Origin of the sequence: Marinomonas sp. PE14-40 (genome assembly GCF_051623805.1) — a bacterium.
Classification (GTDB): Bacteria; Pseudomonadota; Gammaproteobacteria; order Pseudomonadales; family Marinomonadaceae; genus Marinomonas.
In genome coordinates this window covers 5,156,787-5,214,457 of record NZ_CP130700.1, presented here as the reverse complement: position 1 = coordinate 5,214,457, position 57,671 = coordinate 5,156,787, and the positions used below count along the sequence as shown (strand labels likewise).

Below are 57,671 nucleotides of genomic sequence, written 5' to 3'. Positions count from 1 at the left end.
TGAACGCGCCATGGATAGTCCTAACCGTTGCCATTTTGCCACTACTCATGGTGTTTCCTGGCACCTTGTCTGGTAGCTATAGAGGCGCAATATGGACCTGCTTTGTCACGCTCATCTACTTTGTCGCTGGAGTTTTAAACTGGATCCAAACCCACGCTTGGGCTTATGGCATGAGTGAAACACTTTTATCAGTAATTTTATTTATCGTTGCACTTATGTATGCAAGATGGAAAGGACTGAGCGAACTCCCAATTAAGGATTAATCACTTTAATCAGATGCAAGCGAAGCTTGGTAGAACAAGTAGTCAACAAAGTAACTTAACGATTGATTAAATGACTGACTAGTCCAATAAAAAAGGGTGCAATTGCACCCTTTTTTATTGCTCAAACTTCATTCATTACAATCTAGGCAGTTCGATACCTTCGAAGATAGCATCAACCTCATGACGGCCTGACGCTTCCATTGCCGCCTCCACTCTATCTCGCGTTAGGTGAGGAGCAAAAGACTGAATAAACTCATACATGTATCCACGTATAAAGGCGTTAGAACGTATACCAATGCGGGTACAACTATCTTCAAATAAATGAGATGCATCCAGCGCTACAAGGTCTTCATCTAACTTTTGGTCGTAAGCCATGGTTGCGACAATACCCACACCCAAACCCAATCTAACATAGGTTTTAATGACATCTGAGTCAGCCGCCGTAAATACAACATTAGGCTCAAGTTCAGCCGCTTGGAAAGCTTGGTCTAATTGAGATCGGCCTGTAAAACCAAATACGTAAGTAACAATAGGATAGGCAGCCAAAGTTTCTAAGCTAAGCTTTTCTTCCTGAGCAAGTGGGTGATCTTTTGGCACCACTACGGAACGGTTCCAAGTATAGCAAGGCAGCATCACAAGATTACCAAACAGCTCTAGTGCTTCAGTGGCAATAGCAAAGTCTACAACACCATCATTGGCCATTTCAGCAATTTGCATCGGCGTGCCCTGATGCATATGCAAAGTAACATCTGGATAACCTTCCATAAATTGGTGGATGACACTCGGCAATGCATACCTTGCTTGCGTATGGGTCGTCGCGATATCTAACGCCCCTTTTCTATCATCACTAAATTCTTTTGCGACTTTTTTTATGTTTTTAGTTTGGTTAAGTATCTCACCTGCTATTTCAATTATCTTTTCACCAGCCGGTGTTACATGGGTCAAATGCTTACCACTTCTGGCAAACACTTCCACTCCCAGTTCGTCCTCGAGCAAACGAATTTGCTTACTCACACCAGGTTGAGAGGTATATAGACTCTGCGCGGTTGCTGAAACATTTAGGTCGTGACGGGCCACTTCCCAGATATATCTAAGTTGCTGTAGTTTCATGTAGGAGCCCTTATTCGAAAAAGGATTAAAAACATAAGAAAATATTACTTTATAGAATAGAGAAAAAGCTCTAACGTTGCCAGCTTAAACCACATATAGATGGAAAACGATGGATTTTATTTGGTACATATTAGCGGGAGTCGGTGTTGGCTTCGCCGTAGGCATGACAGGTGTTGGCGGTGGATCATTAATGACGCCTCTATTACTCATGTTTGGTTTTCCTGCCAATATCGCAATCGGAACCGACTTAATGTATGCGGGCATAGCCAAAAGTACAGGAGTAGTCATGCATGCAAAGCATGGGCATGTTAACTGGAAAATCATGGGCAGTATGGCCGCTGGTAGTATTCCTGCATCTTTATTAACTATCTGGGGGCTATCTCGATTTCACGCGCCTGAAAATTACCAAACCATTCTAACCAGCTCCCTTGGCGTCATGTTAGTGGCAACAGCATTTGTCATCATTTTCAAAAAGAAGTTGATTAATCCAAACAAGATAGATAGCGCCAATTCACAAAAAAGCCATACCTATATCTTTTTAAGTGGCATCATTCTAGGTTCACTAGTGACTTTAACATCAGTTGGTGCTGGCGCACTGGGCACTGCTTTGATGATGATTTTATTCCCTGCTATGTCTGCGCGAAATATCGTAGGCACAGATTTAGCCCACGCTGTCCCTCTGACATTAGTTGCAGGACTTGGCCATCTCGCTTTAGGCAATGTCGATTACTCATTACTTGTGGCACTTTTAATTGGTTCAATCCCTGCCATCTATGTTGGTACATTAGTCGCAACACGAGTGCCAAACAAGGTCTTACAACCTGTTCTTGCCAGTGCTTTAATGGGGTTTGGCATAAAATATTTGTTTTTCTGAATGCACAAAGATAAACAATATGTACAATACTAACCCCTTGGATAAAAATCCGAGAGAAACCATAATTAAAAAAGCATAACAAACTAGCAGAATAACGCAGGAAAAGATTAATGAGCGACGCCCGTCTCGAAGATTTAAACGTATCTTCTTTTAAGCCACTGGTTACCCCACAAGCCCTTAAAGAAGAGCTACCAGTGAGCGAAGCCATCCGTGCCACAGTAACTCAAGGCCGTGATGATATTAAAAATATTTTAGATGGCAAGGATCACCGTCTTGCTATCGTGATTGGACCTTGTTCAATCCATGATCCAGAAGCCGCTTTAGATTATGCAAAAAGACTAAAAGCGCTATCTGAAAAGGTCAGCGATACTCTGTATATCATCATGCGCGTCTATTTTGAAAAGCCACGCACGACTGTTGGCTGGAAAGGTCTTATTAACGATCCGCACCGCAACGATACTTTTGCGATCGAAGAAGGCATGCATATTGCCCGTAAACTGTTACTAGACCTTTCTGAACTTGGTCTACCACTAGCAACTGAAGCACTAGATCCTATTTCGCCTCAGTACTATCAAGACCTTATTAGCTGGTCTGCGATTGGAGCACGTACAACTGAGTCACAAACCCATAGAGAAATGGCAAGTGGCCTATCTGGCCCTATTGGCTTTAAGAACGGTACAGATGGCTCTATGACTGTTGCTGTCAATGCCATTCAGTCTACTGCTCATTCACACTCTTTCCTTGGTATAGACGAACAAGGTCAAGTCAGCGTTATTACCACTAAAGGTAATCGTTATGGCCACATGGTTCTTCGTGGTGGTAATGGCAAACCAAACTATGATTCAGTGAATGTTGCGTTAACTGAGCAAGCAATGGATAAAGCTAAAATTCCAGCAAACATCATGATTGACTGTTCACACGAAAACTCGAACAAGAAACCTGAAATCCAACCATTAGTCGCTAAAGATGCAACTAAACAAATTCTAGAGGGTAACAACTCTATTATGGGTCTAATGATTGAGAGTAACATTGGCTGGGGCAACCAAAAGATTAGTGAAAACCTTGCCGATCTTGAATACGGCGTATCTGTAACTGACGCGTGTATTGACTGGGAAACAACTGAGAAAAGCCTACTTGAAATGGCCGATCAGTTAAGAGATACGCTACCTAAGCGTCCTCGCGGTTAATTCGTTAGACATAAAAAAAGGAGGCATCAGCCTCCTTTTTTTATGCTTAGTCATTGGTTACATGAAAGCATTATCTGTCACAGTATGATCGGTCGAATCTTGCACGCCGTTCAATGCAGGCACTTTTTCAATCAGAGTTTTTTCAACACCTTCTTTCAGTGTTAAGTCAACTGCACTACAACCTTGGCAACCACCGCCAAATTTCAATATTGCAATATTACCTTCTTTGATTTCAACCAAACTCACTTCACCACCATGAGAGGCTAGGCCTGGGTTGATATCAGAATAAAGCACATAGTTAATTTGATCTTCTAATGGGCTATCCGCAGATACTTTAGGCATTTTTGCGTTTGGCGCCTTAATCGTAAGCTGACCGCCCATCTTCTCTTTTGCATAATCAACAAAAGCTTCATCTAAAAAGTTTACTGAATTCTTTTCAATCAATACTTTTAGCTTAGGAAGATTCAACACTTCATCTGTGTCGACCATCTCTTCTGGTCGGCAATAGGCAAGGCATGTTTCTGCGTAAGGCGTGCCTGGCTGCTGAATAAATATGCGAACAGCCATCCCTTCAACGTCTTGCTTCTCTAATAATGAACCCAAGTATTCTTGAGCACTGTCAGTAATCGTAATATTCATATATAACCTTCATAAAATCGGTAAGGCAAATCATAAGGCTATGGTAACTTAAATCACTAAGGCAACGAAAGACCAAGTAGATAACTAAGGTATTAATTCAATAAAAAAGTCGCATTTATTACACCTTATGCAAAATCCTAAAAGATAAAAATTTCGACTGATATGCCTTATCAGTAAAACCACTAACCATATGCATAAATATTCGTTTTTTGTATATAGTAATTTTGCTAAAGTAGCCGCAAATATTATTTGTCTACTTAGTGGTTGTTCCAAAATGTATCAATATGACGCAATAGATCAGCAAATTGTTGAAGAACGCGTGAATCAATTTCGCGATCAAACTCAACGCTTTCTTAATAACGAGCTTCCAGAGGCAGAATTTCTACCTCTTCGTTTACAAAATGGCCTTTACGTTCAACGTCACGCGCCTATGCTTCGAATCGCCATTCCTTATGGCATGCTTTCAAGTAAGCAAATTCGTAAACTTGCTGATATCAGTCGTCGCTACGACCGTGGTTACGGCCACTTTAGTACTCGCCAAAACCTACAATTAAACTGGCCAACACTTGAGTCTGTGCCAGATATTTTGGCAGAACTTGCTGAAGTTCAAATGCACGCAGTACAAACAAGTGGTAACTGTATTCGTAACACCACCACTGACCAGTATGCGGGTGTAATTGATGATGAGATCGTTGATCCTCGTCCTTACTGTGAAATGATTCGTCAGTGGTCTACTTTCCACCCTGAATTCGCTTTCCTACCTCGTAAATTCAAAATTGCGGTAAATGCAACTGAATCTGCAGATAGAGCGGCAACTCAAGTTCACGATATCGGCCTTCACATTAAGAAAAATGATGCTGGCGAAATCGGCTTTAAAGTTATTGTTGGTGGTGGTCTTGGTCGTACGCCAATGATAGGCACAACAATTTGTGAGTTTATGCCTCGTAAAGACATTTTGTCATACTTGGAAGCGATTCTTAGGGTGTATAACCAACAAGGTAACCGCTTAAATAAATACAAAGCTCGCATCAAGATTTTAACCAAAGCATTGGGTATCGATGAAATCCGTACTCGCGTTGAAGCTGAGTGGGAATACTTGAAAGGTCGTGAAAACACAGTACCTGAAGTTGAATTCGAACGTTTACAGAGCTTCTTTACAGAACCTGCATACAAAGCGTTAAGCAATAATCCAAGTACTCTCACTGAAAAGTTAAGCCAGAGCCCAGGTTTTGCTCGTTGGTATGAGCGTAACACTTTCTCTCACAAGAAAGACGGCTACCGTATTGTCACGCTAACCTTGAAGAAAACAGGCATTGCGCCAGGTGATGCGACATCAGAACAAATGGACCTTGCAGCTGATTTTGCTGATAAGTACAGCTTTGGTGAGTTAAGAGTAAGCCATGAGCAAAACCTAGTACTTGCTGATGTAGAACAAGAGCAATTAGTTGAGTTATGGGAAGCCGCGAAAGATGCTGGTTTCGCAACACCAACGCTAGGTTTATTGACTGATATGATTTGCTGCCCTGGTGGTGACTTCTGCGCCCTAGCCAACGCAAAATCTATCCCGATCGCTCAACAGATCCAAGAGCGCTTCTCTGACCTAGACTATCTATACGACATTGGCGACCTTGATTTGAACATCTCAGGCTGCATGAATGCTTGTGGACACCACCATGTTGGTAACCTAGGTATTTTAGGTGTTGATAAGAAAGGTGAAGAGTTCTACCAAGTTTCTATCGGTGGCGCTTCTGGTCACGATGCCAGTATAGGTAAGATTATTGGACCGTCATTCTCTGAAGAAGAGATTGGCAGCATCATAGAAAAAATTGTTAGCGTTTATATTGATAACAGAACTGAAGAAGAGAGATTCATCGACACCTACCGTCGTATTGGCATCGCTCCATACAAAGAGGCAGCTTATGCAAAAAATAATTAAAGACGGCGTAATCCAAGATTGCGATCTGAACTGGATCCAAGATCAAGAGCAAGCTGTTGAAGCATTAGCTGGTGATCAAAAAGCAAAAGCTATCATCCCACTAAACCTTTGGTTAGATGATGCTCATGATACATCTGGCGTTGCTGGTATCTGGATTGATAGTACAGAAAGTACTGAACCTCTAGTAGGCAAAGACCTTTCTGAGCTTGCTGTAATCGGCTTGAACTTCTTAGCTTTTGCTGATGGCCGTTGCTTTAGCTATGCACGTTTATTGCGTGAGCGTCTTAACTATCAAGGTGAAGTGCGCGCTTTAGGCAACTTTATCCCTGATCAGCAAGGCTATATGCTGCGTGTTGGCTTTAATGGCTTCCAGTTCAACGAATCAGTTGATATTGAAAAAGCGCTATTATTGCACAAGCCTTTTTCCGTTGCGTATCAAGGTGATGTAGCAGATCCAAGACCCGTTTTTGCTCGCCGCTAGACAAAATAGCAGTAAAATTAGCGAATCTTGTTAATTTGCTTAAAGAAAAGGCCCTTCATGGGCCTTTTTCTATTGCGTATTTTGTTCCCCATCATTAAGGTATAAAACACGCTAAAGTTGTTGATTGTTAAAGGGTCTTAACGTGTTTTATAAAAATATCATCACTGCACTATTGGCTATTTTCTTCGCCACATCAGTATATGCTGAAACAGCATATGTATCAGACATTCAATTTGTCTCAGTACGAGAAGGTCAAGACAATAGCACTCGTGCTGTTGAAAGAGGACTTCGTAGTGGTACATCTTTAGAGGTACTTGAACGAGCTAACGGCCATACAAGAGTACTTACTCCAAAAGGAAATGAAGGTTGGATTGCGGACTACTACCTCACAGGTAAAAAGGTAACGCGTGAGAAAGTCATCGAACAAGAAACCCAAATAACAGAACTCATCGAAAGTAAGCTAACCATTCAAAAGCAGCTTAACCAATCAAGTGCTCTCATTAATCAGCTGAAAAAAGATGTTGCTGGACTCTCTTCGGACAAAACATCTCTAGAGCAAAAGCTAGCTGACTTAAACGAGCTAACGCTTCAAGCACAAGAAATCGTGAAAGACAAAGAAGTAATGAGTTTTGAAGTTGACTCTATTATGCAACGCTTACAATTTGCAGAAGCTGAAACAATACGCTTAAAAGATGAGCGTCAGCTAAAATGGTTTATTATTGGAGCTGGCACATTAGTACTCGGAGTATTGTTTGGTGTTATTGCTCCTTCAATACGTCGTAAGAAAGCTAACAATGGAGCATGGTCGTAACTAGATGGAAGTTTCCATAGTCCACTCTTTTTTCCTTATCTTTGCCGGTGCAGCTGTTATTGCGACAGTTGCACTTTATACTAGACAACCTCTGATAATTGCTTACATCGCACTTGGTGCCCTTTTAGGCCCTTACGCACTTAGCCTTATCAATGAACCCAAACTCATGGATGAGATGTCTCACATAGGCATCATTTTCTTACTCTTCCTATTAGGTTTGGATATGCAGCCAAGCCACTTGCTCAATATGCTTAAAAAGGCCTCCTGGGTTGCCCTCTTGAGTTCGATTGCTTTTGCGGGTGTTGGTTATTCGATTGCCTTAGCATTTGGCTATAGCCAGATTGAATCTAGCATCATAGGCATCGCCATGATGTTCTCTAGTACCATTGTTTGTATCAAGTTATTACCCACCACAGTTTTACACCATAAGCACACAGGTGAGCTGGTTGTTGGCCTTCTATTGTTACAAGATATAATCGCTATTGCGGTTTTATTGGTGCTTTACAGCATCGCAGGTACACAAGAAAGTAGCGCTAGCCAAATCTTGATTCCTATCATAGGTCTGCCGAGCCTTATCGCTCTTGCCTTCTTATTTGTTAAATATGTACTGCTTAAATTAATTGCTAAATTCGACCGCTTTCATGAGTTCATCTTTTTAGTATCGATTGGCTGGTGTTTATCTATGGCCGTTGCGGCTGAATATCTCGGCCTTTCGGCTGAAATGGGGGCCTTTATTGGCGGAGTTGCTTTAGCAACTAGCCCGATCTCTCAATACATAGCAACGCATTTAAAGCCTTTAAGAGACTTTTTCCTAGTACTCTTCTTCTTCACAATCGGGGCAAGCTTTAATCTTGAGTTATTAGGCCTTGTGATAGTGCCTGCCATTATTTTGGCAGTTACTAGCATGCTATTAAAACCCGTCGTATTTAGATATTTATTAAAAGGTCTTAAAGAAGATGCCTCAACCTCTTGGGAAGTCGGCTTTAGACTAGGACAAGTGAGTGAGTTCTCTTTGTTAATTGCTTACTTATCAGCAAGTATTGGCCTTATTGGTATAGAGGCCTCTCATGTTATTCAAGCAACTGCCATTCTAAGCTTCGCGCTATCAACTTATGTGGTGATACTAAACTACCCTAACCCTATCGCCATATCAGATAAATTAAGGCGAGACTAAAGCGCAACAGATAGAAAAATGCCAACCTAGTGTTGGTATTTTTTTGTCTGTTTATCAAGCTACCTTCCATAGCTGTCCCTAAACAAATGTATCGACTTTGCTGAAAGTTACCGAGCTTGTATCAAACTCATAAGACTTTTTAAATTTGATACATCTTGCGACAATTTAGCTCTAGACTGACAAACTTTTGCGACATGCCAATGTTTTACTAAACACATCGAAAAACAACCGGTTTTTCATTTATTAAAATTCAGTAAAACAATGGAGCTAAACATGAAAAAGTATTTTAAAAAGACCTCTACTATTGCCCTAATTAGCCTTTGCGGTTTATCTCTAACAGGTCTTGCGACGGCTATGCCAAATGATGGCGATAGAATGATGAAGCATGGCAATATTCAGCTTGAGCGAGAATACAGCTTAACTGAAATCAATACCTTGGTTGAAGCAAAACTACTAAGAAGTCGTAATGCTGAGACAAGCCTAGAAAGTATTGAGAAAACCGCTCAAGGCACCTTTTTAGTTACCCTAAGTGGTACAGAAGAAGGAGAAAAGAGTTTTGAGTTGAATAAATATGGATTGCCGGTTGATGCACCATTCTTAGGCTTGTTTTCAAAACATGGCGGTAAAGGTGGCAAAAAAGGTAAAGGCCAATGTGACAAAGGCGAGCGTGGCTACAGCAAACACTTTGGCAAACAAGGTGACATGAGCCCAGAACATGAAGAAAGAATGGCAGAGAAAGCAGAAAGAAGACAAGAGAAGCGTGAAGCATATATTGAGAAACATGCCCTAACTCTTGAAGAAATGACCACGCTTGCTGAAGCTCGACTTATACGCCTAAATAACGAAAGCTTAAAATTAGGTGAAGTGACAAGCAATGATGAAGGTGGCTACACCGTGACTATTTTAAGCACTAATAATGACCTAGTTAGTCGCGTTAAATTAAATGAAGCAGGCTTCCCTGAGTTGAAAAAGAAACATCATTAAGGTTAATTCTTAAATCAAAAAAGCCCCTTTCGGGGCTTTTTTTGATTTTAATTTAACTGGGACTCATATCGAGCATCAGTTAACGTCTTAAGGAATGCCACTATGGCATCCACTCTTTTATCCGGTAATGCTGGGCCATCAGTTAATTCAGTCGCTAGGTTTATCCCAACTTCTGGCTGCCCCCATAATTCACCTGTTTCAGGGTTATTTTTGCGTGTAACATTGTTGTATTTATCATAAAACAAAACCACTGTTTTTAAGTCTTGAAAAACACCATTGTGCATATAAGGCCCAGTCACAGCGATATTACGCAAACTTGGTACCTTAAATTTTCCTTTCTCAGACTCAAAACTTGCTTCTGGATTATTAAACAAACCAAAATCAGTGGCTGTCACACCATTTACCGCTCTAAGGGCTTTATTCTCTGGCACACCTATATTGTGATAACTGAAATCGGTAAAACTTTCTGTTGCATAAAAAGGCGAAGAACTTAGCTGATGACACTGATTACAGTTAGTAAATTGTTCTGAGAAAAACAGGGTTCTACCCAGCTCTTCTTGATCCGTAAATGCCACTTCGCCACGTAAATATCTATCGTATTTAGAATCAAACGGCATAAACAGCTCAGTTTGCTCGAATGCCATAATGGCATCACTCATTCCTTTGTAAGCCCGTTTACTGTCCGTCAACACCTTATCCCCAAATAACTGCGTAAACAGTTTTTGATATGTGCTATTTTCATTAAGCCTTTCCAGCACTTGGTCCTCAGACAACATTGCCATTTCGCCTGGGTTTAAAGGCGGTCCAGCAGCTTGATCAGCCAGAGTTGAGGCTCTACCATCATGAAATTGGCCACCAATGTATTTACCTTCCTGATTTTTTGAAAACAAAGGGCTTAAAGCTGCATAAGCAGCAGTTGGCGCATTACGATCACCAATTGAAACATTATCTGAACCAAGAGAAGCCATTCCAGAGACACCACTATCTCTGTCATCAATAAAACCTTTTGCCGGGTTATGACAGGTGGCACATGACTGGTTACGGTTGAGAGACAAGTTAACATCAAAGTAGAGCTGCCCGCCTAATTTAGCCATAGGATCATCCATAGCAAGAGGTAAACTCGATTTCTTTTTTGTTACAAGCACACTAGTGGTTTCATCGACAGATTGACATGCTGTCAATGCAAAACCAGATAAACACAATAACCAAGTTAATTTGCGCACACTTCACCTTTTTCTAAACAATCTTAATTTGAACTTCTTACAAATAATAACACAAATAGTAAGCATTATCGTTTTGACAAAAGTCAAAAAAAAGCAGCATTTTCATGCTGCTTTTCGTAAAGCTCAAATAAGTATGATGTTAAGCTTGGTCTGGAAGGGTCACATTCAGCTCTAATACTGAACAATCCTCAATGTTTTCCAACTGTATTTGAACATCATCCGATCCAATATTGACGTATTTGCGGATCACCTCAATGATTTCTTTCTGCATCTGAGGTAAGTAATCTGGCTGCTGCCTTTTACCGCGCTCATGTGCCACTATAATTTGTAAACGCTCTTTCGCTACAGACGCTGATGTAGGCTCATTCTTACTTTTAAAATAATCAAAAATACCCACTCAACTAACCCCCAAGTAATCGTTTAAAAAAGCCTTTTTTAGGCACTTCCAAAAAGCGTAAAGGACGATCTTCGCCTAGTAATCTGTGTACTGCATCATCGTATGCTAAGCCTGCTTCTGACACAGTATCCAAAATAACAGGCGTACCTTGGTTAGACGCTTTTAACACAGCCTCAGATTCTGGGATTACACCGAGAAGAGGAATAGCCAGAATCTCTTCGACATCAGCCACACCCAACATCTCACCTTGTTCAACACGTTCAGGGTGATAGCGAGTTAGCAGTAAATGTTCTTCAATAGGGTCCATGCCTTGTTCTGCACGGCGAGACTTACTTTGCAAAATACCTAAAATACGATCTGAATCTCGTACGGAAGATACTTCTGGGTTAGTCACAACAATCGCAATGTCTGCGAAGTAAAGGGCCATTTGTGCCCCTCTTTCAATACCCGCAGGTGAGTCACAAACGATATAATCATAAGTCTTACCCAGTTCGTTTAAGACTTGCTGAACACCTTCTTGCGACAAGGCATCTTTATCACGTGTTTGCGACGCAGGTAATATAGATAAATTCTTTGTACGTTTATCTTTAATCAAAGCTTGAGTCAGTGTTGCTTCACCATTAATAACATTTACAAAATCATATACAACACGGCGTTCACAGCCCATGATTAAATCTAGGTTTCGTAAACCTACATCAAAATCAATAATGACAGTTTTATGGCCGTTTAGAGCCAAGCCAGTGCCAATAGCAGCACTTGACGTGGTCTTCCCTACCCCGCCTTTACCTGACGTTACCACAATAATTTTCGCCAATTTATTTCTCCCAAACGCATTTTTTATGCGTATTTATCATTTTTTATAATTTAGAAGGTCAAGCCATACATATTAATAGTCGCGGCATTAACTTAATTTGAGCAGACTAAAAAGCTACAACATCTAAATTTTCATCATTCAACAAAACTTGTGCAGATTCCTTCCACAAAATTTTCTGTAATGCATCACTCAGGATAAAATTACCCGCGATTGATACTAGCTCGGCTTCCATACTACGACAAAAGATGCGCGCATTACTATCGCCCTTAACACCAGCCAAAGCTCGGCCTCTTAAAGCACCATAAACATGGATGCTGCCATCGGCAAGTACTTCTGCACCTGCGCTGACAGAAGATAGTATAATTAAATCTCCTTCTGCGTATACCTGCTGCCCTGAGCGTATCGGTTTACTGATAATTTTTGAGCTTTGTGCAACTCTCTTCTCTTCAACGACAGTTTTAATCACAACATCAGGGTTAGCTTTATCTTGATTAACATTATTTTCTAATCTAGTTGCTCGTGTTTTTGATGCTGGCAACAAAGGTAAACTCGCCTCATCTTGCCAAGCAGGCTTATTCGTTTCATGTGAACGCCAGCCAATCGGGCTCAAGCCTAGATTTTTTAAATGTAGCAAAAGACGATTAAATTCGTCTAGATTAATCACTTGATCCAATTTTGACAGATCAATAATAACAGGGGCCATCTGAAAAAAGTTAGGCGCTTGCTCTACTTTGTTTTCAATTGCAGCAATCAGTGACATTTCATCAAAATGACTAATTTCTAACAAAATAGTGGTCACAACACTTCCTTTGAACTGGAAGTTTGACTCTGACATACATGTGTCCTTATAAATGGTGTTGAAGCGCTCTTTCGCCACACTTATTTTAACAAGCTCAAAATTTAAAGAAAGCCAGAAACAGGGATTCACCCTCAAGAAATACCTTTCTACAACAAAAGTTAATTCTTTTCCGCAAACTTGTAATTTTAACTGAAATGTTTTTTTCAAATATACACAAAACTTTGGCGCAGTGAGGTACTCACTAACCTGCTAAAAAGCATCTGATAACCATCTTTACACGTTAAAGCTTTTGAAACATAAAAAAAATAAAAAAGAAGCTAGACAAGGAGTTAAAGCACTGAAAAGTAAAATGAAATCACACTTATTCAGAGAGTTATTGTAGGGTTTCTGGGGACAACTTCTCTCTACAACTAGAGAGAAGTTCATACCTTCTAAACAGCGTAGGCCTTATCTAATTGGCTAACACCAAGTCCGGGCAATTTTGATAATTTAATTTGCACAGGAATTCGTTCTTTTAATGCTTCAACATGGCTAATTATGCCTATCATTTTACCCGCAGCATTAAGTAACTCTAAGGCATCCAGTGCAATATCCAGTGTTTCGCTATCCAAAGTACCAAAACCTTCATCTAAGAAGAGCGAATCAATACTGGTTTTATGGGAAACCAAATCAGATAACGCTAATGCGAGCGCTAAACTGACTAAAAATGATTCACCGCCAGATAAGGTGCGAGTGTCTCTTTCACTATCTGCTTGCCAAGTATCTAATACAATTAACTCTAACCTATCTCCCACTTTGCGTTTCAACTGGTACCTATCATGTAACAGGGTTAGTCTTTGATTCGCCAAGTACAAAAGGTTATCCAAAGTAAGACTTTGCGCAAATTTTCGAAACTTAGCGCCATCGGCCGCACCAATTAACTGTTGTAACTGAGTCATTAAAGCCATATCTTCACGCGCTTTATCTAACTTAATTAGATTCGATTGATATTTAACTTGTGCCTCATCATGCGCTTTAAGCTGCATTTGTACCTGTCCATAACTCTGATGTTCTTGGCTATGTTTCAAGGCTAATTCAGCAATCGTTTGTTGCAATGCATTTATCTGGTTATCTAACTCATCGCCTTTATAGCTGAGAGCTTTCTCCAGTGTGAATTCTGTGTTTCCTGACAAGGTACTTTGATGATTTTCAATATCACCTTTTACTTGTAATAACCTATCTTTGGCCTGAGCCCTTTCTTCTTCATGGCGCTTTTTCTGCTCTGATAAACGCGCCATGTCAGTTTCGGTCAAACGCTGTGCTTGCCAATTTTTTTCGTCTTCAAATCCTGAACTAGATAACTTTTCTAGCCAGATCTTTTCTGCATTTGCTTTGTCATCACGCAAGGTCGTAAGACTTTGAGTTTGAGCAGATAAGCTTCCTTCAAGAGATTGTACATCAGCATTATGCTCTAGCACTGCCTGCTGAGCACTTTTAAAGGTTTGTTCTGATAAAGTAAGCATCTGTTTTAATGAATCTTTTTTCTGCTCTAAGCTCTGCTCACCTAGATGAGAGAATAACTGCTGTTGAATCAAACTTAAGTCTTTTTGATAAGTATCTAGCACCAAACTTAGCTCATGACTTTTTTGTTTCAGTTGTCTCAATCCTTCTTCGTTAGCCTCTAGTTTTACTGCCTGATTCGCTTCTTGCTGTATTAAAATAGTTTGTCTGGCTTGCGCATCTTGCCAGACATTTAACCTATTTTTGAGCTGATCAAATGCTTGATTAAGTTGCTGAAAATCATAAGGCACATCAAGATGGGGTGTTATTTGATGTAAGAGCTTCGTTTGCTTATCGTTAAAAAGAGCAACCTCTGCTTCATTATCTTTAGCAATCGCCTCAAGACGGTCATTCAATGCTTGTAAGGATTGAATTTCGTATTCTTGTTGCTGTATGAGCTTATCAAGATTTTGTCTCGCCATTTGAGTTTGCTGACGCGTATTGTCTGCCTCTTGAATAAGTGGCGTGAGCTGAGTTCGTGTATTTTCATTTTGAGCTTTTACAGCTTGAGACTCTGAGTAAATACCTTGCCAAGCCATGAGGTCAGAAATCGCAGGCCACACCTTCTCATTAGGTAAACTTAAATCATTCGCACCTTGCTCAATTTGATCAACGACAGACTTTTGCTCTAACAGGTGCGCTTCTTGCTGACTAATTAAAACGTCTAATGTTTGTCGCTGAGATTTTAACTCACGACCCTCACTTTCAAGCTGATTTACCTTAGTTGACTGAGTATCATACTGAGCAAGTGTTTGTTGGTTAACGCTAGGCTGATGACCATGAGCATAAGGGTGATCTAAAGAGCCACATAAAACACAGGCATCATTGTCCGCTAACTCAGACCTTAAGGCCTCCAGCTGAACAATACGTTCTTCTTTCTTTGCTAGTAGTTCAAGAGTCGCGAGATGTGCTTTTGCCTCTTGAAAGGCTTGTCGTTTCGCTATTAACTGCTGATCTAAATGATCTTTTTGTGTCTGATTAACAATTTTCTGTTCTTCTAAACGCTGATATTGCCTTTTTGCTTGTTCATAGTTTTGAACAATTTGCCAAGCCTGCTGAATTAAGCTCGACTCCTGCAAAGCGTGTCTATCAGCTTCAATCCAAGTGCTCACCTGAACACCTAAAGTCAAATTAAGAATATCGTTTTCAGCTATGTTAAGATCATTATCTAGACTTGTTAACTTGCCTGTTTCAAGGGCTATATTTGCCTGATTATGTTGCTGACGACCCATTGACTCAGTTTTATCAAATAACAACTTATCTGTTACTTGCTGAGCCTGTTGCAAGGACGTTTGCTGCTCAAGCAGGTTTTGCCACTGCTGTTGCCAAGCCACCAACTCATTGTTAATTAATTCATTTTGTTGTGATTGATTTAATGTGACGTCAAGCTGCTGTTTCTCATGAGAAAATTTCGCGAGCTGCTGAATATCTAGTTTAATCTGATACTCTAATTTTTGACCTTGTTCAGAGACCTCTTTAAAGTCAGATTCTGCTTTAGATAATAAGGCACCTTGCTTATTTTTTTCACTTAAAAGCGGACTAATCACCTTACTTTCTAATTGACTAAAATTTTCAAAATCAGACGCATCTAATGCATATTTAGCTTTGGCACTTGCTTCCTTTTCGAGCAAGTGGCTTTTCGTTTCTTTCAAAGTAACTAGATCATATTGGGATAGCGTCAGTTTTTCAGTCGCCTCTCCTTCGACAAAGAGTGTCTTTTGTTTTTGCTCAAAGAATTGACCGATAAGCTCTGCTTTTGAAGCGGCCTCAAGGGCAGTTATGCTAGGCTTAAACGCTTCCCACGCTTTTTCACTTCCTTCAAAAACCTCATTTAAATCAACCTGCTTCCTACTGAGATTTTGCCAAGCGGTGAGCCAACTCAATTGCTTTTCATGACTCTCTTTTTGTATTTTTAATGTTTTTTCTCGTTCAGTAAACTCAGCTTCTTTTTGCCTTAGACTAGCTAAAGTGTCTTCGTCTAAACTTTCGTATTCGTCCAACTGTTGCTCTTGTAAAAGCAGCTCTTGGCGTTGTCGCTTATGCTCTTCAAACACATATTTAGAAATATCACCGTAAACTTCCGTTCCCGTTAACTCTTCTAATAGCTCAGCTCTAGCATTTGCTTCTGCATTTAAAAACGCAGAGAAGCCTCCTTGTGCTAACAACATGGACTTAGTAAACCGGGCAAAATCTAAGCCTGTAATTTGGGCCATTAACGTCAGCTTTTCATTTACTTTAGTTGTCAGTACTTCACCTGAGACTAAACAAAGCTCAACATTGACAGGTTGTAACTTACCATCACTTTTTTCACGTGCTCGTCGTTGGCTCCAAAATGCACGATAACGAACAGACTTAACCTCGAACTCAACTTCTGCTAAACATTCAGCCGTATGGCGTGTCATAACTTCGTTATGAGAAGGTGTTACTTTCAAACGAGGTGTTTCATGAAATAAAGCTAAACATATGGCATCTAATAGGCTGGTTTTGCCAGCACCAGTCGCACCGACTATGGCAAAAACTCCCGCATCACTAAAAGGTGATTGAGTAAAGTCTAGCTTCCACTCCCCCTTCAAAGAGTTAATGTTTTTTAATCTCAGGCTACAGATTTTCATCGTCTAACGCCTCTTGAGAAGCGAGCATGGCTTGATATTGCTGCTTAAATAAATGAGTTAGTTGGGCTTTATCTTCGTCTATTCCAGCACTGTCTACACAAAGTTCAAACACCTCAGTCACGGAAAGCTCTGCCAAAGTTTCTTTACTACTCTGTGGCATAGATTGCACCTGAGTTTTTAACTGTCGCTTAACTCTTAATAACTCGATGTCCAAACCTTCTAATGCCATTTGCAGTTGTCGATATAAGTCAGATACATATTCATCTGACACTAAAGTCACTTCCGCCCATAAAGTTGATGCTTGCGTAAGTGAGTTATCGAGACTGGCATGAACTTCAATTAGCTCTTTAACGACCTGATTGAGCTCACCTTTTGTGCTGAATAGCGTTTGAAAACATGGAATATCTAACGTTTGAATCACAGGCTCAGTATGACTGTTTGAATAATCCACCAGCACCATACTTTTATTACGTGCCACTTCATCAAAACTTAACGCGATAGGAGAACCGGAATAACGCACATGCTCAAGGCCAGATACTTTTTGAGATCTATGTATATGCCCTAGTGCTAGGTAGGAAAATGGCGGAAAATAATCAATGGGAAAAGACTCTAATGTCCCCACATAGATTTCACGTACGGATTCAGAAATGCTTGCACCTAGTGTGGTTAAATGGCCTGAGCCTAATATAGGTACACCACCAAATAATTGAGATTGAGTTTGTGCCGCTTGATACACATCTTGATAAAAGTCTTTAATCTGTTCTGCCAACAAGCCCTGCTTACTTCGCTCATCAAGACCTGCTTCACTTTGAAAAACATCACGAGGTCGAATATAAGGCACTGCACACAATAAAGCAGCCACATCTGAGCAGCCTTTTTTATACAGTTTGATAACGTGCTCATCTGGCTGTTGCGGGTCAGCAGCGGCAACAACATAAGTTGTTAGCTCTGCCAGTAAGGTTTTGGACTCGTTAAGCATACTCACCGAGTCATGATTACCAGCAACAATCACAAGCTGACACTCGCGTTTATGAAGGCCTAACACCAACTGGTTATATAGTTCACGGGCATAGCTTGGCGGCGATCCTGTATCAAAAATATCCCCCGCTATGATAACGACATCAACGGCTTGCTCTTCGACGCATTCGAATAACCAATTGATAAGCGCACCATGTTCACTTTTTCGACTTTTACCCATAAAGAACTGACCAAGATGCCAGTCAGATGTATGTAGAATTTTCATCAAGCTATCGCATGTTTATTGGAAGGTGCAGAGTAACGAATAGCAGAGTTTATTGCAGCATAAAATAAAAAAAGTGATGAAAACCAGTATGCTATCTCAGCAATTAAACCTCTTTAAGAAGCAAAGTTTAGATTTAGGAGAAAAGAGTGAAGATGAATGACTCATTTAAGAAAAGCAGTTATAGACGCGGCGAATATGCCTTTATGCCTCTGCGCGCGGATAAAATTCCATAAATATAAAGATTAATTCATAGCGGATGATTTAGGATCTCCAAAATCTGCCGCATTTACCACAGAGGAGCTCACCCGAACAACAAACAATCTTGATTGTTTATTTTCTAACTGTTGAATCGTTGCACTACAGCTTATTTTCATGCCGCGTCTATTTTGGCCTAAGGTTTTAATCGGTCGCTTAAGTAAATCAGGCCCATTAGCAGTAATTTCTGTGTTCCAACCTTTTTCATAGATATTGGTTAGCACATCAAGCAAAGGTAACTCGGCAGGGTTCTTATCCAAGGCGAAGCTCTTGTCATAACCAAATAAGCGCTCTGCTTCTGCATTAAATTCAATAATCTTCGCATCTTGATCAAGAATGATTAAAGGCGCATCTAGCCCACCTAATACAGCATTTAAAATACCTTCCGTTTCTTGTTCGTGATTCTTTTGCTGCTCAATGATTTTTTGATACTTTCTAAGCTCTGTATGTGATGCTTTATAGGCTGCAATCAAACTTTGCATATAAACAAATAAACTGGAGTTTGAATGACTAAGATTAGGCAGTACAGATCTTACTTTCTGTTCTATTTCTCTATCCTGCCAAAGCCTAGAAACGAACATAGCCAAAAGAATGACGAGGCTAGTCACCAAAACAAAAATAATAAAGGATAGGTTAGAAGCATATTCTGGCAGTAACCAGACCTCAACTAAATAAGCAATTATGCAACCAGCTATACCACCAAATAATAGGGGCTGGGCCGAACCTTGTAACATATTTTACCCCCTACCTAAAATGTATCAAATGGCTAACAGCAATTAATAATCTGAGCTTATTGCTCTTCTAAAATATCAACTTTAGCAGGCCAACTTTGGCTGTAATGTGTCGAATTGTTGTATTTATGCGAGGGAAATAGGTGTTTTGCAGTGAATTGTGTAAAAAATATAAATTTGATTAGCTATCTCATTGAGTTAGCTAAAAATTAAAAATGGAGAAAAAAAGGCCTAATACATTTGTTTAGGCCTTGAAGTTATCTAATTCAATTAAATAGCCGTTATTTATTAGGTACTTGTGCCAGAACACTGACTAATAAACGCCAAAAATCATTCACTGAGTCTATCTCAAGTCGTTCGTCAGGAGAGTGAGCGCCACGAATATTTGGGCCGAATGACACCATTTCCATGCCTTGATACTTTGCACCAATAATGCCGCACTCTAGTCCTGCATGAATCACTTTAACATTTGCCTCATAACCCATAATGTCCTTGTGGACTTGAAGGAAGTGAGCTAGCAACCCAGCGCTTGGATCAGGCCTCCAACCTGGATAGTCATTTTCTAAGTTTACCTTAGCACCTATCTGCTCAAATACTGCCTGTGCAACACGGGCAAGATCAAACACAGCTTCATCAATTAAAGAACGCACAAGTAAACAAGCGCTAAAAGCAAACGAACCTTGCTCTAGCTTAAGATCAATGACACCAAAATTGCAGGATGTTTCCGTTACGCCTTCAAGCTCAGTGCTCATTCTATTAACCCCATGCGGAGCACAAATAAGAGCATTGATAATGGCGTTTTGCTCATTTTCTTGCATCACGAATTCAGGTGTCTCAATCGCAACCAAGCTTAAGCTAAGTTTGGTTTCAATAGCCGCAAACTCAAGCTGCATTTGTTGCTCAACTTGCTTAACTAAGACTTTAACTTGCTCTACCTTATCAGGCGTAACACAAATACTCGCAACAGCTTCACGGGCAATCGCGTTACGCAGTGTACCGCCATTAAAAGCTGCTACCGAAATCAGATCAGCATCATTAAGTTTTACTAGAAGTTTGCTAAGTAATACATTCGCACTGGCTCTACCTTTATGGATATCCAGACCTGAGTGACCACCCTTAAGGCCTTTCACACTTAATTCAAATGCATAATCATCATAGTTAGTAGCTTGTGCACTAAAGGTTTTATCAATATTAATATCGACACCACCAGCACAACCTATATACACATCGCCTCGATCCTCTGAATCAAGATTCAACAAAAGACGGCCTTCTAAAACACCTTCCTCTAACTCTAACGCCCCTCTTAGACTCGTCTCTTCCTCTATGGTAAATAGTGCTTCGATTGGCCCATGCTGAATATCATCTGCTTCTAAAACAGCCAAAGCAGCGGCCACACCGATACCGTTATCGGCACCTAAAGTGGTGTTTTTCGCCGTTACCCAACCATCAACAATGTGAGTTGCTATTGGATCTTTAACAAAGTCATGCTCTATACCCGCATTTTTTTGCGCCACCATATCAAGATGGCCTTGCAGCACAACCGTCGCCTTAGCCTCCATGCCTGGACTCGCATTTTTGCGAATAATTAGGTTTCCACAAGGATCAACATAGGTTTCTAGCCCTCTTGCATGCGACCACTCTATTAGGTTGTTACGCAGCTGAGCTTCGTGAAATGAAGGCCTTGGTGTATCACATAATGTACGAAAGTGTTTCCAGACGATTTTTGGTTCTAGCGTTTCTAAATATTGATTCATTGTTTAATTCTTCTTATAAAGTAAATAAATTGGTCGATAACTTTTCAGGTCATTTGTATATAAACAAGCGTCTTTAATCAGCCAAATAACGAGAAATAAGGTGCTCCCTAAAGTATTCAGGATTTAGGCTTTCACCTGTTGCTCTTTTCACAAGCTCATCAGTGCTATAAAAACTTGCTTGAGACCAAATATTTTTCTCTAACCAATCTTGAATTGGGCTAATTTCACCCTTAGCAATCAAGGCATCAACATCCATTTCTTTACGAATACTGGCCATAAATTGTGCCGCGTACATAGCGCCTAAGGTATAACTTGGGAAATAACCAAATGAACCATCAGTCCAGTGGATATCTTGCATACAACCATTGGTTAGTTCGTCTTGAGTAGATACACCAAGATATTCCTGCATTTTCTGATTCCACAAAGCAGGAATGTCATCAACCTCAATCAGACCTTCTACTAGATCTCTCTCAATCTCATATCTTAAAATGACGTGGGCAGGGTATGTCACTTCATCGGCATCAACACGGATGTAATCTGCTTTTACCCAGTGATATAGGGTTTCTAAGTTCTCAAGATCCATTCCTTCACCAGTACCTAGGTGTGACTGAATCTTAGGATGAACATAACCTAAAAAAGCTTTACTTCTCGCCACCTGCATTTCCATAAAAAGAGACTGGCTTTCATGAATCCCCATAGAACGAGCCTCACCTACCGGTAAGTGAACCCAATCTCTTGGTAAACCTTGTTCGTATTTCGCATGGCCTGTCTCATGAATAATTCCCATCAAGGATTGGGTAAAGTCTTCTTCACTATAGCGAGTCGTAATACGCACATCCTCAGGTACACCGCCACAAAACGGGTGAGAGCTTACATCCAAACGACCACGAGTAAAGTCGAATTTTAATAAAGACATGATGTCTAGACCCAAAGCTTTTTGAGTGGCTTCGCTAAAAGGCCCAGCAGGAGTAACTAAGGTTTTAGCATTTTGCTTTTCGATGACTGCGCGGGTTAACTCAGGCAACCAAGATTTTACTTGATCAAAAATTTCGTCTAACTTCACCTTGCTCATACCAGGCTCATAAAGATCTAATAGAGCATCATATTTTGATAGGCCAGTGGCTTTAGACCTTAACGCTGCTTCTTCACGCGTTAGCGCTAGCACTGGTTTTAAGTTTTCTGCAAAACCTTCCCAGTCAGCGTCTTTTCTTTGTGTGCGCCAAGCATGCTCGCATTTAGCGCCAGCTAATGACTTTTGCTCTACAAGCTCTGCAGGTAGGCAATTTTCAGCTTGCCATGTGGCTTTCATTTCTCGTAATGATGCTTTTTGCTCAAACGTTAAACTTGATTCATCAACTTGATCAAACGCTTCTTTAAGAGCAGGGTTAACCAAAATATCATGAGTAAGAAGCGATAATTCAGCCATTGCATTTGCTCTAGCTTGATTACCATTTTCCGGCATCATCGCTGCCGCATCCCAGCCTGTGATAGAACTCAAATGATTGAAATGATGTAACCGAGTAAACTCTTTCACTAAAAACTGATAATGCTTCATGAGCCTTCCTATTATGATGAGGGAGTGGGTTGCTAAAAATCGACAAGCAAACTTGGATTGTGAATACTTGAGCCAAGATTAAAACAAAGCAAAGAAGTGGCGCAATCGAATTTCAGACTGGACTCATACGAAAAACGTATGCACTATAAAATTTCTTTATTAAAGCAAAAGAAGTACAAAGAAATCATTGATATAAAAATACTTTCTATTTTTTAATTAGGTATATTTGATTTCGTAAACTCCATACTCTCTATCGCTATTAACCGAGGTTGGCCTTGTCACTAACGACTCCTTACTTTGAATACCAGTACGATGATTTTAATGGTATTACCATTAACACTTTGGATGCAGTTACATCAACCGAGGACTTTAAACATGCACTCACTCACCTGATTAAGCAGGCAAAAAGCGACTCAAAGCAACTCATCTGGATTAGTATTCCGCACAATCATGCTGTGTATATTCCTATCGCTACAAAATTAGGTTTTGAGTTTCATAATTGTTTAAGCGATGAAATTACTTTAACCCTGTCCCTAAAAGAAAATGTGTATATTCCATTTATTCCCAGCTACACAATAGGCGCAGGGGCTATTGTCATTAATGACAAACAAGAAGTCTTAGTCATTAAAGAGCGCATTGAAAAACAGTCTGCCTACAAGCTCCCTGGTGGTCATGTAGAACTTACCGAGAAAATCTCTGAAGCCATTGTTAGAGAGGTATTCGAAGAAACAGGCGTGCGCGCAAAGTTCACCAGTATTTTGGGCTTAACCAGTAAACACCCTTATCGCTTTGGCAAGTCGAATATGTATTTCATTTGTAAGCTAGAGCCATTAACTGAAAAGATTGATATTCAAGATACTGATGAAATCGAAGACGCTAAATGGGTGTCAATTGATGAATATATTCAAGACGAGTCCCATCATGCTTTTAATCGAAATATGGTTAAACAATTAGCAAATAAAACCGGACTTGAATATCTAGATGTAAACAAAGAAGGTGACCGTCATCCTAAACTGGAAACCTTTTTTAGCTTGATATAACTGCTATCAATCTCTTTTTCTTTCAATCAATTTAGCGGAAAAACTCGTATCTTATACGCAGTTTCGCCGCTTTTGTTGAAACTATCCCTTTAATTCAGATTACCTAAAATTCTCTCTTCGCTGCTTTTTTACTGCACGAAATTTATATTTTTGAAATATTGGTTCAATTTTTACTCAATATCTGCGATAACTAATTTAGTTAAAAAGCAAATTATACCCAAGGAAGCGGTGAGTTAATTCAGGCTTCCTATTAATGAGTTAATCAGTTTTTAATGCAGGAGCACAGAATAGATGGAAAACGCACCAAGTTTTATTCCGACTTCTTTAGGTTTACCTATCGCTCAATCCCCCTTCCAGTTTAATGGCGCCAAGCTATCCATTTTCTTCTTAGAATGTGAAGATGAAGCTTTGCAAAACCAACTGGATACCAATATCAATCAGGTATCTAACGGCGAACATAACTATAAAACCTTATCCATTAACAATAAGAGTGTATTGTTGATGATAATGGCTGATATGAGCTTTGTTGCCAGTGACCAATCAGGCACCCCTTACGGCACTATTGCTTATCCAGAATGTTCATTTTGGATTCCAGCATTTGATACCAAGACATTAGAACCTGGGTTATTTTTACCCTTGTTGCTACTAGACAATGGAACAGCCATTGCTTCAGGTCGAGAAATGTACGGCTTTGAAAAACAACAGGCCCAGTTCCAATTTTTAAACGACACGGGCGAATTTGATGTAAAACAGCCAAGTTTTACTGCTTTACCTTATTCCTTCAAAACCCTATCGGCTCAAACAAAAGGACAATTTAACCCCTTATTTACTTTAAGTGGTTCACATCACAAGCATGATACAGAATCACTAATCGACCATAGTCTGTTTTCAAGCGAACTGGGTAAGCACCTCTTCGATCAACCTTTTAAAGTCTCTGATTCTCAGCACACAATATCCTTTGAAGACTTCTTAAAGGTCAATCTGCCTTGTGTCTTTTTAAAGCAATTTCCGTCAATTCAAGATGGTTCAATTGCCTGCTTTCAAAAGATAGCTCACGCTCCTTTCACCTTAGATTCAATAAACGGTGGCGGACTCTACTGGCAGTTACTTCCTCCTTCGATAACTAAATTTCAACTACAGATTTTTCCAGTTGAAAGTCACCCGATCGTTGAGCAATTTGGCCTGATGGCAACACAACAATCAGATGGCAGCTATTTAATGGATACAAAAGGTTTTTGGGTAGATATTGATTTCACTCTTCAGCTAGGAGCATAACAATGGGTAAGCAAAAGATTGCAGTGTTAGGTGGTGGCATAGGTTCTTTAACAACAGTATACGGCATTACCAGCAAACCAAATTGGCAAGATGATTATGACATTACGGTTTATCAAGAAGGTTGGCGTTTAGGCGGAAAATGCGCCAGTAGTCGCAACCCTGATGTTGCCAACCGTATAGAAGAACATGGATTACATATCTTCTTTGGTTTTTACGACAATGCCATAAAAATGATGCGCACAGCCTACGATGAACTAGAAAGACCAGCAACAGCACCTCTAGCTAGTTTTGATACTGCCTTTAAACCCCATAGCTTTATAGCAGTACAAGAATACATTGATGAAAAATGGGTTGATTGGCCTATCTTCTTCCCGACCAATGACCAAATACCAGGTGTTGATGCGAACTTTAAAGAAGACAGTGTCGATACACCTCTAGGCATGATTTCTTGGTTAATTAAGGAACTAATCTCTCAACTAAAAAGCAATGAAGAACTACAACAACCCCATGCCAAAACAGAAGAAAGTCCATTAGATTCAGTGAAGGATTTTATCAGTGATTTAAACCCTTTCCACCACGGTATTCTTGATGTTGTCAGTTCCCTAGAAAGTATTGATAAACATATTGAAGAAGCCTTAAAAGGCGATTTAGACAAAATTGAATCCATCACAGAAACGTTGGAAAGTATTTTGGCTGGCGGGATTGCCTTACTTGAACAACTGTTTGGCCCAACGTTCGGTACAGTCACCAGTATTAGGCAAACCTTGCTTGCCGTAGAATTTGGCCTTTACGTCATTAAAGGCATCATCACAAACCCTCTTTTACTGCTTAACTGGGATGCCATTGATCACCTTGATTTCAGAGAGTGGATGAGCAATAACGGCGCACCTGAAAGAGTGACTTGCTCAGCAATCACACGTTCTTTTTATGACCTTTACCTTGCCTACCCACAAGGTAATACGGAAAACTCCTTATGTGGCGGTAACGTTTCAGCAGGCACCTTGTTACATGCCTACTTTCTTGCATGTGGCCAATATAAAGGCGCTATTTTCTGGAAGATGCAGGCAGGTATGGGGGAAACCGTTATTGTTCCTTTATGTCAAGCACTACAAAAACGCGGCGTGAAATTTGAATTTTTTAGTCGTGTAACCAATTTAGGCTTATCTTCTGATAAAACACAAATCAACAATATTGATATTCAAGTTCAGGCCACGTTAAAAGACCCGGGCGCAGGCTACTACCCATTTATTACGGTGAAAGATCTCGACTGCTGGCCAGCTAATCCAAATTATGATCAATTAGTTCAAGGTGACCAACTTAAGGAAATGCACGTTAATTTGGAATCACCTTGGAGTACTTGGCAAGGCGTGGAAACGAAAACCCTCACATTAGGCCAAGATTTTGACAAAGTTGTTCTTGGTATCTCTGTAGGAGCCCTACCTTATATAACCCCAGAGCTTATGACGGCCAGTGACAAGTGGAATAAGATGGTTAGCACGGTTCAATCTTCTCAAACTCAAGCAATGCAACTTTGGCTGAAACCAAACCTAGAGCAAACGGGTTGGAAAATGGCCAGTGTTGTTATGGATGGCTATCAAGACCCTTTCAACACATGGGCAGATATGAGCCAAACCATAGATAAAGAAACTTGGCCGCAAAATCACCTCCCCTTCTCAATTGCCTATTTCTGTAATAACTTTATAGATGCGGACCCAATACCACCATTCTCAGACCATGGCTTCCCTGAAAGAGAGTCATTGAGAGTTAAGAATAATGCGATTAAATGGCTTAATGAAAACACAGGCTATATTTGGCCAAACATTTCAAATGGCGCAGGGTTAGATTGGGAACAACTGGTTGACCTTCACGATAGACAAGGAGAAGCACGTTTTGATGGTCAGTTTTGGCATGCGGCGATTAACCCAAGTGAGCGTTATGTGTTATCCGTTGCCGGCACGAATAAGAACAGAATCACGCCAGATGGCAGTGCTTTCAGTAACTTATATTTAACCGGTGATTGGGTTGATAATGGCTTCCTAAATATTGGCTGTGTTGAATCAACGGCGGTCGCAGGGCTAAAAGCATCACAGGCAATCAGCGGCTACCCTGAACGTATATTTTATGTAAAAGGTTAATAAACTCGGTAAGCGTCTCCTAATCAATATTAGAAGGCGCTTATTTTTCAGCTATAGTGAAATATGTTTAAGGTAAATACCTTAGAGAGAGAAGTTTAATTGGATAGAGGAAAAGGACTTGCTTGATTATATAATTCAATCGACCGTTGTTAATAAACAGTCAAAGGTATTTTCACTTGCCAAAGATAAGGACCAAGAACAAGTCTTAATCAAATATGCCAAGACAGATGCTGATGATGAATCTCATTCCGGTGAAATTGAATTCGAATATAATTTAAATACCAAGCTCAATTCAAGTTGGTTAATGCCATTAAAAAAACTGGTTTATGCTGAACCAGACCATAACCCTGTCATTTGTTATGGGGTTCGAAATGGCGACCTACTCTCCAACCTTATTAAACATTTCGAACTTGATCTAAGTGAAAAACTTCGTATTGCGGTAATGATGGCTCAGGCAGTACATGAACTGCACAAAAACCACATTTTAATTCGTAACCTCAGTCCTGAAAGCTTTTGGTTAAGCCAAGATAGAAACACTCTATACATTGCTGATTTATCCCTAGCAACGCCTTTAAAAAGTGGCGAAGTGATGGGGGCAAGTACACCTAAACTTGGCCATATTGCCTATGTTTCTCCTGAACAAACTGGTCGTTCAAACTTATCGATAGATAACCGAAGTGACCTTTACTCATTAGGCGCTAGCCTTTATGAACTTTTTAGTGGCAGACAGATATTTAATTGTGAAAAGTTAGATTTATTAGAGATTATCCACTGTCACCTCACCCAAAAGCCACAAGAGCTAGCAAGCCTAGTCTCCCCTATTCCAAGCATGTTGAACAAAATCATAAACTGCTTGTTAGAAAAGTCGCCCAAATTTCGCTATCAAAGTAGCTTTGGTTTAGTAAAAGATTTGCAACGCTGTTACCAGTCTTACAAAAACAATTTAGAGACAAAAGACTTTGCAATTTGTGAACAAGACACGCCAGAAAGACTGCATATCAGCCACAAACTTTATGGTCGTGACCATGAGATGAAACAGCTAATAAACCAGTTTGAAGCCGTGATACAGGGTACGAGTTCATTAACCTTGATTACTGGTTTTTCTGGAATTGGCAAATCATCACTGGTGAATGAATTACAGCAGCCAATCATCTCTCGAAAAGGCTTATATAGTAGTGGTAAATGCGATCAATTTAATCATAAAAAACCTTATACGGTTTTTGTTCAAGCCTTTCGTCGATTGGTCAGACAACTCACAGGACTAGACGCTAAAAGTAAAACCTTTTGGCAACAACACTTATCAAACGAGTTAGGTGATAATGCCGGCGTTATTTACGAGATCATCCCAGAACTCGCCATACTCTTTGAACATCCTATTGAAGCGGCAGCACCACTAGGCGTTAGCGAGTCAGAAATACGTTTCCAGATTACCTTTAACAAGTTTGTCCATGCCTTTTCTAATACCCAACATAGCCTGGTGATTTTTTTAGATGATCTTCAATGGGCGGACTTTTCATCTTTGAGATTAATTGAAGAGCTACTAAAGCAACAAGGCTCTTTAATGATCATTGGTGCCTATCGCGATAATGAAGTAGACGAATCTCACGCACTGCACAGTACTCAAAGACGCATCGAAAATAATGGTAATAAAATATGTCGATTAGAGCTTAAGCCTTTAACCGCAAGCAATGTTCAGGCACTTATCGCTGACACTCTTTGGTTAAAACCAGAGGAAGTCGAAAGTCTAACCCAGTTATGTATCGACACTACTCAGGGAAATCCATTCTTTGTTAACCAGTTCCTGCTAGAGCTTTACGAGCAATATCATATTTATTATGACTTTGATTTAGGCCATTGGCAGTGGAATATTAAAAACATCAAAAACCTGAAAGTTAACAATAACATTGTTGATTTAATGGTGAATAAACTCAATCAATTTAGCCGTGAATCACTCTATACTATTCAACATGCCGCCAATTTAGGTAATCAGTTTTCCTTAAAAGATCTGCATATGGTGTCTGGGCAGAGCGTTATTCAAGCCTATGAAAACCTATGGCCTATGATAGAAAATGGCCTTATTCTTCCTCTTAATGAAAGTTATCGCTTTGGTACAGATGAGCGACTTTTAATTAAAGCCGAATTTTGTTTTTTACACGACAGAGTACAGCAAGCGGCTTATCAATTTATTGACGAAGAATCTATTCCTCTATTCAAGCTAGATGTCGGCCTTAAGTTGTATCAATCTTCCTCAGATACTCAACTTGAGCAAAAACTTTTTGATATTGTTGAGCAATTGAATGCAGGGATAGAGTTTGCATTAGAATCAGATAAGCGTCTTATTTTACAACTCAATTACCAAGCAGCAGAAAAGGCAAAACGTTCGTCTGCCTACACTTTAGCTCAATCTCTTTTAAAAGAAGCGCTTACACTTGCCCATTTAGCCAATGACCAACAGCATTTAAACTTATTACTTTCCCTTGCAGAAGTGAGTTACATGGTGGGTGACTTTGAGCCCGCCGAAGCCTTATATGCAAAAGCGTTAACACTTGCTAGTACACCACTAGAGAAGATCCGTGTCTTCACAGTACAAATGGCGCAATACCAAGTACAGGGGCGTTTTCATGAAGCGATAGAATTGCAAAAGCAAGGCCTGTCCTTACTGGGAGTTAACATTCCTGATAATGATGAACTCATTGCAGCTGAGTTTATGGATGGATTTGAGCGTATCAAAGCCCTTACTGAAGGTAAAGATATTGCAAGCTTGATTAATCAGTCAGAAATTACAGATGTTGAACAAGAAGCCATTCTGCAATTATTGTGGGGCATGTGGTACGCAAGTTATCTAGCGGGGGCGATTCCCCTTAATGTGCTTAGCTCTATCATAATGACAGAGATTTCTTTAACAAAAGGCCATACGGATATTTCAGCCTTTGCTTATGTTAACTATGCGCTTGCCATCACAGCCGTCCATGGGCGTTATGATATAGGTAATGAGTTTGGCCAGCTGGCAATTGCTTTGTCAGATAAACGACCGAACAAATTAATGCGTGCTAGTGTTTATTTCCTCTATGCAACATTTACCCAACATTGGAATAAAAACTTACATCATTCCGTTAACTATTTTGATAATAGCTTTGACTGGGCTTTGCAATATGGGGATTTAGCCACTGTAGGCTATATCTGTGCGGTGCGAGGAAGTGACACCCTAGCTCGTGGGGATGATCTCTCTCAAACCCACGCCTCTCTAGTTCAAGACATTGCACTTCTTAAAAAGCACAAACAAACGGATATGATAGATTGCGTTACGGTTGGCGCCTTGCAATCAGTTAAAGGTTTACTCGGCCTGACTCATAAAGCCGTTAATTTTAATGATGAAAGCTTTAATGAATCTAATTTCTTAAAAGACTACCAAGAGGCACCTCTTCACTTAGCGTATTTTTATAATGCCAAAATTCGTCATAGCTACCTGATGCAAGATACCGAGGAGAATCAGTTACATAATGCCGCTCAGTTAGAAACCGTCGTAACCTATGTGTCAGGACAGAATAAGATAGCTGAAGCAAGTTTTTATACTGCGCTTATCTTAATCAAATTTGCGGATAAATCTAACCTAGAACATTGTGGAAACTTAGCGAAAGCAAGAACAATCTTAGACAGCTACTCACTTTGGGCAGACAATTGCGCCATTAACTTCAATCATAAAAAGCGTCTTTTAGACGCAGAAATCGCCCGTATTTCAGGTGATGATGCCACAGCTCAAGAAGCCTATGCGGATGCAATTGAAGAAGCTAACCAACATGGTTTTATTCATATGTGCGCCCTAACCAACGAATGCTTTGCCCTTTATTGGAAAGACAAAGGTAAACAGCAAGTTGCCAAGAGCCTTATTCAAACGGCTCATAAGGCCTATTTAAAATGGGGCGCAATTGCAAAGGCAAAATTGATAAGAAGTACATGGCCAAATATTAAGTTTGATATTCCAAATGAATCAGGCCACATCAGCCTAATGGACCATGTGGACCTTCAGAGTTTACTCAAAGTTAATCAGATTATTTCAAGTGAAATTCAACTCACAAGTCTATTAGAAAACTTGATGCGTATCCTGTTACAAAATGCCGGAGCAGATAACGGTTGTTTTATCCGAGTTGAGGAGAAAGAGCTATGGTTAGAAGCCAGAGGTACGGTTAACAACATTGAAGTTATGTCAGATCAACTCCTGACTAATTATTCTAATCATACCGATATCCCTCTAAGCATTATCAAACAAGTTGAGAACTCACTTGAAATTGTTTTAGTCAATCAGGCCGCAAAGGATGACGAGTACGGCAATGATACCTACTTTGCTAGTCACAACCCGAGTTCCAGTTTATGTATCCCAATTACTAACCAAGCAAAACTTGTGGCAATTGTTTATTTGGAAAATAAGAATATTGAACATGCTTTTAGTGATAAACAAATCACCCTATTAAAAGCGATTGCAGCTCAAGCTGCGGTATCTCTTTCCAACGCTTATTTATACAGCACCTTGGAAAATAGAATTAACGAGAGGACCAAAGAACTAAACGAAGCTCGTTTAAGCGCGGTTAAAGCTAATCAGTCTAAGTCTAACTTCTTGGCTAATATGAGCCATGAAATAAGAACCCCTATGAATGGGGTTATAGGTTTAAGTCAGTTATTACTCAAAACAAAACTGGATGGCAAACAAAAAAATTATGCTAAGAAAACCTTAGAGTCTGCGAACTCACTACTCACCATTATTAATGACATCCTCGACTTTTCTAAAATTGAAGTGGGGAAAATGACACTAGAAGCAGAACCATTTAATCTAGAACAAGTCATTAGAAGAGTGACCACAATATGCGAGTTAAAAGCGCATAATAAAGACCTAGAGCTCATCGTAGACATTGACTCTGAAGTACCTTATCACCTAATTGGTGACGCTCTTAGGTTAGAGCAAGTTCTGCTCAACCTTACCAGCAATGCGGTGAAATTCACTAAATCCGGTCATGTCATTACCCGTGTCAAATTGACCAATGAGACCCTCGACTCTAAGCTAGCTCACTTACGAATTGATGTAGAAGATACAGGTATCGGCATCAGTGATCAGCAAGCTAACCTCTTATTTGAGTCTTTCACTCAAGCTAATGACTCCATTACAAGAGAGTTTGGCGGTACTGGCTTAGGGTTAGCTATTTCCAAACAATTAGTCGAACTGATGCAAGGAAGTATTTCTGTTACTAGCCAACCCAATATCGGATCTACGTTTTCATTAACCTTAATTTTAGAATGCACAGATAAAGTCGTTAAACCACAAAATAAAAATATCTATCATGATTTAAATATTTTGGTTGTAGACGACAATCCTATTTCACAGCAAGTTATTTCAAGAATGTTAGATCATTTAAACATCAGCTGCATTTTAGCGGATGATGGTTATGAAGCCGTTAAACGAGTTCAAGAATCTGCAGAAACTGAAGAACCTTTTGACATGGTGATCATGGATTGGAAAATGCCTAATATGGATGGTATTGAAGCCTCTAGAATTATAAAACAGGAGCTTAAGCTCAATAGTCCTCCTCAGATTTTGATGCTTTCCGCTTATGATAAAGATGAGGTTAAAAAATTAAGTTCGCCAATTACCGTTGATCACTTTTTAGAGAAGCCGGTTAGCCAATCCACTTTGATGGAAACGATCAGTGAAGTATTAGGTATGTGTGCTCAAGCCCACTTACCTCATGAGTTAAGTGTTAGCCCCGAGCACAAACAATATAACTTCAGTCACTGCCAGATTTTATTAGTCGAAGATAACGAAATTAACCGACATGTTGCCTTAGAAGTATTAGCTGAAACCGGTATTGCAGTCGATGTTGCATTAAATGGACAAGAAGCCATTAACTTGGTTTCAGTCAATGATTACCAGCTTATTCTAATGGACGTACAAATGCCCATTATGGACGGTTTAAGTGCTACCAAAAAAATCAGACAATTCAAAACACAAAACCAGCTCCCTATTATAGCAATGACAGCACATGCCATGCCTTCTGAAAAAGAAAAGAGTTTGGCAGCAGGCATGAATGACCATCTTACCAAGCCAATAAACCCTCACACATTATTTGAAACACTCAATGCCATATTGCCTAAAGCAGGTGAACTAAATTCAACGCCGACACAAGCAACCACCCCTATCGCGGGTGTTGAGGCGGGCATGGACACCATCACATCATTGCGAAAAATAAAAGATCTGGATGTGGAAAGAGCCCTAGAAAGCCTACAAGGTAAAGAAAGCCTGTATCTCGATATTACCCGCAATTTTCATAACCAATACCAGAGTTTTAAGACAAGTATCGAAACTTTGAAGCAAGAAAACAATACAGATGGCTTTTATCGATATATACACTCACTTAAATCTAACTCAGCTTACATAGGCGCATTTGATTTATCTGAATTGGCTAAAAATATGGAAAATGCTATTTCTGAAGGACGCTTCATAGATACCACCTTAAGCCCTTTAATGAAGAGCTTAAAGCATATATTTGAACAATTGGATCAAATATTACAAATGCCTGAAATCTCTAGCCAAGTAAGTAATTCAAGCTTTGATAAACAAGAAGTAATCAGCAAAATAAACGAACTTATCCCGTTAATCGCTGATGCTGACGCGAGTTCAGAAGATGTCTGCCATAGTCTAACGGAGCTTTGTTTTGGTACAAAATACTACGATTCATGTAAAGCAATCGCAGCCCTACTTGATAACATAGAATACGGAACCGCATTAGAGTTGATTAAAAGTTTAAATATAGACTTAACAGATGATCAAAACGAAAAGGAAGGTGTTTATGATACTTAAACCTTAAAACGTTAATATTAAATTAAGCAACTTATAGTTAAAAATAGATAAATTAAAGGTGCAAAGTTACCCTAATCCTATTAGGTTAACAGATAAAAAAAGACACTAAGGAAGATGTCTATGTCAATTGAAAAGCAAACAGTGCTAATTGTAGATGACGATGTGAATAGCCGTAAGATGTTGCGTGAACAACTTAAATCTATGGCAAAAATTATTCTAGCGAAGAATGGAATTCAAGCGATAGAACTTGCTAAACAGCACCTGCCAACCTTAATTCTGCTCGATGTAATGATGCCCATTATGAATGGGTTTTCAGTACTCGAACAATTAAAGCAATCAGAAGAAACCCAGCATATTAATGTTATTTTTATAACGGCCCTCGATTCCCACGTTGATGAAGCTTACGGTCTTAAATTAGGGGCATGTGACTATATTCATAAGCCTTATCATTATGAGATCGTTAATGCCAGAGTCAGCACTCACCTTGAGTTAGCAAAACAGCGCAAACTACTCGAAGATTTAGCTCACTATGACAGCCTGACCATGATACCAAACCGTCGCTTTATGGAAGAGCATCTCACAGTAGAAAGAGCAAAGGCAGTGTTATCAAAGCAACCTATTTGTATTGCTTTGGTAGATGTAGACTTCTTTAAAAGCTACAACGATAACTATGGCCACAGAGCAGGTGATATCGTTTTGAAAAAGGTGGCAAGGCACATAAAGCACACACTAAACAGAGAGTCTGATTTTGTGTGCCGTTATGGTGGTGAAGAGTTTTGTATTATTCTTCCCAATACAGAAATATCCATTGCAAAAGATATTTTAGAGACCTGTCGTTTAGAAGTACAAAATCTCGCGATTGAGCATAATTTTAGCGAGATTTTCCCTGTCATAACCGTGAGCATAGGTGCTTGTGTTATTACACCTAAAGACGAAGACAGCTTAGAAAGTATTTTCGTTAAAGCAGATGATTGCCTCTATCAATCGAAAAAGTCGGGCCGTAACCAAGTGACTATGCAATCTTTTGACACCCATGAAGAAATAAACGCCTGCCAGGCTTTACCTGAATTATGAAAAGCTCTTTAAGGGAATAAGGTTAGTCTCCTTATTCCCTTTCACTTTCACTTTCACTTTGGGTGATTAAACTTTCAAACAGTCTATTTTGCTTTTGCCTGTTTAAACAATTGTGTTTTTTCATGCCCAGTTATCGCAGGCCCTGAAATAGCACTTAGGCTTAGCTTACCCAGCATTATTAGCAAAGCAGCAGCAAGAGAATCTAAGAAAACACCAAGAAAAGCACCGATTGCACCAAACTCATCAGGCATATTATGCATAGCAGCAAGTGTATAAGTGCCCGTTAAATAATGCAGGGCTAAAGCAACCCAAAAACCAAAACAATAAGGGCAACGCCATGCCTGATATAAATAAGCTAGCGGTGCCGGTAGCCTTTCAACTAAATAGTTAAACCAAGTCCCCCAGTCAGGCAACTTTTCCCAAATCAAGATGTAGAGACTCAACCCTACCAATACAATACTAAAGTCCATCACCATTCCTCTTAAATATCGGCTTTATGTCTTAAGATTTAAATTATCTCATTGAAATTTGGCCAATATAATTGACAAAACTGTGGGATAATCGGCTTATTCTCCGATAAAAGAAAAACAGCATGCACTCAGATCAAGCTTTTCAAGTGAAGCATCATAAAATCAAGTCCCTTTCTCATGAGGAGCACAGCTCTCAAACTGATCATATTTTGATGCTAATAAATGAAGGTACTCTGAGTATGAAGTATCAAAATCAAGTTGAGCTGAGTAAAAATATGCTTACCCTCATTCCACCAGGTGTCGCTCACACTCTAGTAGGAGGGGAAGATTTAGATATATGGTGGATGGGGTTCTGCCCAAGTTGCTTAACACTGGATTTTGAGCCAAGTTTGTTACAAACATTTCGTCAGATACGTCTTGGCGCGTTACCTGTGTTTCAAGTTAGCCAAGATAGAACTGGCTTTATTAACCGCATGTTTGAAGAGTTAGTCAGTCTTCAAAATAGTAGTGAAGCTAATATAGAAATCATTCAAAAAAGTTTAATCACCTTGATTCTGCATGAGGTAAACAAAGCCAGTAAACCCTTTGAAACAAAAGCTAAACTCACAGATATAAAAGTAAGTAACGCATTAGATTTTATACAACAGCATTATCTCACCCCAATTTCCTTAAAGGATGTGGCTAACGCAATACATTGCAGCCCTTCCCATCTAGCTTATTTAGTTAAACTAAATACAGGCTTTACCGTGGGGCAATGGATACTCAATAGTCGTTTAACTCAAGCCTGCACTCGTTTAATTCACTCAGATCAAGATATAAACCATCTTGTTGATGAATTAGGCTGGCATGATGTTACCCACTTTATTAGGCAGTTTAAAAAGGCCTATGGCATTACCCCATCTGCTTGGCGTAAGCAGCAGAAAAATCATTTTAAGCAGGCTGATTTAGCGCTTCAAAATAAAGATTGAGCTTATTATCTAATTGGCCAACTAGATCAGATGATATTAAGTCTGCAGTAGAGCGAATCTGACTACCTAATAAGGGTAAAGTTAAACTCGCTTCTTGAATCACACGTCCTGACATAGTGGTAACAATTTCTGTTAAAGCATCTTGAGCATGATGTGCCCTTGTAGAAGTGTTAATGAGCATTAAAGGCATATCGACAAAGGATTCACCACTTACCAGCCAGTCCAATGTATTTTTTATCAACCCAGTGACGCCATGGGCATACTCTGGACTAGCAATAATAAGTCCATCAGTTTGCGCCATGGCATGCATTAAATGGCTCAATGCCGCTAAGCTTTTTTCATCAGTTTGCAACGAACTAAGATCCCCGCTCTCAAGAGCAAGTTCCAAATCAGGGTTAAAAAAAGGTAAATCACCAAGCTCATCAAAGATATGAATCTCAAGCTCATTTTGAAATAGGCTTTGAGTTCTAAATTGAAGCGCTTCCAGCACCATTCTATTAAAAGATTGTTTACGTAAACTGCCACAAAATGCGAGTAAGCGAATAGGTGAACTTAACTGATCCATCAACTAACGTCCTTTATAGTATTTTAACAAGGGAACCTACAAATAAGTTATCCGCCTCAGCGGGTGGAATTAATCGCAGGTTCCCAAGGCTTTGGCTGGCCTAATATAATGGCGATAATACCCAATCAGGTTGCTTGAAATAAACAAAAGTTCCATAACAACGGCTGCTGGCGAACCAACCATATAATTATGAACTAACCAAAAGCTGGTACCCACTATCATCAACTGTCGTAAAACCTTATCTGATTCACAAAAGCTTGCGCGAGTTTGAAACAAAGTACCGATACAGCTAATCACACTAATCAGCCCCGCAAACGTGAAGGCGGTTGCTGTGACAGAACAGGCAGAAAAAAACCACATCATTTTTTTAGAGGTAGTCACAATACTTGAGAGATAACGCAAGGTAGCGATACTCATCAAAATAGAGGCCGTCCATTGCTCTAACAAAATAAAATGCGTTGTAATAAGTAAGCCTGCGACAAATAAACAAGCAACAATTTTATGTCTTTCTTTAAACTGAAAAGAGCAAAAATCAAAAATGATAGCGATTCCAATCAAGCACTGAGATAAAAAGAAAGGGTCCAAAAGGTTGATATCTGAAACGCTATTTAATAAATTTTCCATTTATATTCCATATAAAGGATTAATGACTAAGCCTAGTGAAATATCACCACTAAAAATATATAAGCGACCTCTAAACAAAGAGTAGCTAAGCTTATACAGCCTTCAGGCGTTACCCTTAAAAGCGTAAATTTGTATGTAAAATATCATTTGAATTTTAACGATTAAATATAGATTTTCACACTAATGAATTGAATATTATAAACAAAATAAAGCACTTAGGATCTTGCTATAAAAACCTAAATCGAACATTCTGTAGTCAGTTTATTCCAAATTCAGATTTCATAATGTAAAAGGTTTAGCATGCTAACAGAAGACGTATTAACCTCCATTGAAGAAAGTGTTCTTTGTTGGCTTGCCACCGTTGATGTTCATGGCACCCCTAATGTGTCACCCAAAGAGATGTTTGTTGCGTACGGGAAAGGCAATCAAAAAACACACATATTAATTGCCAATATCGCGTCACCTAACAGTGTTGCCAACATTCGGGCTAACCCAGCCGTCTGCTTAAGCTTTGTCCACGTATTCAAACAAAAGGGATATAAGCTTCAAGGTAATGCTCGCATTCTTAATAAAGATGATGAAAGCTTCACTGAAAAACACCAGAGTCTCTACGCGCTTACAGGTGATGACTTTCCTTTTCAGCGCATTATTGAAATAGAAGTACTGAAAGTGAATCCTATTTTAGCACCTAGATACAAGCTCTTCCCTGATACCACTGAAGCAGATCAAGTCGCGTCAGCATTAGATACGTATGGTGTTAGGCACAAATAACATTAAACTCGTTAAGGAGAATAAAATGAGCACGACTCAATACCCAGTTTCAGGTAGTTGCCAGTGTGGACAGGTCACTTTTTCCTTATTAGCCGCTCCAAATATGGTGATAGCCTGTCACTGTAAAGCATGCCAAAAATTAGCAACCAGCGCCTTTAGTATTACCGCTGTCATGGACAAGGATAATATTGATATTCAAGGAGAGCTTGCTGACTGGGGGAGAATGGCTGATAGTGGTAATGAAAATAACGCAAAATTTTGCCCTTCTTGTGGTAATCGGATTTATCATTTCGACCCTAAAATGCCTAATATCATCAAATTTAAAGGGGCCTCAAGTTTAGATGACACCAGCATGTTAAACCCTAACGTGCATGTTTGGGTGAGTGAAAAACAAGCTTGGTTTGATATTCCTGAAGGGGCTAAAACCTATGACAAACAGCCATGATTAAAGGGGCTAAAGAAATACTTTTATATTAAAAGCATTTTTTTGAACGAATAATTAAACTTTTATATAAAGCAATTGTCATATCTTTGTCAGTTTTTTAAATAAAAATGACACTTTAAATAATTGCACAAATCACAGTAACCACTAAGCTAAAGCCTAATAAAGGCAAATTGATTAAACAGGAAATCAACCTATGTTGAAGCAATACATTACGTCGAAAAACCTTTTTTCATTGTTCATTATGTTCGTATTTATTCAATCGTTGTTTTTTAAATTTAGTGGATCTTATGAAACCCAATATATTTTTGGTGCATTAGGTGATTGGTCTGGGCTTGCTTGGTTTGGCACTTATGGTGGCTATATTATTGGCACGGCAGAACTTATCGCCTCTATTTTATTAGTAACACGCTTACATGCAATTGGCGCCTTAATGGCCGTTGGTATCATGACAGGTGCAATCTTCTTCCATTTAGCAACACCGTTAGGTGTGGTTCAACCAGCATTTGATGCTGCAGGTGAAGTCATCGGAAGTGATTCAGGTACGCTGTTTATTATGGCTTGTCTAGTTTGGGTGAGCGGTGTAATGCTTGTACTAAAAGATTTAAAAGATCCTTCTAGCCTATTAGCCGACTTGATGGCTAAGCTTGGTATTTTAAAAAAGGCTGATTAATAAAATAATCATTATTTAAGAAGAATAAGGAAGCCCAATTCATTTCCCCGTGATTGGGCTTTTTTATTGCCTAGAAATCTTACTTGCGATTATGAGAGAGTCCCTTCACTTTCACATTATTATTTCTATCACGGCTTTTAAGAATCAGCTCATCACCTGCATCGGCTTTATTCGATTTAGCCAGCCTATCGTATAGAAGAACATTTACACTGGCAGCAAGATTCATACAACCCACTGTCGGCACGAATACAACATGATCCGCTTTATCTATAACTTCTTGGCTAATGGTGTTGTCTTCTGGACCAAAAATATAAATGGCTTTTTCAGGGTGTACAAAAGCAGGTAAGGGAGTCGCCCCTTTTACTAGATCAACACAGACAATTTTAGTGTCATCATCAACACTTTTGGTTAAACAGTCATGCCCTAGACTATCAACATTTTGAAGCGGGATATCAATACGTACTTTTTTAGTATCTGTGGTTAGCTTTGCAGCCCTATCATAGCGGCGTCCTGTATAAAGAACTTGGTCAACTTCATAACAGCCCGCAGCCCGCATGACAGAGCCCACATTAGACGTACTTTTAGGATTAGTTAGACCAATACAGACAAATTCGGTTTTCATTAATAGCTAAAACTCAAGAGAAAGGAATTAAAAACGAGCTAATCATATAGAAAACCCAACCAAAAAACAGCCTAACAAACGAATGTTAGGCTTCATGTATTCATTTGGTAATGGTATTTAACCCTGATTAAAATTTTCAATAAAGGTTCTTACACGTTCTGCGTTGGCCCCTCTATCATCAAGGCCTACTCTTGAGTGAGAACGGATATCCAATAAACTACCTGCTTCATTGGATTGAATTCGAATAACAACATCATCTTTAAAAGCAAAAAAGAAACTGGTTGCTACGGCTTCTATTTTACCTAATGCTTTGTCTTCCAAAACGACTTCCCAACCCGCTTGATTAACTAGCTTGAGCGCTTTATCAAAAGCCGTTTGATGAGAGAGCTCAGAGTCAATAGTTCGTATATCTGGATAATGTTCAGCTTGTATTTTTGCAAACGTATCTGGGAATACTAAACTGTTACTGCTTTCTGGCCTGATACTAATAATCGCATCAAATAAAGGTGGGTTTTGTGTATCGGTAGTCACATCATTTAACGCTGGAATCGGCATACCTGATTCACTCATTATTGACTCTGGCATTTTATTAAACCAAATACCGAGTATTGGCATTAGAAGAAGGATAACTGCCAAGCCTGATCTTAAACGTGTTTCAGCCTCACCCACAAAAATAATCACCGCCACAACTAATACCGCGACCGCAGATTGAAATGTGCTTTCTAGCATGTCACTGGCAACGCGGAAATTAAAAGCGCCGAACCTGACACCAAATATCGCCAACAAGGCACAAAAGATACAAATAACACTGGCAATTAAAACTAGCTTTGACCAAACCTTTGAACCTTCTGGAAACGGCATACTCTCCCCTAAATTAACAACTGACTGTCGAGTTTTTTTTACTTGTTGGCAGCAGAATATATAGCATACAGCAATAAAATCATATGATATTCAATTGCCTAGTAAAGATAAGAATAGGTGTTCCAGTTTTCCTAAATGGAATAGTATTAGATATTTCATTCTATTTTGTCATAGCAGGCTAATTATGGATATGTCGCAATTATCACGGGTGAACATCAATTTATTAGTTACCCTACAAACATTGCTGAAAGAAAGAAGCGCCTCAGCGGCTGCCAATAGCATGAACCTAAGCCAGTCTTCAGTGAGTAAGAATCTCGCTCAGTTAAGGCATCTTTTTAATGATCCTCTCTTTCACCGCGGCCCTCATGGCTTAATTCCAACTCAGTTCACTTTAGAGATTGAGCCTAAGCTAACCCAAGCTTTATTTGCTTTAGATAAGCTTTTTGCACCAGATGAGTTTAGTCTTGAGCAACATAGGGGCAAACTTAATATGTCTATGCCTGAGAGTGCATTTGAGTTTTTACTCTCTCCTATTATTACAGAGTTAACCAATGAAGCGCCGCATATCCAATTAGATACCTGGTTTAAAGACACACTTAGCTTAGAGCACCTTAATCAAGGTCTAGTCGACTTCGTTATTTTGCCTCAAGACCTAGGACAAGCCGCTAAAATAGGCAATCAACTCATTACCCATGAACTGTATCGTGATGAATTAGTTTGCTTACTACGCAGCAATCATCCGCTACTACAAACCACGAACCTAAATTGGGACCAAGATACTTATTTAGCCTGTCGTCATATTCATGTAAGAGATAATGAGCTAGGTGCACCCATTTTTGATCAAACGTTGGCAGAAAGAGGACTACACAGAAATATTGCGGTACAAGTACCTGACTTTCACAGTGCAAGTGCACTTTGTTCTAATTCGGATTTGGTTTTTACGACATCAACAAACTGGGCAGACTATATCTGCAACAAGCTTGAGCTCACCTGCTTGCCTATGCCATGTGCAACCCTACCCGTTGTTTATTCATTAATATGGCACCAAAGAAGTGAGTCAGACCCCGCTCATTTATGGTTTAAAGATAAACTCATTAAGGCAGGTGAAGCACGTCAATAGAAGACACAAAAAAGGCCGCTCATTTTGTGAGCAGCCTTTGATTATTCTTACTCGCCTTCTAGTTCAGTAAGTAAGCAAAAAAGAGTAGCCGTATTAGTTAGAAAAACCTTTTAATGGTAAGTCTTTCGCATGAAGCCAGTTTTCATTGGCATATTCTGTCGTGCCATCAGTGACATGCAAGGTATAAGCTTGACGCGATTTATTAGAACGGTTTGGCGCGCTATAGTGAGGTAACTTTCCTTGGAAAACCACAAGACTCCCCGCTTTTACTTCAACAGGAATTCCTGTATCAATTGGCCAAGGCGTATCATCTAAAGGCAGCATATTAGTATTGCTTCCTTCTCGGTTAAAACGCTCTCTCAATGGCCCTTTATGACCTTTAGGCTCAACCCAAAGACATCCATTCTCTAGAGTTGCATCTTCCATTGCAAACCAATAGGTCACAACACTTTGGGGTGTTGTAAAGAAAAAGGTCGCGTCTTGGTGCCAATTTACTTCACCACCAATTTTAGGTTGCTTATAAATATACATAGATTGGCGAATTTGTGGTGACGACAAGCCAATATCCTTAGCAATATCACCCAGCACTTTTTGATGGCTAAAGCGATTAAAAACTGGATCAAGTTCATGTAATGCATGGCCAATTTTATTGATACACAGAGATCTATCTTGAACAAACTCCCCTCTCTCATCAAAGGCCTCTTCTTCGAAAAAGCAGCTCATTGTTTCAGCAGAGTCTAAGAAAAAATCATTTCCGCTTCTATCATTATCCTTAGTGCTGAAAGTGTGCGATCTATCGTCATCATGCCAGTCATTCACAATTTTAGCGGCTTGTGTTTTAACTTCATCTAGTTCTTCAAGCCCGAACACCTGATCAAGTACAAGGAAACCTTGATCATGAAATTGATTAACCTGCTCATCATTCAACATAACTTAACCCTTATAGCCTTTCTAAAGATCACAATAATTTATGCTATAACTTTACGAGTAAAAGCCATGTTCTAATAGAGAAAATACTGAATAAACTATTTTCCATTTTGGAATATCACTAAACACGTAAGGAGCCTGCAATTCAGTCATCCATAAAAAAAGAGCGCCTAGGCGCTCTTTTCTACTAAATACCAAAAACGGATGTTTTTAGAATTTATCCAGCTTGTTTTTCAAGGTACTCATCATAAGTACCGTGGAAGTCAACAATGCCATTTGGTGTTATTTCAATGATACGTGTTGCCAAAGAAGAAACGAACTCACGGTCATGAGAGACAAACAACAAGGTGCCTGCATAGTTGTCTAGCGCCAAGTTTAACGACTCGATAGATTCCATATCTAAGTGGTTAGTAGGCTCATCCATTAATAGAATGTTTGGACGTTGTAGCATGATCTTACCGAACAACATACGGCCCTGCTCACCACCAGAGATAACCTTAACGGATTTTTCAATCTCTTTTTGTGAGAACAATAAGCGACCTAAGGTGCCACGCATAACTTGCTCATCATCACCTTCTTGACCCCATTGCCACATCCAATCAATCAGTGTTTTATCTTCTTCGAAGTCAGATGCATGGTCCTGAGCGTAATAACCAATCTGTGAGTTTTCAGACCACTTAACGGTACCTGCATTAAGATCAGTATCACCAACTAAACATTTTAGTAGTGTTGATTTACCAATACCGTTTGGTCCGATGATAGCAATACGTTCACCCACCTCAACCATAAGGTCTAGATTTTTAAAGATCTCTTCCTCATAGGTTTTACCTAAGCCTTCAACCATCAAGGCATTACGGTGAAGTTTTTTCTCTTGTTCAAAGCGAATAAATGGATTCTGACGAGAAGAAGGTTTAACTTCATCAAGCTGAATTTTATCGATTTGCTTCGCACGAGAAGTCGCTTGCTTAGATTTAGATGCGTTAGCAGAGAAGCGGCTAACGAAAGCTTTAAGTTCGTTAATTTGCGCTTTCTTCTTAGCGTTATCAGACAATAGACGTTCACGAGATTGAGTCGCAGCAGTCATGTATTCATCATAGTTACCTGGGAAAAGGCGTAATTCACCATAATCCAAGTCTGCCATGTGTGTACAAACACTGTTAAGGAAGTGACGGTCGTGGGAAATAATAATCATGGTGCAGTTACGTTCGTTAAGCACACCGCCTAGCCATTCGATAGTATGAATGTCCAAGTTGTTGGTAGGCTCATCAAGTAACAAAATTTCTGGTTCAGAGAATAATGCTTGCGCTAGCAATACACGTAGCTTCCAACCCGGTGCAACTTCGGTCATAGAACCATAATGTTGCTCAACAGGAATACCAACACCAATCAAAAGCTCACCAGCACGTGCTTCTGCAGAATAACCATCCATTTCCATGAATTCAGCTTCAAGATCACCCGCACGAAGGCCATCAGCCTCTGTCATATCTGGGTTAGCATAGATAGCGTCTTTCTCAGATTTAACGGCCCAAAGCTCTTCATGTCCCATGATCACTGTGTCAATAACACTGTATTCTTCATAGGCAAATTGGTCCTGTTTCAATTTACCAAGACGCTCATTTGGGTCTTTAGAAACATTACCTGATGTTGGCTCTAAATCGCCCCCAAGAATTTTCATTAGGGTGGATTTACCACAACCGTTAGCACCAATTAAACCATAGCGATTGCCTTCGCCAAATTTAACAGATACATTTTCAAAAAGTGGTTTAGCACCAAACTGAATAGTTAGATTTGCAGTAGTTAGCAAGGTCGTCTTCCGATTAAATTATCAATTAAAGTGTTGATCGATACTGTCATTGAGCAACTGTTCATTTTTTAAAAGCAACACTGACCAGTATCAAATAAAATTTGGCGGCATTATCGCACAAATGAATCCAGACATCAGCATTCGCTTAAGAATTAGTCATAGCTTCTTGATGTTTTTAGTCTCTCTTACCTGTTATTCACTCAAGCTATCGCTTAATTATGTTCTCGCTGTTGGTTAAACAAGGCGACTAACAGTCATTATTTTTAATACTTAGGGTTTAAAAGAGTCCAGAACAAAGGTTAGCAATTCCCATAACTTAGTTTAGTTTTCTCTAATTTGAGGCTAAATTGTCAGCAGCAAATAAAATTCGTCACACCTGCTGTAAAGAAAGGTTAAAAAAGAAAACAATCTAGTCTAGTATCTAATGCTAAAACTTAATCAAACCAAATGAGGGATTATTGGTGGAACTCAGTTTAGCCATTTATTATTAAAATAAATTGACTAACTGATAGCCTGTTAGAGCTTATATAAACCATGAATAATACCTTTGATTCCAACAAGCAGTTTGACCAAGCTGCCAGTGATATCTTAAGTGAAATAATCCAGCATAGACGTGATGTACGAGGGAACCGCTTTCTTAAAGACACGATCAAAGAAGGTGACCTAAAACAGATTTTAGATGCCGCATTACACGCACCTTCTGTTGGCTTTTCCCAACCTTGGGAGTTTGTCTTAATTCATGATGACGAAATCAAGCATAAAATTAGCCAAAGCTTTCATCGCGAAAATGAAAAAGCGAAAGAAACCCTTTCCAATAGTCTTGATGATGAAAAGCAAGCGCTCTACCAGTCATTAAAATTAGAGGGCATACAAGAATCCCCTCTTAATCTTGCCGTTTTCTACAAACCTAATAATGCACCGGTTCTTGGCCAAACAAGTATGCCGGATATGGGCCGCTTTAGCGTGGTTTGTGCGATTCAAAATATGTGGTTAATGGCAAGGTCACTTAACATTGGTATGGGCTGGGTAAGTATACTTAACCCTGACGATGTGAAGTTTATTTTAAATGCCCCAAAAGACAGAGAATTAATCGCCTATCTATGCTTAGGTTATGTCGATAAATTTTACGATAAACCTGAACTAGAAATCCGCAAATGGGAAGCCCGTAAAAAGGCCGAACAAGTCGTTATTAACGAGCAGTATGCTGATGTATGAGCCTTTAAACTAAGTAAAAAGTGATAATACATTCATCTGACTAATAAGAGATTATTATGATAATAGGTTTTTATCTTTGTTTGTTTAGCCTCTTGATTTTGGCCTTATCTTTTAATGTGGTGAAACAAAGACGCATTTACCGTGTTCCTTTTGGGGATGGAGGCTTTAAACCTCTGATATGGGCAAGATCTGGTCACATTAATGCCTTAGAAAATATCCCCATAGCGCTCTTACTACTGGCTAATCTTGAAATAAACAACACACCAAATTGGTTTATTCACACCTTAGCAATCAGTCTACTTATTGCCCGCATCATGCATGCAAAAAGCACGTTAAAGGGACGTTGTCGCGGTCGAGCTCTTGGAATGCAAATCACATATGCCATTGTTTTTATTTTAGTTATTGCGAACCTTATTATTCTGCCTTATCACAAAATATTTTCTTTTTAAGATCCGATTCTAAGTCGTTTTTTAAACACAGCTTTTTAAGCCCTTCTTTTAACATAAATTAGTGCGCCTTTTCTGTTTCACCAAGTGGAAAACCCTAGGTGAAACAGGTATGATGCGCTCGCAAAATCTGGTGTATTACCAGCAACCTCATCTCCTTTACATATGCAAGAGCCCCATGACTGATCAAGCTAAACCTCAATCTGCAAAACTACTTAAAACAGCCCATACACATATGCCTATGGGCGTTGCCGATAGCTACCGCTATTGGGGCGAAGATAAAACTGTTTTCGTAAAAAGTACTAAAGGCGCGACCATCACAGATTGTGATGATCAAGAGTTTATCGACTTTCGTCTTGCTTATGGCCCTATTATTCTAGGTTACCGTGATTCACGTGTTGATGAGGAAGTGATTAAAGCGATCACTCAAGTGGGCACTATTTCTGGTTTTTCTACCGAACTAGATTCTGAAGTTGCGACCTTAATCAAAGATCTTTGCCCTCAAATTGAAAAGCTTCGTTTTGCTAACTCAGGCACAGAAGCGGTATTAGGTGCAGTACGAACAGCGCGTGGTTTTACAGGTCGCAATAAAATTGTGGTTGTCGAAGGTGGTTTCCACGGTTTATACGATGAAATGATGTGGAAATCAGATGTTGATAATTGGGATGCGAACACTCAAGCAGCACCTGAAGTGGCCGCTTTTGGTATTGGTATTCCAGAAAGCAGCAAAGAACATCTTGAAACCGTTCCTTTAAATGATCTAGAGGCATTAAACGAAGTTTTTGAGCGAGTTGGTCATGACATCGCTGCGATTGTTATCGAGCCTATTATGGGTAACTGCGGTAGTATCGCAGCAACTCAAGATTATATTCAGGCTTTGCGTGATATTTCTGACAAGAATGAATCATTGCTTATCATGGATGAAGTTAAGACAGGTTTCCGCGTTGCTAAAGGCGGTGTTCAAGAACTCTATGGTATTTATGCTGATTTAACGACCTATGCAAAGGCCATGGGTAATGGTTACCCTGTTGCCGCTTTTGGTGGTAAAAAAGACATCATGGATAAGATTAACTTTGGTAAGAACGGCGTGACTCACGGTGGTACTTATACTGCTAACATGATCGCTTTAAGTGCTGCCAAAGCAACGTTAACACTATTGCGTGATACCGATGCGCTTGCCACAGTCGATGCAAACGGTCGCGCAATCCAAGAACGTCTAGGTAAAGTATTTAGCCACTTTGGTATAGAGCACAGATTTGCTGGCCCTGACGCTATGTTTGGTATTCACTTTGGTAGCTTTGTCCCTCAAAACTACCGTGATTGGAAACAAACAGACTCAGAGCTTTACACTGAGTTTGCTTTTAATCTAATTAATAAAGGCATCATGCTAGAGCCAGATTCACGTGAGCCTTGGTTTATCTGTGAAGCCCATCAGAATATTGATCTTGATTGGTTGGAAGCAACCGCTATGTCTGCGATGCAAGACGCTATCGAGACACATAAAGCTAAATAGTTTTATCTTAAAGCAGCAGGCATTTTGTCTGCTGCTTATTCGATTTGAGCGAACTTATCTTGTACTATTTTCTAGCGCTCACCTTCATTTTAATTTGGGCATTAAAGACTTCGACTCCCTGTGTATCTAATACACTCACAGGCAAAATATGATCCCCTTCTTGCAAGTTTTTATAGTCAGCTATTTCACAAATGGCTCTTAAATTAGTTTTCGCCATCTTCTGATATTTCACTTCCATTCCCACAGGAATCCAACGATACCGAGCATCCAAAGAGACATCTAAACAAGTGCCGGCCGCAAGTTCAGCAGCATTACACATAGCAATCGCATGAACCGTATTAATATGATTTGTCACGCTACGACGTTTCTTAACATGCACTTCCACGCGGCCAGGCTCTAACCCATGAAAGTAAGGGTGTATTGATGCAAAGTAAGGGGCCTTAAAGCATACAGCCTTAGAAAATAAAGTGCGCCCCAAACGATTTCGCCCCAGTTTCCCCCATAAGTTTAGCGCCATGCTCCTTGATGCTTGGTAACTCATATGATCACTCCAATCCAATTGAAATATCACAATAACCAATCATTTTTTAATTCAATAGGTTAAAAAACAGCAAAATAGCTAACAATAAACGCCAGCTTGTCTGGATTTAAGCGCAATTCACTTGCACCTTAACCAAATACATTAGAGACTTAAACTTCTACTTAAACGTCTAAATTGTATCTTAAACAAGGATTAACACATGAGAAGCACAGTCCCTCAGGTCACGTTCAAGACTCGCGTAAGAAATGAAGCATTAGGTGGTCCTAACCCGTTTGAATGGAAGGATCTAACCAGTGATGATGTTTTTAAAGGTAAGAATGTCGTTGTATTCTCTCTACCTGGCGCTTTCACACCGACATGCTCTACCTCTCACCTTCCTCGTTTTGAAGAGTTGTACGATGAATTTACAGCACAAGGTGTAGACGCTGTTGTTTGTCTTTCCGTTAACGATGCTTTCGTCATGTTCCAATGGGGCAAAAGCCAAAATGCTCAAAATGTTTTCCTATTACCTGACGGTAATGGCGACTTCACAAGACAAATGGGTATGCTAGTTAAAAAGGATAACCTTGGCTTTGGTATGCGTAGCTGGCGTTATGCTATGTATGTTGAAGATGGCTCAATCACCAAAATGTTTTCGGAAGAAGGTTTCCAGGATGATGCACCAGCAGATCCATTTGAAGTCTCTGATGCCGATACAATGTTAGCTTACCTGAAGCAAAGATAAGCGAATCAAACCATAGCTTAATAGGCATATTGTTAGGCTATGGTGCTCTTTATAGCGTTTTAAAACGCCATTTTATGAATTCATTGACTCTCACACCGCTTTTACCCTTCCTTTTAAATTTCATATTGCAAAATATTTTAGAGATGTTAACGGCAATAAGTTTTATTAAATGAGCCTTTAATAAAAAATATTTGAGCCCACAGATATTCCTATTGGTAATTTTGATATTTTATTGATATAAAAATTTGTAATATTTCTGTTTAATTTTTGATCATATGTATCAAGTTTTTCAGACATAGAGGTTTTACACTTTTTATGGAGTTAACGAATGAATCAAACAATAAAAAAATTCGGCTTATTACCTTTTCTACTTTTGCCTTTCTATGGTGCGACAGCGAATGCGGCTGCAGACCTATCAAGCAAACAAATAGCTAACCTTCAGTCGGATGAAACTAAGACCTATGTTAGGTGTTGGTATCGCCCTTCAGGAAATCATAATGATGCAAGTACCAGTTGGGAGTGGGCATTAAAAGATGATGGTAGTTACTACTCGATAAAAGGTTACTGGTATTCAAGTACCTCTTGGAAAAACATGTTTTATACGGATGTTGAAAATGCCACTATTCGTGAGCGTTGTGAAGCCACTCTTAATGCCGATTACGATGGTGCAGATATCACTTTTTACGCTGCAGATACACGTTTATCCTATAACCACACTATCTGGACAAATGATGTTTCCAGTAATGATGACAACGTAAGTAAAATCAATAAAGTGGTGACATTTGGCGACAGTATCTCAGATGCTGGCAACATCTATAACGCTTCCCAATGGATATTCCCAAATGATAAAACTTGGTTCCTAGGCCACTTCTCAAATGGCTTGGTTTGGAATGAGTATTTATCGTTAGCAAAAGGTTTGCCTAACTATAACTGGGCAGTTGGCGGTGCAGCGGGCTCCGATCAATACGTGGTGCTATCGGGTTTAACTAGCCAAGTAGAGTCCTATGTTGAATACATGCAGTTAGCGAAAAATTACGACACTAAAGACACACTTGTGACTTTAGAGATAGGCTTAAACGATTTCGTAAACTATGACAGAAGCGTTGCAGAAGTCAGTGCCGACTTCACTGAAGCGGTTGATAACCTTGTCGCTAACGGCATTGAAAACATGCTGGTATTGGCACTTGTTGATGCATCCATTGCACCTCAATTCAAATATTCTGATCCAAGTAAAGCGGCTGAAGTAAATGCTAAAATTGTGGAATACAACGCTTTTGTAGAAGGTAAAGTAGCTGAGTATCAAGCCCAAGGCCTTAACTTTGTGCTTTATGATACCTTTAGCCTATTCGAAGACATTGTCGCTTCACCAGGTGACTATGGTCTTCGTAACACCAGTGATTCTTGCCTAGATATCAATCAAAGCTCGTCTTCAGATTATTTGAAATCTCATGACCTTCGCTCAGATTGTGAAGCCTATGGTTCAGACACTTACCTTTTCTGGGGCGTAACACACCCAACGACACAAACACACAAAATCATTTCTGATGCTGTAGTTGAAAGTGCGCTACCAAACTTTAATTTCTAACCTTAACGTCTGAAATTAGCATTGAACATAAGCAGGCTTCTCATTAGAGGCCTGCTTTTTCATTTAAAGAATGTATTTATCTCAGTCGCAATTAAATGAGGTTGCTCTAGCGTCAGCATATGGCTTTTGCCCGCGACAGAAATTTGCGTCACATTTGGCCTAGCTTGTTCTTTAAGCTTTTGCATCCAAGCTTGGTTGATCAAGGCATCGCCTTGGCTATAGATAAAATGCACATCGCAATTTAGTGTCAATAGAGGCTTCATAAGGTCATTACGAGAAGAGGTATAATCAAGCTGACTAAGCAAAGTATCAACGCCGAGAGCTTTATCCATATCTAAGATGAGATCAGTATGCAAAGGAGATCTTTCTGCCAATAAAGCTTCTGCTTTCACCCTTGGCATGCCTTTATAGCCAAAACGCCTCAGTATCGATAAAGTCTGCTGTCGAAGACTAATTTCTTCTGAATTTAAAGCACAGGGACTATTTGCTAACACCATTAGTTTATTGAGCCTATCTGGAAAGCGACAGGCTAATAAACTGGCAATATAGCCACCTAAGGAAAAGCCTAAAAGGTTAACCCTATCCTCTTCAAACTGAGCAACAAGATGATCTGAAATGTCATCTAAGCTCATCTTGTTGGGTATTGTGAGATAACAAAGTTCAAACTCATCAGATAATGAAGGAAATAAAAATTGCCATAATTGTTGCGTACACATGGTGCCAGGAATAAGGTATAGCTTGGTTTTCATCTCTCTCACTATTTTTGTTTCATAAACGCTATGGCTAAACCTGAGCTAATAAAGGTCAAGCCAGCGCTGATATTCATACCAGAAACCAGTCTTGGTCTCGACGCTAAAAAGCTAGAAAGTTTAGAGGCAAAAATCCCCATTAGCGCAAAACCAACGGCAGTTAACAAAGCAAACCAAACGCCATATACCAACATTTGTTGACTCACTGAGCCAAGTTTAGGATCCACAAATTGAGGAATAAAGGCGAGGACAAACATACCCGGTTTTGGGTTAAGCGCAGCGGACAAAAAACCTGTCGAAAAGATATTAGTTAATGACTGCTTTTTAACCGGCTCTAAGCTAAAGAGATTTCGGGATCTCAGCACCTTGATGCCTAAGAATATTAAGTAAGCCGCACCAATGATTTTAACGGCATAAAAAGCCACCTCAGAGGTTTGTATCAATAGGGTTAAACCAAAGGTGGCCGCTAAAACATGGAATAAAATGCCTGTACCAGAAGAAAAACCAGATAGCGCAGCTGCCACTTTACCTTGGCTTAAACCACGTCCAATGGCTAATAAATTATCTGGCCCTGGGGTGATGACCAACAATAAACAGGCTAGTGTAAAACTCATCCAAACAGCAATGGGGAACATAATAAACTCCTTTTAGTTAATAAAAAGACTCTATCCCACTCAAGTAGCATTAGCCAAGTTATTTAAGGTCGAATTTGCAGACTGCTCATTACTTTTCGATTCTTCTCAAAACAAAACCACTATGGCAATGACAATACTCTCTATCTCTCCTGCCCTTTTAAACGAGACAGGCATTTTAAAAGAGGTGGTCCGGTTGACATGATTGTTATACGATTTAATTAACATTGTAATCTATCTTCGATTAGCTCTATTGTTTCTTTGAAGGCTTTAACTTTATTAGTACATTTTAAGTTGTCTATAGTCGCTTTAGCTTGGTCATTTTTTCCGAGGTAACTATAGATAATAGCTAATACAATTTTAGAGTCATAATAAGTATAAGCTGGTTTTGCGCTGCTGCTTACCAAGGTAATTATTTTGTCGATATCTGAATTTTCCTCTAAAAATGGCAACCCTTGATTTGCTAATAAATTACTTACTTCTTCTGCAATAACGGCTAAGTCAGCTTCTAAAGAAATGTTCCACCAATGCTCACCACCTAACCTTGTGGAAATAATTGCTGCCGCCGTTGATGGGTTATTAGGGGTGGGTGTATTTGTCCACTTCTCGTGAAAGTATGGTAGTACTATATTTAAGTTAACTGAGAATTTGGCGTCTTCTGGGTTGTTATATTGTGATGCCTGAAACGCTACACTTTGTATAAAGTTCCCATCTTCTTTATAAAAGCTACGACCGCTCTTCTTAAAACCCCTTTCCTTAAGAACTGCTTTAGCACCTTTAACAATTACTTCGTCAACTCTCTTAGATGACTCTGATTTCATCGTCTTCTCTTTTCGTATAACGCCTTAATAAGCGGCGAAAAATAGTTGGCTAAAATTAGCGACGAAGGAGCGCAAGCCAAGCGTTTTGCGACCTTTTGAGTAACTTGTTAGCTTTCACCTTTTACTACATAGGTAGGTTTGTCTTTTCTCTGAACAATATTAAAAGACTTAAATGCCACTCTTGAAGTTGTTACTGAAATTTCATGCCCCAAAGGCAACACTTGTTGAATATCAGATCTAGTTAAAGTTTTATTCATTGCGCCAATAATTATCCCTTTAATTGCTATCTGCCCCTCAAGGTCGAAAAAGTCATGACCGCTATCGTGATAGAATTCATCATCCATTAAATGAACCCGATATTCGTCTTCATAGCTCCATTCAATGTACTTAGTAGTGCATAATTCAAAGAACTTACGTTTAGCCTCATTATCCTTTTGCGAAAACAACTTTTCTAAATCTACATTTTCTCTACTTTCTCGATAGCGAATAGCTTCAGCCGCTTCGCTAGGCACTTCTAACTCGAGCGCAACGCCTTTATGCTTATCACCATAATGCCCCCATAAGAGAGGGCTATTCCAACTAGCGCTGCAACAAAGAACTCGAAATAAGTTATCAATTTTTTTCTTGTTTTCATTTATCACAGTCCTATTAAACTTATCATCCAATGTCATAGAAGTCAGTTCAAATGGGTCGTTGAAATCAGAGAAACGAGAAACCTTTAACCTTTGGTCTTTTAATGCTTTCAACGCATATTCTTCAGAAAGAAAGTGGAAAAGTTTCACCGTGATTCCTTGTGGTAGCTAGCGCCAAGCTAAGCGGCGCAGTTTACTGCGTCCTAAACTTGAGCGCATTGTTATGACAAATTGGTATGACTGTCCTATTAGTACTTTCTTTAGTACCTTTAGCAATTACTTCGTCAACTCTCTTAGATGACTCTGATTTCATCGTCTTCTCTTTTCGTATAACGCCTAAATAAGAGGCGGATAATAGCTGGCTAAAATTAGTGAGGAACGAGCAAAAACCAGCTATTTTTTGTCCGTTTGAGCAACTTGTTAGAGCAATCTTTGCTGCCCATTTTCGTCAAGCTCCTCAATTTCTTTTTGAGAAATTTTTAAGTGTTCGACTTTTAAGAGCTTATTTGAGATAGCTGGTTGAAAGAAATCAAATACTCTTTCACTTCTATCTGGGCGCTTAGACTCTTCATCTATTTCTTCAATGTCGATAATGAGAAGCAATAAATCGGCATTTACTTTTTTTGCTTCACGATAGAAATGGATTTTATTTAACATGACATACAAACGGTCGTAATACATTAGACTAGCATTGGTATTTGGAATTACCTCAATGAACCGTTCATTGCTTGCAGACTTAAGATAGCCATCAAATACAATCTTTCTATTCATTATTGGATCTATTTCGTCGAATGAGCCTGAAAATTCGACTCTTTGAATTAGTTCACTCTGAGGTATTGATGATTGCGTGAAATATTTATTTAGAGCAACTTGTTCCGCTTTTCTTCTATTTTGATTGCGTTCTCTTGATTTTTCACGAGATCTTTCTCTTTCAGCAAGGTGTTGAACGGCACGTTTTATCTCATCTTGGTCTTCTTGCTCGTCTTCGGGAGAGTCTTCAGATTTTACAACACCAAGAACTTTAAGCCACTCGTCAGATGGGGCGTTATAGGTATTATTAACTTGTGACTGCTGGATATTTGAGACTATTTTAAATAGCTCTTGACGTAATTCTTTATTTTCTGTCTTTACCGTTTCTTTTTCAGTATCTTTCTTTTTAACCTCATTACTTAAAGTTAGTATTTTGCCAACACTTAAATTATTGAAAGATTCTGACAGTATTAGAACTACAACAATTGCAATAAGAGTAATTATACCTGTAGTAATTTGATATTTAGGTTCAGCAAGGAAAAAGCTTAGAAAAGCCATAATTGATATCGAAAGAGCCACGATAGCAATTAACCAACGAACAAAATAATTTACTTTTTTTTCCAATTTACACTCCATTGCTATGAGTTGCTCTAACATTATAATAATGCGCACACTCGATTTGTTCGGTTTATCCACCGCACTCAAAACGCCACATTACTCTTTTTTAGATAAGATTTTAAAAGGAAAGGTCACTTATATAAGGAAAACCTTCCTGGCTAAACGCGCATGCGCGTTATTTCGATACCTATTTTTGCGTATCGGGCACGGTTATTTTCGCGCCCTTCCATAACTTATTGATTCTAAATAATTTTAAAATTGACAATGTGGGTCATATCACGGAGTGCTTTCTCCGTTAGTGCTAAAGCTATCAGATCAAAAAAGCCACACCTTGTGCACATAATGGAAAATTATCTTACTCAACTTTATCCACATTTCAATCAATTTCACTCTTATCAATTAAAAAATTAGTTCAACTATAACAATAACTTATATTAGAAAAACTCAATTAAAAGCTAGCTCAACTTTATAGGAAACCCATCTTTATAAACCTGTTCAAAAACCATAAGTATTACAGGATATTTCACCACTACTCTTCTATGTGCTTACAAGCTTATTTGGTACTTAAGAATGGATGAGGAATAGCTTTAAATAAGACCGCTATTTTAAAAGCCTCTTCTTTTAAAAACCCCCTACTTTAAAAGCCCGCTAACGCCTTAACCTAAAAAGGGGATTTCTGCATATTGCTTGCAACCCTTTTCGCTTTGTACGAATCTAGTTTAAACACAATATGGATAGTGACATGTTCTCAAATAATGACTTCCCCTTAAGCCCGGTGCCTTTAGATCAACGCAAAGGCTTTGTCTCAATGACAAGCGTATTGTTAGGTTTCACCTTTTTTACTGCAACCATGTGGGCTGGGGGAAAATTAGGCTCATCCTTTAGTTTTTATGAACTTATTGGCCTCATTGTTATTGGTAACTTATTGCTGGGTAGTTACGCTGCAAGCCTAGGTTATATTGCCTATCGTACTGGTCTTAATACCGTTCTTCTTAGTCGTTATTGCTTTGGTAACCAAGGTAGTAAGCTTGTCGACCTCATACTTGGTTTTACTCAAATAGGTTGGTACGCCTGGGGCACGGCCACTATTGCTATTGTGATTGTTGAGTTACTCAATTTATCTCAAAGCCTTACTCTGCCTTTAATGATCTTCTTTGGGTTCGCCTTTTGTCTCACTGCTCTCATTGGTTATCAAGGCTTAGAAATTTTATCCAAGATATCTGTCCCTGCCATGCTCTTTTTCATTGGTTTAAGCCTCTTTCAAGGGGCAATTGATATAGGTGGAATAGAGACGTTAATCCGTCAAACGCCCGAACAGAGCTTAAGTTATTCAGCCGCGATCACTCTGGTATTTGGCACTTTTGTCAGTGGCGCAACTCAAGCCACCAATTGGAGTCGCTTCTCAAAGTCTGGGAAAATTGCGATTACAAGTACCCTATTGGCATTCTTTATAGGCAATGGTTTGATGGTGTTTATTGGAGCCTTTGGTAGTTTAGTTTACCAGCAAGCAGATATGGTGGATGTGCTTGTTAGCCAAGGGTTTATGCTAATTGCAGTCTTGATGTTATTTAGCAATATTTGGACAACCCAAGACAATACTATTTATAACTTTGCCGCTGCAGGCTGTCATTTATTGCGAACTAAGAAAAGAAGCCGAGTCATTCTAGCCGGAGCAAGCATAGGCACACTACTCGCTGTATTTGGTATGTATGAATTTCTCATTCCCTTTTTGATTCTATTAGGCACCTTTATACCACCTATTGGCGCTATTATTATCACCGACTTCTGGCTTAAACGACGACACGATAACATTCGTTTTGAGGACTACAGTTTCACCAAGGTAAATTATGCAGGGTTTATTGCTTATTTCATGGGATCTGGTACCGCTTACTTAAGCGAATGGGTTGCACCTATTGTTGGTATTCTAGTCGCTGCTATCAGCTATGGTTTATTGGGCCTGCTATTAAAAAAGCAGGTCCAGATAAAGGCCTAAGCTAATAAGGCCTAAGTTAATGATTAGCGGGTTTATGGCGTTTTGAATCTCGTCTTACTGAATCAAAACCATAAAGCAGTAGGCCGATCCAAATAAAGGTAAAGGTTAGCGCCTTAGCTGGCTCTAGTTCTTCGCCATAAACAAAGATAGCCAACCCTAGAATCATGGTTGGCCCGATATATTGCATAAAGCCTAATGTTGAGAGCTTGACTGTTTTTGAAGCAAGTGAAAATAAAAGCAAAGGTAAAGTGGTGACAGGGCCAGCCAGCATAAAGAGTAACCAAGTATTCAACTCACGTTCTGCAATATTACCACCAGCATTATATAAGTAGCCCATAATGATGAAGGCGATTGGCATAAGTAGACTGGTTTCAACAAATAAAGAAGTGAAACTATCTGTCGGCGTTTTCTTATGGCAAAGGCCATAAAAGCCGAATGACAAGGCTAATAATATCGAAATCCAAGGTAAATAGCCTAACGCAACAACCTGTATCCCCACCCCAATAACAGCCAATCCTAAAGCAATAAGTTGAACTCTATTAAGCCGTTCGTTCAAAAAGAAATAAGCTAAAATGACACTAATAAGCGGGTTAATATAATAACCTAAACTTGCATCTATCATTCGATCTGTGCCAATTGCATAGATAAAAACAGACCAATTCACCCCGATTAAAAAGGTGGTTGCTAACAGAGTTTTAACGGTTTTACTTGAAGCGAGAGCGCTTTTAACATTGCCCCACTTTCCCATAATAGTGATTACTATCGCTAACAAAGCAACAGACCAAATAACCCTATTCGCCACAATATCCAGTGGGTTTTCATCTGCCATCCACTTAAAGTAAATTGGGGTAAT

The 57,671-nt window shown here is 39.4% G+C and carries 49 protein-coding genes (2 of these 49 cut by a window edge); 24 read left to right on the top strand and 25 right to left on the bottom strand.

Going from position 1 to position 57,671, the window contains the following annotated elements:
* Positions 1 to 263 carry the 3' portion of a DUF2069 domain-containing protein gene (locus Q0A08_RS24065; protein WP_438464068.1) on the top strand. It extends 145 nt beyond the left edge of the window, so only the last 263 of its 408 coding nucleotides appear in the window; its start codon lies beyond the left edge, outside the window; it ends in the stop codon at positions 261 to 263.
* Positions 264 to 398: 135 nt separating this feature from the next.
* Here the strand turns inward: Q0A08_RS24065 and cysB are convergent, their stop codons facing one another.
* On the bottom strand, positions 399 to 1,373 hold the full coding sequence (gene cysB / locus Q0A08_RS24060) for an HTH-type transcriptional regulator CysB (RefSeq protein ID WP_438464067.1): 975 nt from the start codon (positions 1,371 to 1,373) through the stop codon (positions 399 to 401).
* A 109-nt stretch (positions 1,374 to 1,482) separates the two neighbouring features.
* Here cysB and Q0A08_RS24055 point away from each other — a divergent pair, with 109 nt between their 5' ends.
* Complete coding sequence (locus tag Q0A08_RS24055; RefSeq protein WP_438464065.1) at positions 1,483 to 2,247, top strand: sulfite exporter TauE/SafE family protein; 765 nt, start codon at positions 1,483 to 1,485, stop codon at positions 2,245 to 2,247.
* 110 nt (positions 2,248 to 2,357) lie between these two features.
* Positions 2,358 to 3,434, top strand: a complete 1,077-nt coding sequence (locus Q0A08_RS24050; protein WP_438464064.1) for a 3-deoxy-7-phosphoheptulonate synthase — start codon at positions 2,358 to 2,360, stop codon at positions 3,432 to 3,434.
* A gap of 57 nt (positions 3,435 to 3,491) precedes the next feature.
* Here the strand turns inward: Q0A08_RS24050 and nfuA are convergent, their stop codons facing one another.
* Complete coding sequence (nfuA, locus tag Q0A08_RS24045) at positions 3,492 to 4,073, bottom strand: Fe-S biogenesis protein NfuA (protein WP_438464063.1); 582 nt, start codon at positions 4,071 to 4,073, stop codon at positions 3,492 to 3,494.
* Between the two features lie 274 nt (positions 4,074 to 4,347).
* Here nfuA and Q0A08_RS24040 point away from each other — a divergent pair, with 274 nt between their 5' ends.
* The 5 genes from Q0A08_RS24040 (at position 4,348) to Q0A08_RS24020 (ending at position 9,459) form a co-directional block, all read left to right on the top strand.
* Entirely contained in the window at positions 4,348 to 6,009 is a 1,662-nt protein-coding gene (locus Q0A08_RS24040) for a nitrite/sulfite reductase (protein ID WP_438464062.1), read from the top strand.
* Complete coding sequence (locus tag Q0A08_RS24035; RefSeq protein ID WP_438464061.1) at positions 5,993 to 6,490, top strand: DUF934 domain-containing protein; 498 nt, start codon at positions 5,993 to 5,995, stop codon at positions 6,488 to 6,490. Before Q0A08_RS24040 ends, Q0A08_RS24035 begins: the two co-directional genes overlap by 17 nt.
* 142 nt (positions 6,491 to 6,632) lie before the next feature.
* On the top strand, positions 6,633 to 7,301 hold the full coding sequence (locus Q0A08_RS24030) for a TIGR04211 family SH3 domain-containing protein (RefSeq protein ID WP_438464060.1): 669 nt from the start codon (positions 6,633 to 6,635) through the stop codon (positions 7,299 to 7,301).
* A 4-nt stretch (positions 7,302 to 7,305) separates the two neighbouring features.
* Positions 7,306 to 8,475, top strand: coding sequence for a cation:proton antiporter (locus tag Q0A08_RS24025; protein WP_438464059.1), 1,170 nt, complete (start codon positions 7,306 to 7,308; stop codon positions 8,473 to 8,475).
* Positions 8,476 to 8,748: 273 nt separating this feature from the next.
* Positions 8,749 to 9,459, top strand: coding sequence for a hypothetical protein (locus Q0A08_RS24020; RefSeq protein WP_438464058.1), 711 nt, complete (start codon positions 8,749 to 8,751; stop codon positions 9,457 to 9,459).
* Positions 9,460 to 9,506: 47 nt separating this feature from the next.
* On the opposite strand, the gene Q0A08_RS24015 is transcribed toward Q0A08_RS24020, so the two are convergent.
* The 9 genes from Q0A08_RS24015 to Q0A08_RS23975 form a co-directional block, all read right to left on the bottom strand.
* Positions 9,507 to 10,682, bottom strand: coding sequence for a cytochrome-c peroxidase (locus Q0A08_RS24015; protein WP_438464057.1), 1,176 nt, complete (start codon positions 10,680 to 10,682; stop codon positions 9,507 to 9,509).
* Between the two features lie 139 nt (positions 10,683 to 10,821).
* A complete protein-coding gene (minE, locus tag Q0A08_RS24010) occupies positions 10,822 to 11,079 on the bottom strand; it encodes a cell division topological specificity factor MinE (RefSeq protein WP_009833334.1) in 258 nt (85 codons plus the stop codon).
* Between the two features lie 4 nt (positions 11,080 to 11,083).
* A complete protein-coding gene (minD, locus tag Q0A08_RS24005) occupies positions 11,084 to 11,893 on the bottom strand; it encodes a septum site-determining protein MinD (RefSeq protein ID WP_438464056.1) in 810 nt (269 codons plus the stop codon).
* Positions 11,894 to 11,999: 106 nt separating this feature from the next.
* Complete coding sequence (gene minC, locus Q0A08_RS24000; protein ID WP_438464055.1) at positions 12,000 to 12,728, bottom strand: septum site-determining protein MinC; 729 nt, start codon at positions 12,726 to 12,728, stop codon at positions 12,000 to 12,002.
* A 395-nt stretch (positions 12,729 to 13,123) separates the two neighbouring features.
* Positions 13,124 to 16,843, bottom strand: a complete 3,720-nt coding sequence (locus Q0A08_RS23995) for an AAA family ATPase (RefSeq protein WP_438464054.1) — start codon at positions 16,841 to 16,843, stop codon at positions 13,124 to 13,126.
* The gene (sbcD, locus tag Q0A08_RS23990; RefSeq protein ID WP_438464053.1) at positions 16,830 to 18,086 is read right to left on the bottom strand and encodes an exonuclease subunit SbcD; all 1,257 of its coding nucleotides are present in this window, start codon (positions 18,084 to 18,086) and stop codon (positions 16,830 to 16,832) included. The genes Q0A08_RS23995 and sbcD overlap by 14 nt, the downstream gene beginning before the upstream one ends.
* 242 nt (positions 18,087 to 18,328) lie before the next feature.
* The gene (locus tag Q0A08_RS23985; RefSeq protein WP_438464052.1) at positions 18,329 to 19,075 is read right to left on the bottom strand and encodes a PAS domain-containing protein; all 747 of its coding nucleotides are present in this window, start codon (positions 19,073 to 19,075) and stop codon (positions 18,329 to 18,331) included.
* Between the two features lie 278 nt (positions 19,076 to 19,353).
* On the bottom strand, positions 19,354 to 20,826 hold the full coding sequence (locus tag Q0A08_RS23980; RefSeq protein ID WP_438464051.1) for an aminoacyl-histidine dipeptidase: 1,473 nt from the start codon (positions 20,824 to 20,826) through the stop codon (positions 19,354 to 19,356).
* Positions 20,827 to 20,899: 73 nt separating this feature from the next.
* Complete coding sequence (locus tag Q0A08_RS23975; protein WP_438464050.1) at positions 20,900 to 22,381, bottom strand: carboxypeptidase M32; 1,482 nt, start codon at positions 22,379 to 22,381, stop codon at positions 20,900 to 20,902.
* A gap of 275 nt (positions 22,382 to 22,656) precedes the next feature.
* On the opposite strand from Q0A08_RS23975, the gene Q0A08_RS23970 reads away from it, so the two are divergent.
* The 5 genes from Q0A08_RS23970 (at position 22,657) to Q0A08_RS23950 (ending at position 34,752) form a co-directional block, all read left to right on the top strand.
* On the top strand, positions 22,657 to 23,421 hold the full coding sequence (locus tag Q0A08_RS23970) for an NUDIX domain-containing protein (protein WP_438464049.1): 765 nt from the start codon (positions 22,657 to 22,659) through the stop codon (positions 23,419 to 23,421).
* A 291-nt stretch (positions 23,422 to 23,712) separates the two neighbouring features.
* Complete coding sequence (locus Q0A08_RS23965; protein WP_438464048.1) at positions 23,713 to 24,696, top strand: hypothetical protein; 984 nt, start codon at positions 23,713 to 23,715, stop codon at positions 24,694 to 24,696.
* Between the two features lie 2 nt (positions 24,697 to 24,698).
* Positions 24,699 to 26,831: an NAD(P)-binding protein gene (locus Q0A08_RS23960; protein WP_438464046.1), complete on the top strand. Its 2,133-nt coding sequence runs from the start codon at positions 24,699 to 24,701 to the stop codon at positions 26,829 to 26,831.
* A 118-nt stretch (positions 26,832 to 26,949) separates the two neighbouring features.
* Positions 26,950 to 33,678: a response regulator gene (locus tag Q0A08_RS23955; RefSeq protein ID WP_438464045.1), complete on the top strand. Its 6,729-nt coding sequence runs from the start codon at positions 26,950 to 26,952 to the stop codon at positions 33,676 to 33,678.
* Positions 33,679 to 33,798: 120 nt separating this feature from the next.
* The gene (locus Q0A08_RS23950) at positions 33,799 to 34,752 is read left to right on the top strand and encodes a GGDEF domain-containing protein (protein WP_438464044.1); all 954 of its coding nucleotides are present in this window, start codon (positions 33,799 to 33,801) and stop codon (positions 34,750 to 34,752) included.
* Positions 34,753 to 34,835: 83 nt separating this feature from the next.
* On the opposite strand, the gene Q0A08_RS23945 is transcribed toward Q0A08_RS23950, so the two are convergent.
* Positions 34,836 to 35,222: a hypothetical protein gene (locus Q0A08_RS23945; RefSeq protein WP_438464043.1), complete on the bottom strand. Its 387-nt coding sequence runs from the start codon at positions 35,220 to 35,222 to the stop codon at positions 34,836 to 34,838.
* Positions 35,223 to 35,344: 122 nt separating this feature from the next.
* Here Q0A08_RS23945 and Q0A08_RS23940 point away from each other — a divergent pair, with 122 nt between their 5' ends.
* On the top strand, positions 35,345 to 36,190 hold the full coding sequence (locus tag Q0A08_RS23940; protein ID WP_438464042.1) for a helix-turn-helix domain-containing protein: 846 nt from the start codon (positions 35,345 to 35,347) through the stop codon (positions 36,188 to 36,190).
* Here Q0A08_RS23940 and Q0A08_RS23935 read toward each other — a convergent pair.
* Together Q0A08_RS23935 and Q0A08_RS23930 are read right to left on the bottom strand one after the other, a co-directional pair.
* On the bottom strand, positions 36,153 to 36,755 hold the full coding sequence (locus Q0A08_RS23935; RefSeq protein WP_438464041.1) for an NADPH-dependent FMN reductase: 603 nt from the start codon (positions 36,753 to 36,755) through the stop codon (positions 36,153 to 36,155). The two genes, Q0A08_RS23940 and Q0A08_RS23935, sit on opposite strands and share 38 nt — an antisense overlap.
* Before the next feature lie 69 nt (positions 36,756 to 36,824).
* Positions 36,825 to 37,379, bottom strand: a complete 555-nt coding sequence (locus Q0A08_RS23930) for a YgjV family protein (protein WP_438464040.1) — start codon at positions 37,377 to 37,379, stop codon at positions 36,825 to 36,827.
* Between the two features lie 300 nt (positions 37,380 to 37,679).
* Between Q0A08_RS23930 and Q0A08_RS23925 the strand changes: the two genes are divergently transcribed.
* The 3 genes from Q0A08_RS23925 to Q0A08_RS23915 all read left to right on the top strand — a co-directional run bounded on the left by Q0A08_RS23925 (position 37,680) and on the right by Q0A08_RS23915 (position 39,265).
* Positions 37,680 to 38,150: a pyridoxamine 5'-phosphate oxidase family protein gene (locus tag Q0A08_RS23925; RefSeq protein ID WP_438464039.1), complete on the top strand. Its 471-nt coding sequence runs from the start codon at positions 37,680 to 37,682 to the stop codon at positions 38,148 to 38,150.
* 25 nt (positions 38,151 to 38,175) lie between these two features.
* On the top strand, positions 38,176 to 38,595 hold the full coding sequence (locus Q0A08_RS23920; protein WP_438464038.1) for a GFA family protein: 420 nt from the start codon (positions 38,176 to 38,178) through the stop codon (positions 38,593 to 38,595).
* A 193-nt stretch (positions 38,596 to 38,788) separates the two neighbouring features.
* On the top strand, positions 38,789 to 39,265 hold the full coding sequence (locus tag Q0A08_RS23915; protein WP_438464037.1) for a hypothetical protein: 477 nt from the start codon (positions 38,789 to 38,791) through the stop codon (positions 39,263 to 39,265).
* 79 nt (positions 39,266 to 39,344) lie between these two features.
* On the opposite strand, the gene Q0A08_RS23910 is transcribed toward Q0A08_RS23915, so the two are convergent.
* Together Q0A08_RS23910 and Q0A08_RS23905 are read right to left on the bottom strand one after the other, a co-directional pair.
* Positions 39,345 to 39,887 (bottom strand): RNA methyltransferase, encoded by a 543-nt coding sequence (locus Q0A08_RS23910; protein ID WP_438464036.1) that lies wholly within the window; start codon positions 39,885 to 39,887, stop codon positions 39,345 to 39,347.
* A gap of 117 nt (positions 39,888 to 40,004) precedes the next feature.
* Entirely contained in the window at positions 40,005 to 40,748 is a 744-nt protein-coding gene (locus Q0A08_RS23905; RefSeq protein WP_438464035.1) for a DUF1499 domain-containing protein, read from the bottom strand.
* 190 nt (positions 40,749 to 40,938) lie between these two features.
* Between Q0A08_RS23905 and Q0A08_RS23900 the strand changes: the two genes are divergently transcribed.
* Positions 40,939 to 41,868 (top strand): LysR family transcriptional regulator, encoded by a 930-nt coding sequence (locus tag Q0A08_RS23900; RefSeq protein WP_438464034.1) that lies wholly within the window; start codon positions 40,939 to 40,941, stop codon positions 41,866 to 41,868.
* 93 nt (positions 41,869 to 41,961) lie between these two features.
* On the opposite strand, the gene Q0A08_RS23895 is transcribed toward Q0A08_RS23900, so the two are convergent.
* Positions 41,962 to 42,798 carry a phytanoyl-CoA dioxygenase family protein gene (locus Q0A08_RS23895; protein WP_438464033.1) on the bottom strand — a complete coding sequence of 279 codons (837 nt, stop codon included), beginning with the start codon at positions 42,796 to 42,798 and terminating at the stop codon, positions 41,962 to 41,964.
* 214 nt (positions 42,799 to 43,012) lie between these two features.
* Positions 43,013 to 44,599, bottom strand: a complete 1,587-nt coding sequence (locus Q0A08_RS23890) for an ABC-F family ATPase (RefSeq protein WP_438464032.1) — start codon at positions 44,597 to 44,599, stop codon at positions 43,013 to 43,015.
* 534 nt (positions 44,600 to 45,133) lie between these two features.
* Between Q0A08_RS23890 and bluB the strand changes: the two genes are divergently transcribed.
* The 3 genes from bluB (at position 45,134) to Q0A08_RS23875 (ending at position 47,773) form a co-directional block, all read left to right on the top strand.
* Positions 45,134 to 45,814, top strand: a complete 681-nt coding sequence (bluB, locus tag Q0A08_RS23885) for a 5,6-dimethylbenzimidazole synthase (RefSeq protein WP_438464031.1) — start codon at positions 45,134 to 45,136, stop codon at positions 45,812 to 45,814.
* Positions 45,815 to 45,870: 56 nt separating this feature from the next.
* A complete protein-coding gene (locus tag Q0A08_RS23880) occupies positions 45,871 to 46,263 on the top strand; it encodes an MAPEG family protein (protein ID WP_438464030.1) in 393 nt (130 codons plus the stop codon).
* 175 nt (positions 46,264 to 46,438) lie between these two features.
* Positions 46,439 to 47,773 (top strand): aspartate aminotransferase family protein, encoded by a 1,335-nt coding sequence (locus tag Q0A08_RS23875; protein WP_438464029.1) that lies wholly within the window; start codon positions 46,439 to 46,441, stop codon positions 47,771 to 47,773.
* 64 nt (positions 47,774 to 47,837) lie between these two features.
* Here the strand turns inward: Q0A08_RS23875 and Q0A08_RS23870 are convergent, their stop codons facing one another.
* Positions 47,838 to 48,314, bottom strand: a complete 477-nt coding sequence (locus Q0A08_RS23870; protein WP_438464028.1) for a hotdog fold domain-containing protein — start codon at positions 48,312 to 48,314, stop codon at positions 47,838 to 47,840.
* Positions 48,315 to 48,513: 199 nt separating this feature from the next.
* On the opposite strand from Q0A08_RS23870, the gene Q0A08_RS23865 reads away from it, so the two are divergent.
* Both Q0A08_RS23865 and Q0A08_RS23860 read left to right on the top strand, forming a co-directional pair.
* Positions 48,514 to 49,038: a peroxiredoxin gene (locus tag Q0A08_RS23865; RefSeq protein ID WP_438464027.1), complete on the top strand. Its 525-nt coding sequence runs from the start codon at positions 48,514 to 48,516 to the stop codon at positions 49,036 to 49,038.
* A gap of 328 nt (positions 49,039 to 49,366) precedes the next feature.
* Positions 49,367 to 50,623, top strand: coding sequence for an SGNH/GDSL hydrolase family protein (locus tag Q0A08_RS23860; protein ID WP_438464026.1), 1,257 nt, complete (start codon positions 49,367 to 49,369; stop codon positions 50,621 to 50,623).
* Between the two features lie 59 nt (positions 50,624 to 50,682).
* Here Q0A08_RS23860 and Q0A08_RS23855 read toward each other — a convergent pair whose 3' ends face one another.
* The 5 genes from Q0A08_RS23855 to Q0A08_RS23835 all read right to left on the bottom strand — a co-directional run bounded on the left by Q0A08_RS23855 (position 50,683) and on the right by Q0A08_RS23835 (position 54,831).
* Complete coding sequence (locus tag Q0A08_RS23855; RefSeq protein ID WP_438464024.1) at positions 50,683 to 51,372, bottom strand: alpha/beta fold hydrolase; 690 nt, start codon at positions 51,370 to 51,372, stop codon at positions 50,683 to 50,685.
* An 8-nt stretch (positions 51,373 to 51,380) separates the two neighbouring features.
* The gene (locus Q0A08_RS23850) at positions 51,381 to 52,007 is read right to left on the bottom strand and encodes a LysE family translocator (RefSeq protein ID WP_046018916.1); all 627 of its coding nucleotides are present in this window, start codon (positions 52,005 to 52,007) and stop codon (positions 51,381 to 51,383) included.
* Between the two features lie 218 nt (positions 52,008 to 52,225).
* Positions 52,226 to 52,825, bottom strand: coding sequence for a DUF4304 domain-containing protein (locus Q0A08_RS23845; protein ID WP_438464023.1), 600 nt, complete (start codon positions 52,823 to 52,825; stop codon positions 52,226 to 52,228).
* 107 nt (positions 52,826 to 52,932) lie between these two features.
* Positions 52,933 to 53,607 (bottom strand): DUF2971 domain-containing protein, encoded by a 675-nt coding sequence (locus Q0A08_RS23840; RefSeq protein ID WP_438464022.1) that lies wholly within the window; start codon positions 53,605 to 53,607, stop codon positions 52,933 to 52,935.
* Positions 53,608 to 53,877: 270 nt separating this feature from the next.
* The gene (locus Q0A08_RS23835; RefSeq protein WP_438464021.1) at positions 53,878 to 54,831 is read right to left on the bottom strand and encodes a hypothetical protein; all 954 of its coding nucleotides are present in this window, start codon (positions 54,829 to 54,831) and stop codon (positions 53,878 to 53,880) included.
* 736 nt (positions 54,832 to 55,567) lie between these two features.
* On the opposite strand from Q0A08_RS23835, the gene codB reads away from it, so the two are divergent.
* Positions 55,568 to 56,818, top strand: a complete 1,251-nt coding sequence (gene codB / locus Q0A08_RS23830; protein WP_438464020.1) for a cytosine permease — start codon at positions 55,568 to 55,570, stop codon at positions 56,816 to 56,818.
* Between the two features lie 16 nt (positions 56,819 to 56,834).
* On the opposite strand, the gene rarD is transcribed toward codB, so the two are convergent.
* Positions 56,835 to 57,671: the 3' portion of an EamA family transporter RarD gene (gene rarD, locus Q0A08_RS23825; protein ID WP_438464019.1), read on the bottom strand. 60 nt of this gene lie beyond the right edge of the window; the window shows 837 of its 897 coding nt (coding positions 61-897); the start codon falls outside the window, past its right edge; it ends in the stop codon at positions 56,835 to 56,837.

What these genes read in the sequence shown, in the direction of transcription:
- cysB (WP_438464067.1), bottom strand. Translation starts at nt 1,373, where the DNA reads ATGAAACTACAGCAACTTAGATATATCTGGGAAGTGGCCCGTCACGAC.
- Q0A08_RS24055 (WP_438464065.1), top strand. Translation starts at nt 1,483, where the DNA reads ATGGATTTTATTTGGTACATATTAGCGGGAGTCGGTGTTGGCTTCGCC.
- Q0A08_RS24050 (WP_438464064.1), top strand. Translation starts at nt 2,358, where the DNA reads ATGAGCGACGCCCGTCTCGAAGATTTAAACGTATCTTCTTTTAAGCCA.
- nfuA (WP_438464063.1), bottom strand. Translation starts at nt 4,073, where the DNA reads ATGAATATTACGATTACTGACAGTGCTCAAGAATACTTGGGTTCATTA.
- Q0A08_RS24040 (WP_438464062.1), top strand. Translation starts at nt 4,348, where the DNA reads ATGTATCAATATGACGCAATAGATCAGCAAATTGTTGAAGAACGCGTG.
- Q0A08_RS24035 (WP_438464061.1), top strand. Translation starts at nt 5,993, where the DNA reads ATGCAAAAAATAATTAAAGACGGCGTAATCCAAGATTGCGATCTGAAC.
- Q0A08_RS24025 (WP_438464059.1), top strand. Translation starts at nt 7,306, where the DNA reads ATGGAAGTTTCCATAGTCCACTCTTTTTTCCTTATCTTTGCCGGTGCA.
- Q0A08_RS24020 (WP_438464058.1), top strand. Translation starts at nt 8,749, where the DNA reads ATGAAAAAGTATTTTAAAAAGACCTCTACTATTGCCCTAATTAGCCTT.
- minC (WP_438464055.1), bottom strand. Translation starts at nt 12,728, where the DNA reads ATGTCAGAGTCAAACTTCCAGTTCAAAGGAAGTGTTGTGACCACTATT.
- Q0A08_RS23995 (WP_438464054.1), bottom strand. Translation starts at nt 16,843, where the DNA reads ATGAAAATCTGTAGCCTGAGATTAAAAAACATTAACTCTTTGAAGGGG.
- sbcD (WP_438464053.1), bottom strand. Translation starts at nt 18,086, where the DNA reads ATGAAAATTCTACATACATCTGACTGGCATCTTGGTCAGTTCTTTATG.
- Q0A08_RS23985 (WP_438464052.1), bottom strand. Translation starts at nt 19,075, where the DNA reads ATGTTACAAGGTTCGGCCCAGCCCCTATTATTTGGTGGTATAGCTGGT.
- Q0A08_RS23980 (WP_438464051.1), bottom strand. Translation starts at nt 20,826, where the DNA reads ATGAATCAATATTTAGAAACGCTAGAACCAAAAATCGTCTGGAAACAC.
- Q0A08_RS23975 (WP_438464050.1), bottom strand. Translation starts at nt 22,381, where the DNA reads ATGAAGCATTATCAGTTTTTAGTGAAAGAGTTTACTCGGTTACATCAT.
- Q0A08_RS23965 (WP_438464048.1), top strand. Translation starts at nt 23,713, where the DNA reads ATGGAAAACGCACCAAGTTTTATTCCGACTTCTTTAGGTTTACCTATC.
- Q0A08_RS23960 (WP_438464046.1), top strand. Translation starts at nt 24,699, where the DNA reads ATGGGTAAGCAAAAGATTGCAGTGTTAGGTGGTGGCATAGGTTCTTTA.
- Q0A08_RS23950 (WP_438464044.1), top strand. Translation starts at nt 33,799, where the DNA reads ATGTCAATTGAAAAGCAAACAGTGCTAATTGTAGATGACGATGTGAAT.
- Q0A08_RS23945 (WP_438464043.1), bottom strand. Translation starts at nt 35,222, where the DNA reads ATGGACTTTAGTATTGTATTGGTAGGGTTGAGTCTCTACATCTTGATT.
- Q0A08_RS23940 (WP_438464042.1), top strand. Translation starts at nt 35,345, where the DNA reads ATGCACTCAGATCAAGCTTTTCAAGTGAAGCATCATAAAATCAAGTCC.
- Q0A08_RS23935 (WP_438464041.1), bottom strand. Translation starts at nt 36,755, where the DNA reads ATGGATCAGTTAAGTTCACCTATTCGCTTACTCGCATTTTGTGGCAGT.
- Q0A08_RS23930 (WP_438464040.1), bottom strand. Translation starts at nt 37,379, where the DNA reads ATGGAAAATTTATTAAATAGCGTTTCAGATATCAACCTTTTGGACCCT.
- Q0A08_RS23925 (WP_438464039.1), top strand. Translation starts at nt 37,680, where the DNA reads ATGCTAACAGAAGACGTATTAACCTCCATTGAAGAAAGTGTTCTTTGT.
- Q0A08_RS23920 (WP_438464038.1), top strand. Translation starts at nt 38,176, where the DNA reads ATGAGCACGACTCAATACCCAGTTTCAGGTAGTTGCCAGTGTGGACAG.
- Q0A08_RS23915 (WP_438464037.1), top strand. Translation starts at nt 38,789, where the DNA reads ATGTTGAAGCAATACATTACGTCGAAAAACCTTTTTTCATTGTTCATT.
- Q0A08_RS23910 (WP_438464036.1), bottom strand. Translation starts at nt 39,887, where the DNA reads ATGAAAACCGAATTTGTCTGTATTGGTCTAACTAATCCTAAAAGTACG.
- Q0A08_RS23905 (WP_438464035.1), bottom strand. Translation starts at nt 40,748, where the DNA reads ATGCCGTTTCCAGAAGGTTCAAAGGTTTGGTCAAAGCTAGTTTTAATT.
- Q0A08_RS23900 (WP_438464034.1), top strand. Translation starts at nt 40,939, where the DNA reads ATGTCGCAATTATCACGGGTGAACATCAATTTATTAGTTACCCTACAA.
- Q0A08_RS23895 (WP_438464033.1), bottom strand. Translation starts at nt 42,798, where the DNA reads ATGTTGAATGATGAGCAGGTTAATCAATTTCATGATCAAGGTTTCCTT.
- bluB (WP_438464031.1), top strand. Translation starts at nt 45,134, where the DNA reads ATGAATAATACCTTTGATTCCAACAAGCAGTTTGACCAAGCTGCCAGT.
- Q0A08_RS23880 (WP_438464030.1), top strand. Translation starts at nt 45,871, where the DNA reads ATGATAATAGGTTTTTATCTTTGTTTGTTTAGCCTCTTGATTTTGGCC.
- Q0A08_RS23875 (WP_438464029.1), top strand. Translation starts at nt 46,439, where the DNA reads ATGACTGATCAAGCTAAACCTCAATCTGCAAAACTACTTAAAACAGCC.
- Q0A08_RS23870 (WP_438464028.1), bottom strand. Translation starts at nt 48,314, where the DNA reads ATGAGTTACCAAGCATCAAGGAGCATGGCGCTAAACTTATGGGGGAAA.
- Q0A08_RS23865 (WP_438464027.1), top strand. Translation starts at nt 48,514, where the DNA reads ATGAGAAGCACAGTCCCTCAGGTCACGTTCAAGACTCGCGTAAGAAAT.
- Q0A08_RS23860 (WP_438464026.1), top strand. Translation starts at nt 49,367, where the DNA reads ATGAATCAAACAATAAAAAAATTCGGCTTATTACCTTTTCTACTTTTG.
- Q0A08_RS23855 (WP_438464024.1), bottom strand. Translation starts at nt 51,372, where the DNA reads ATGAAAACCAAGCTATACCTTATTCCTGGCACCATGTGTACGCAACAA.
- Q0A08_RS23850 (WP_046018916.1), bottom strand. Translation starts at nt 52,007, where the DNA reads ATGTTCCCCATTGCTGTTTGGATGAGTTTTACACTAGCCTGTTTATTG.
- Q0A08_RS23845 (WP_438464023.1), bottom strand. Translation starts at nt 52,825, where the DNA reads ATGAAATCAGAGTCATCTAAGAGAGTTGACGAAGTAATTGTTAAAGGT.
- codB (WP_438464020.1), top strand. Translation starts at nt 55,568, where the DNA reads ATGTTCTCAAATAATGACTTCCCCTTAAGCCCGGTGCCTTTAGATCAA.